Raw genomic sequence first — 55,587 nt, forward strand, 5'->3', positions numbered from 1 at the left:
CAGCGGCTGTCGCTGTACCTGGCGGCGGCGCCCGTCGCGGTGGGGATGGTGGCGGGCGCGCTGATGCTGTTCGGCGGTATCAGCGCGGTGTGGATCCTGTTCGCGCTGCCGCTGCTCGGCGCCGGCCTGCGGATCGCGCTCGGGTCGCTCGGGCCGACGCCGCTGATGGTCGACCGGCGGCTGCGCGCCGCGTACACGGGGGCGGCCGCGGCGGGGCTCACGGCCGCGTCGCTGCTGGTCCCGGGCGCCGTGCAGACGATCCTGGTGGTGCTCGCCGCGGTCGCGACCGCGGTCACCGTCGTGTTCCTGGTGCAGGAGGTCCGATGACCTACTCCGAGTACTACCCCGACACCGAGTACTACCCCGAAGGCGAGGAGGAAACGGACAGCGAGTTCGACGCGCTGTCCGAAACCGTCGACGGCATGCAGGAAACCGTCGTCGACCTCGAGTCGCGCACCGGGCGCGAGCTGACGGAGCTTCGCGAGTCGTTCGAGTCCTTCTCCGACGCCCAGGTCCGCCACGAGTCCCGCCTCGACCTCGCCACGCGCCAGCTCGAACGGCTGCGCCAGCGCCTGCAGTTGCTCGAACGCGCGGTGCGTGTGTCGGAGAAGGTGCCGGTGGTGGACCTCGACGACGTCGGCCCCGCGTTGCGCAAGCTCGCCGCCGATGCCGAACGTCGCCACGCGCTGGCCGCGCAGCTGATGACGGCCAACCAGCGCCGTCCGTACGAAGAGGACATCGCGCGGCTGCCGCAGGCGCGCGAAGCGTTGGCAGAGAGCGAAAACGCGCTCATCAACGTGCTCGCCATCCTCGCGGCCACCCAGCACGGCGACGAAAACCGCGGTAGCGCCGAGTCACGACTGTCCGAAGTGGTCGCCCGTCGCCGCGGTGTCCTCGATCGTCAGCTGCCCGCCGCGGTCAAGGACGCCGAGGCCGCGCAGCAGGTGCTCGACGCCGACGACGTCACGCGCACCCGCGTGCTGCCCCAGATCGAGAAGTCCGAACGCGACTGGGAAGAGCTGCACTCCAAGCTGCGCGAGCGCATCACCGACGCGATCGGCTCCAGCGCGTTGTTGCCCGTGTGGTTCACGCACGCGTTCGGCGTCGCCCCGCCGTCCGGTGCGGCGGGGGACCGGTGGATCCGCGCGGCGACGTCGGCGCTGGCGTACCGCGTGACCCACGGCGTGGCCGACCAGGCGCTGCCGCTGGGCGAGCCCCCGGCCGACGACACCGACTGGACCCAGCCTCAGTGGTCCTGGCGCGCCCGGCTCGAGCAGGACATCGAGGACCTCGACATCAGTGGAGACTGACCGGGCCTGACTAGGCCTGGGCGATCCGCACGAGGTTCCCCGCCGGGTCGCGCACGGCGGCGTCGCGCACGCCCCAGAACTGGTCGGCCGGCTCCTGCAGCACCTCGGCGCCGGGCGCGGCGGCGACCTTGGCGAACGTCTCGTCGAGGTTGTCCGTGCGCAGGTTGATCGCGCCGAGCTCCCCCTTGGCGAGCAGCGCGGCCACGGTGTCGCCGTCGGCCTTGGACCGGCCGGCGTGCGGCTGCGACAGCACGATCTCGATCTCAGGCTGGGTGTCGGTGGTGAGGGTGACCCAGCGGAAGCCGTCGTTGGCGACCTCGTTGCGCACCTTGAAGCCCAGCGTGTCTCTGTAGAACGCGACGGCCGCGTCGGGATCGTCGACGATCACGTGCACGGCGGCGATGGAAACAGTCATGCCGTGAGGTTATGCGGACGCGCCGACGGACGCTTCTCCAAAACTGCTCTGCCGCGGCGCGCCGCCGGTCTTGCGCGGCCGCGTCGCCACCATCGTCTGGCACGGCGGCACTGCGGCGACGTGCTCGTGGTCGCGCGCGCGGTAGGCCGAGGGCGTATCGCCGACGAGCTCCGTGAACCGAGCCGAAAACGACCCGAGGCTCGTACACCCGACGGCGAAGCACGCTTCGGTGACGGTGAGACCATTGCGCAGCAGCGTCTTGGCGCGTTCGATGCGGCGGGTCATCAGGTAGGAGTACGGCGTCTCCGAGTACGCCTCGCGGAAGCGGCGGCTGAAGTGCGCCGTCGACATCAGCGCCGTGCGGGCGAGCGCGGGCACGTCGAGGGGTTCGGCGTACTCGCGGTCCATCCGGTCACGGGCCCGGCGCAGTCTGCGCAGCTCGTCGAGGTCGGCGCTCATGGGCTCCATTCTGCACTGCTCAGCGTGGTTCCTCCGGCGATTGGTCCGAATCGGGCACGAGCGAGCGCTGCGCCCACGCCACGTCCCGCCACGCTCCGTGTTTCCACCCGATGCGCCGGTACGTGCCCACGGGCTCGAACCCCAGCGCCGTGTGCAGGCCGACGCTGGGCTCGTTCGGCAGCGTCATCCCCGCGACGGCCGTCCGGAACCCGCGCTCCGCGAGGCGTGCGAAGAGCGCTTCGTACAGCGCGCGGCCGCCACCCGTGCGTCGCCGCCCCAGCTCCAGGTACACGCTCACCTCGCACGACCAGCGGTACGCGGCGCGCTCCTTGAACGGTCCGCCGTACGCGTACCCGGCCACGCGCCCGTCGATCTCCAGCACCAGCCACGCGTGCGTCTTCGCGGCGCGCCTGATGCGCTCCGCCATTTCCGCGCCGGTCGGCGGCTCCGTCTCGAACGTGATCGTCGTGTCGCGCACGTATGGCGCGTAGATCTCCGCGCACGCTTCGGCGTCGCGATCGTCGGCGTCTCGGATCAGCATGGTTCACTATAGTAGCGGCTATTGGCTGTTATAGTGTCATCTTGTGACGGACCCCCTGTCAGCCTCCCTGGCCTCGACCCTGCGCGACGCCCGCCTCGCCCACGACCTCTCCGCCGGCACCCTGGCCGAACGCTCGGGCGTCTCGCGCGCCATGATCGGCAAAATCGAACGCGGCGAGGCCCAACCCACGGCGGTGCTGCTGAGCCGGCTCGCGTCCGCGTTGGGCCTGACCTTGTCGGAACTCGTCGCGCGCGCCGAGGCCGGCTCCGACCGTCGCCTCATGCGGCTTTCGGACCAACCGACGTGGACCGACCCGGTCACGGGGTATGTGCGCCGCGCTGTCTCACCGCCGGGTTCCACGGAACTCGTCGAGGTCTCCCTGCCGGCCGGTGCTTCGGTCGGCTTTCCGGCGGATTCTTATGCGTTCGCGGACCACCTGATCTGGGTCTTGTCGGGCCACCTCCGCTTCGTCGAGGGCTCCACGGTGCACGAACTCGACGCGGGGGATTGCCTGCAGTTGGGCCGCCCGGCGCCGTGCACCTATGTGAACCCGACTCCGGACGTTTGCCGCTATCTGGTGGTGCTGACGAAACGCTGATCGCCGCTTCACCGGTAAGGTCTGCGTTCTTGGGGGGACACATGACCGACTCTTTGACCCGACGGCCCGTCGGCGCGGGCGAAGCCCTCGCCGTCGCCGGTGGCCTGGTATCCGGCGCCTTCGCGGCCTTCGCGTATTACAACGCCGGCCTCCGCCTCCTCGCGCACGCCTTCGTCCTGTGGATCGCGCTGGTGGTCGCCGTCTCCGCCGGCCGCGGGCCGCGCCGTGCGTACGTCCGCACCGTCGCCGCCCTCCTGCCGGCCGTGGTGGCGTTCTACGTGGGCAAGAAAGTCATGTACGGCCTCAAATACCCGGGCATGCCCTACTCGATCGACACCCAGACCGTGGTGCTGTGGTGTTTCCTGGCCGTCCTCGCAGGCGCCCTCGGCCTGGCCTTCCGCTTCGTCGGCGCCCCCACCCGTGCCGGCACCCTCGCCACGGCCGCCGCCGTGGGCCTCCTCCTCGCGGACGCCGCCCGCGAATGGCCTCACCTCGGCTCCGTCGCCTTGGCGGTGGCGACTCTGCTCGCTCTCGGTGTGGTGCTGGGGCTAGGGGTGCGTTCGCTGCGGCAGCTGGGGTTTGTGGCTTTGTGGGTGGTGCCGTTTGCCTTGGTTGCCACGGTGTTGGTGGCGCTTCCCGACGTTCTGGAGTCTCTGCTCTGACTTCCTGCAGCGCTTCGCGTCTGGCTTACCGAACTGCCAACAAAAGCCGGCCGGCACCCCGAACAGGCACCGGCCGGCAAACGACAAATTTCAGACCAGCTCCGGAATCACCTTGGACGCATAAAGCTCGAGGCCCGACCGGTCATACGCCGCCTCCACGAAGTAGGAGATCGCGTACGTCATCCCGAGATCCTCCATCTCCTTCAGCCGCTCCACGATCTGCTCCGGCGTGCCCACCAGCGGGCCGTTCTCGAAGCTGGTGACGGTGGACTCCAGCACATCCGCCGGCAGATACCGCTCGTAGTGCGAACGGATCCACGCCAGCCGGTCCTGCACGTCCTTCTCGGTTTCGCCGATCACGACGTTGTAGTTGGCCGAGCGGACGATCGAACCGAAGTCCGTGCCGAGTTCCTTGCAGTGGCCCTCCAGCACCGACGACTTGTGCTTGAAGCCCTCGACGTCGCCGACGAAGTTGGTGTACTGGGCGTACTTCGCAGCCGTGCGCAGGGTCTTCTTCTCGCCGCCGCCGGCGATCCACAGGGGGATTCCGCCGTCCTGCAAGGGAAGGGGGCGGGAGATGGCGCCGTCGACCTGGTAGTGCTTGCCGTCGAGGGTGGCTTTGCCCTCGGTCCAGAGCTGGCGCATGATCTCGACGCCCTCGTCGAGCATGCCGAGGCGCTCGCCGGCGCTGGGGAAGCCGTAGCCGTACGCGCGCCACTCGTGCTCGTACCAGCCGCCGCCGATGCCCATCTCCACGCGGCCGCCGGAGATCACGTCGATGGTGGCCGCGACCTTCGCGAGGTACGCGGGGTTGCGGTACGCCATGCAGGTGCACATCTGCCCCAGCCGCACGCGCGAAGTCGCGGCGCCGTAGGCCGCCATGAGGCTCCACGCCTCGTGGGTGGCTTCGTCGCTCGGCACGGGCACGGTGTGGAAGTGGTCGTAGACCCAGATCGACTCGAACGGTCCCGCGTCGGCGAAGCGGGCGAGGTCGAGCATCGTGGTCCAGTGGTCGGCCGGGTCGATATCGACGAGGTCGTGACGCCAGCCCTGGGGAACGAACATTCCGAATCGCATGGGCACGACCCTAGGCCTGGAGCGCACTCCAGGTGCTGCTGAACCGGTGATAACTCACAGTTTCGGCAGCTGCTGCTCCACCCCCAGCAACGTCGCGAACGGATCGCCGACGGTCTCGACTCGTTCGAGGACTGTCCGAATCGTCCAGTGGTCGGGAGTGAGAATTGGATCGTCGAGCTCTTCCCATCGCAGCGGCACGGAAACTGGCGCACCCGGCCGCGGGCGGATGCTGTAGGGCGCGACGAGCGTTTTGTTCAGCACGTTCTGCGTGTAGTCCAGCCGTGCCTTGCCCCCGCGGCGGTCCTTGTGCCACGCCCAGCTCACCAAATCGGGCAGCGTGCGCCCGATCGTCTTCGACACGGTCTCGGCCCACTTGCGCGTTTCCGCATACGTGTAGCGCGGTTCCACCGGCACCCACACCTGGATCCCGCGCTGTCCCGTGACTTTCGGCAGCCCGACGAGCCCGAGGTGCTCCAAAGCGGTGCGGTGCAAGCGCGCGAGGGCGAGCACGTCGTCGAACGACGTCTCCGGGCCGGGGTCGATGTCGAACAACGTCCACGTGGGGTGCTCGACGTCCTCGATCCGCGACGTCCACGCGTGCAGCTCGAGCGCGCCGAAGTTCGCCAGCCACGCCAGGTCGGCGACGCCTTCGGGCACGAGGTACTGCTGCACGTCGTCGGGATCGGCTTCCTCGTAGTGCCAGCGGTGCAGCCACTTCGGCGCGTGGTCGGGCACTTCCTTGTGCCAGAAGCCGGGTTTCTCGATGCCGCCGGGGAACCGGTGTGTGTTGAGCGCGCGGTTGGCGAGGTAGGGCAGCATCGTCGGGCCGATGCGCGTGTAGTACCGGATGAGCTCGCGTTTGGTGATCGGGTCCTCACCGTCACGGCCGGGGACGAGCACCTTGTCGAGGTTGGTCAGCGCCAGCTTCTGTCCGGCGACCGCCCAGCTGCCGCGCGTGTCGAGCTCGTCGAGCGCTTTCAGCTCCGAGGAAGACGCGGGGGTGAACTCGGGCGCGAGCCGCACCTCCGCCTCGGCCGCGGGCAGGTCGCTGCGCCAGAGCGCGGGGGGAGCGGCCTTGATCTCGTCGTTGGTGAGGCCGCTCTTCACGGACTGCGGGTGGTCTTCGGCGTCCCAGCCGGCGGTGGCGTGGTCGTCTTGCTTGTGCAGCAGCAGCCACTGCTTCCCGTCGCCGTCGCGGCTGGGGTGGATGAGCACGAAGCGGCCGGCGAGCTTCTCGCCGAACAGGTCGAAGTGCAGGTTGCCGTCGGCGAGCGCCTGCTCGGGATCGTCGGTGTCGACGGGCTCCCAGGTGCCGCGGTCCCACACGATCACGTCGCCGCCGCCGTACTCGCCGTGCGGGATCACGCCCTCGAAATCGGCGTATTCGAGCGGGTGGTCCTCCACGTGCACGGCCATGCGCCGCACCTTCGGGTCGAGCGTCGGGCCCTTCGGCACGGCCCAGCTGATGAGCACGCCGCCCAGCTCCAGGCGCAGGTCGTAGTGCCGGCGGCGGGCGCGGTGGCGCTGCACGACGAAGCGGTTTCCCGGCGTGGTGGCCGCGTCGCCGCCCGCGGGCTCGGCGGTGCGCTGGAAGTCGCGCATCTCGCGGTACTTCTCGAGCCGCTCCGCCGCAGAGTCCATGATCCGCCCTCCTCAAGGCAGCGTAGGACACTTTCGATCAGCGGTCCTCCTCGTTCGCCGCCGCGGACTCGCTCGCGAGCGCCCGGTGGCGCCCGCCGCGGCGCACGTGGCCCTCCTCGCGCAGGCGCTCCACCATGTGCGGGTAGTGCAGCTCGAACGCCGGCCGTTCGGAACGGATGCGGGGCAGCTCGAGGAAGTTGTGCCGCGGCGGTGGGCACGTCGTCGCCCACTCCAGCGAGTTGCCGAAGCCCCACGGATCGTCGGTGTCGACGCGAGCGCCGAAGCGGTAGCTCTTCACCACGTTCCAGATGAAGGGCAGCACCGAGGCGCCCAGGATGAACGACCCGATCGTGGAGATGGTGTGCATGAGGGTGAACCCGTCGGTGGGCAGGTAGTCGGCGTAGCGGCGCGGCATGCCGGCGTCGCCGAGCCAGTGCTGGATCAGGAACGTGGTGTGGAAGCCGATGAACGTCGTCCAGAAGTGCCACTTGGCCAGCGGCTCTTCGAGCATGCGGCCGGTGATCTTGGGGAACCAGAAGTAGATGCCGGCGAACGTGGCGAACACGATCGTCCCGAACAGCACGTAGTGGAAGTGGGCGACGACGAAGTAGCTGTCGTGCACGTGGAAATCGAGCGCGGGCGCGGCGAGGATGACGCCGGTGAGCCCGCCGAGCAGGAACGTGACGAGGAAGCCGATCGACCACAGCATCGGCGACTCGAACGTCAGCTGCCCCTTCCACATCGTGCCGATCCAGTTGAAGAACTTGATCCCCGTGGGCACGGCGATGAGGAAGGTCATGAACGAGAAGAACGGCAGCAGCACGGCGCCGGTCGCGAACATGTGGTGTGCCCAGACGGTCGCGGACAGGCCGGTGATCGCGATCGTCGCGAACACCATCGTCCGGTAGCCGAAGAGCGGTTTCCGGCTGAAGACGGGAATGATCTCCGTGACGATGCCGAAGTACGGCAGCGCGACGATGTAGACCTCCGGGTGCCCGAAGAACCAGAACAGGTGCTGCCACAGGATGGCGCCGCCGTTGGCCGGATCGAAGACGTGTGCACCGATGTGTCTGTCGGCGAGCAGCCCGAACAGTGCGGCCGTGAGGATCGGGAACGCGAGCAGGATCAGCACGGCGGTGAGCAGGATGTTCCAGGTGAAGATGGGCATCCGCCACATCGTCATGCCGGGGCAGCGCAACGTGACGATCGTCGTCACCATGTTCACTGCGCCCAGGATCGTGCCGAGCCCCGAGATGATCAGCCCGGTGATCCACAGGTCGCCGCCGATGCCCGGCGAGTGGATGGCGTTGGACAGCGGCGTGTACGCGGTCCAGCCGAAGTCGGGCGGGCCGCCGGGCGTGAGGTAGCTGCTGATCACGATCAGCCCGCCGAACAGGTACAGCCAGTAGGAGAACGCGTTCAGCCGCGGGAACGCCACGTCGGGCGACCCGATCTGCAGCGGCACGATGAAGTTGGCGAAGCCGAAGAGGTTCGGGGTCGCGTACAGCAGCAGCATGATCGTGCCGTGCATGGTGAACAGCTGGTTGTACTGCTCAGGTGACAGGAACTGCATGCCGGGCTGGGCGAGCTCCGCGCGCATCAGCAGCGCGGTGAGGCCGCCGACGAGGAAGAACGCGAACGACGTCGAGAGGTAGAGGACACCGATCGTCTTGTGGTCCGTCGTGCGGGCGATCTTCAGGATCTGCCCGCCCTTCGGCCCGCGCCACGCCGGTCGCAGCGGAACCGGAACGGGCCTGGTCACGGTGTCGGCCATCGATCCTCCCCTCAGGGCGTACCCATTGTGGGCCGCGATCACGAGGAGGGGGTGGGGCCGGTTTTTCAACGCGCTTTCCGGTGCGCCGCGGGCTACCTCTGCAGCGGCTGATCGTCCTCCGCGACGCAGGCCTGCACGTGGGTGCGGACGGTGTCGTCGGCGGCGACGCAGGCTTCGACCTCCGTGGTGGCGGTGGCCTGCTGGAGGAGGCTGTAGAGCTGTTCGCGCTGCTCGACGCTCAGGGCGCAGAGCACCTCGTCCTCGACGGCGGCCATGGCGAACTCGGCCTTGGCCAGCTTCTTCGCCCCGACGTCGGTGAGCTCCACCACGTGCCGGCGGCGGTCCTCGGGGGAGCGGCGGCGCTCGATGAGGTTGTCGGCCTCGAGGTCGTTGAGCAGGCCGACGAGGTTGGTGCTGTCGATGCCGAGGGTGGCGGCCAGGGCCTGCTGGGTGCTGCTGCCGTGGTCGCGCAGCACGGTGAGCGTGAGCAGGTGGCGGGGGCGCAGGTTCATGGGCGTCAACACCGATTCCGCCCGCGTCCGCACGCGCCGCGAGAGATGGTCGAGCAGTGCGCCGCACCGGTGGGGCGGCTGGTTGACGACCGGGAGCGAGGCCATGAGTCCAGTATACGAGAACTCACGAGTCGTCCATGTGCTATAAATGATTTGTCCTACACAAACTATCCATGGACGGCGAACGAGATGCCTCATCTTCTCCACATCGACTCCAGCATCAACGGCGACCGCTCGGTCAGCCGAGCGCTCAGCGCCCGCGCTGCCGCCGCGTGGCGGGCCGCCCACCCCGACGGCACCGTCACCTACCGCGACCTGGGCGCCAACCCGGTCCCGCACTTCGACGCCGCGTCCGGTCTCGCCCGCCTCGTGCCTGCCGAGCAGCGCACGCCGGAGCAGAACGAGTCGTGGAAGCTCACCGAGGAGCTCGTCGGCGAGGTCCGCGAGGCGTCCACGGTGCTGCTCGGCCTGCCCCTGTACAACTACGGCGCCCCGAGCGTCGTGAAGGCCTGGGTCGACCACCTGATCGCCCCCGGTCTCGCCTTCGACCCGGCCACGGGCACCGGCCTGCTCGACGGCCGCGAGTTCCTCGTCCTCGCCTCCCGCGGCGGTGGCTACGGCGAGGGCACCCCGCGCTTCGGCTGGGACCACGCCGAATCCTGGCTCCCGCACGGCCTGGCGATCACCGGCATCGAGCCGCGGTTCATCGCCGCGGAGCTGACGCTGGCGGACACCAACCCGGCGATGGCCGACCTGCGCGATCTGGCGGCCGAGAGCATGGCGGCGGCGGAGCGGGAGATCGACGAGCTCTGGACTCCGGTCAACGCGTAGTCCATCGGGCTCTTGGGTCGGACGGCTCGCCACGGTCCCGAGGGGAGGCCGTGGCGAGTTTTCTTCGGTCCGGAGTCCATAGTGGACCTGGCGATCACCCGTGGTGCGACGGTCTTTGGCGGCGGGCGTACCTTGATGCCATGTCGCAGGGTACTGGGTTGTCCGACTTCGGGTCGTCACCGCTGGACGCCGCTTTCGCCCGGCTGCTCGTGGACAGCTACCGCCGCGTAGTCGGCAAACCGCTGATCGACGCCAGGTCGGACGCCGCCCGCCACCTCTACGAGGACGCCCCCTTCGGCCTCCTGGCCCACGACACCGCCGACGACCCCCGCTTCACCTACGCCAACCTCGTCGCCCAGCACGCGTTCGAACTCGGCTGGACCGAGTTCCGCGGCTTGCCCTCACGCCTCTCCGCCGAGCCGGACCGGCAGGAGGACCGTGACGCCCTCGTCGAGGCCGTCACCACCCACGGCTTCGTCAGCGGCTACCGCGGCCGGCGCATCGCCAAGTCGGGCCGTCGCTTCTGGATCGAAGACGTGACGATGTGGAACCTCGTCGACGACACCGGTGTGAAACAGGGACAGGCAGCCATTTTCGCGCGCTATACGGCTGCCTGACCCTGCTTCTCGGTCCGTCCTGTCCGCCCGCTCGTTGACGCTTTTTCCTTGCTGTTCGCCCGGAATTCACCGGCGCGAGCGTGGGAGGGCTTGCCCCGGCGGTTGCCGCGCGGGAACGCCGCCGCGCTGTTCGGCTGGCGCGCGGGAACGCTGCCGCGCTGTCGGACCGGCATGCGGGAGCACTGCCGCCCCTTCGGCGTGGCGCAGGCACATCAGCGCGTTGCCACTCTGTCTGGTGGGCGCGTCTGTTGGATGGGCGCGTCTGTCGGGTGGGCGCGCGCGAGCGCCGGCCCGCTAGATGATGTCGCTGTGGCGGATGCGGTACACCTGCAGCCGCAGGTCGTAGTACTTCGACGTTTCGCCGACCCACTGCATGCCGAGGCGCTTGGCCGTCGCGATGGCGCGCGTGTTGGAGGGCCGCGCCACGGCGAAGAGCTCCTCGGTGTCCTGCGTGAACGCCCACTCGATCAGCGCCCGCGCCGATTCCGTCGCGTAACCCTTGCCCCAGGCGTCCGGGTGTAGCTGCCAGCTCAGCTCCAGGTCCTCCTGGAACGGCGGCAGCAGCCGGATCCCGAGCCCGCCCACGACGGCACCGTCCGACGTGCGTGCCACGGCCCAGCGCCCGCGCGGCGGGGCCAGGTTCGGCTGGGCTTCCTGCCACGCTTGCAGCACCGAGCGCATCGCCGCGACGTCGGTGACGCGGTCCATCGCGGGCGTCAGCCAGTGAGTGACCTCGTCCGTGCCGTAGATGCGGAACGCGGCGTCGGCGTCGTCGATCGACCAGTCCCGGATCACGAGGCGGTCGGTGGCCAGAGGCATGTCCATGGATGAACGGTACGCCGAAACGACCCTCCACCGGCGGGTGATCCGTGGCACCCGTCGCGACCCGTGGGGCATTGGCCCTCGGGACTTCGTCCTAGTGGCCTCCTGACTCCATCGTCATAGCTTCCTCACAACCTCCTGCCACGCTCACAAACGTGCGTTCATCCATCTCCTTCTTCGTCGCCGGCGCCGCGTTCGTCCTGCTCAGCGCCTGCTCCGGCTCGCCTGCTGCCCCGCAGGTCGCCACGCTCGACACGGGCAGCGCGTCCGCAGGCGCCCCCGCCTCGTCGTCGGCCACCACGACCGACTCCGACGCCGGACGCCCGCAACTGCGCCTCGACAGCTCCCCCGAGGAGACACAGTCCTACTGGGACGCCTACGACTCCTGCCTCCGCACCAACGGCCACGCCGTCCTCGATGGACGGCACTCCGGCCCCGTCGGCGACCCGAACAGCCCGCCCGCCCTCGACATGAACGACGACAGCCCCCAGTCGAAGAAAGCCGAGGAGGCCTGCAAAGGAAAGCTGCCGCTGCAGCCGCCCGAGCTTTCCCCGCGGACCAACCCGAAGTTCAACGACCAGTTCCACGACATGGTCAAGTGCATGACCGACAAGGGCGCCCACGTGCACGTGGCCCCCGACACCAGCGTCGACGCCGACGGCCTCACCTGGCAGATCGACGACGGCTCGTCCGACACCTACGACAACCTCGACAAGCTCGCCGACCAGTGCCAGAAGCAGGCGTTCGCGAAGTAGGTCGCGTACGGTGACCCTCGTGGAAATCTGGGTCAACCCGCGTTGCTCGAAGTGCCGCTCCGCCGTGTCGCTGCTCGACGAGGCCGGCGCCACCTACACCGTGCGCCGGTACCTCGAGGACCCGCCGACTCCGGCCGAGCTCGAGGCCGTGCTGGACCGGCTCGGGCTCGACCCGTGGGACATCACGCGCACCGGCGAGAAGGTCGCGACCGAGCTCGGCCTGAAGTCGTGGCCGCGCACGCCCGCCGACCGCGCCCGCTGGATCGAGGCGCTGGCGGCGAACCCGGCGCTCATCCAGCGCCCGATCATCACGGCCGACGACGGCACCACAGTCGTCGCCCGTGACGAGGAGACGGTCCGGTCCGTCCTGGGCTGACGCCTCGCCCCGCGTGGGTGTCAGTGGTCTGCTTCGTCCATTCGCCTCCTGGTGTGTTCGAGGTGCGGTTTTCTCGGTGCTGTTCTCTCGAAGCTGCTGTCTCAGAGCTGTCGTGTCGGTGCCGTCGTGTGCCGTGCTGTCTCGTGCTCGTGGATGTGTGTTCGTTGATGTCTGCTGCGTCGCTGGTGTCTCAAAAGTATCATAAAGCGTCTCAATATTGCTAGACCTTCAGGTGGCGGTAGACCGTCGCCCGGGAAACTCCCAGCTCGTCGGCGATCTTCGTGGCCGGGAAGCCCTGGTCGTGCAGCTTGCGGCACATCACGAGCAGGTTGCCGGTCATCACGGTCGGCCGGCCCCGCCCGGCGTGGCGTTGTGAGTCGCCGAAGAGGCGGTGGACGCCGTCGAGCACGGCGGCGCGCAGCTCGTCGACGGGGTGGTCGGCGTAGAGGACCACCGGGTCGCTCAGCATGGCGATGGCCTGCGCGGCGCGGACGTTGGCGGCGAAGTCCGGGTCAGGGCCGGCCACGATCAGGTTCGCCCGCAGCATGCCGTCGCGGAAGCGGTCGAACACCGACTGGGACGCGGTCAGCCCCAGATCACGCAGGTTGAGCCGCAGCAGGTAGCGGTGGCGCAGCCAGACGTCGAGCAGACCTTCGACCATCGCGTCGCGGGCGACGTCGGCGTCCGACGCCAGGGCCTGAGCCGCGTCGACGGTGGCTTCCAGGTCGACCAGCATCGGCTCGGCCATCGCGGTGATGATCTCGGCCTTGCCCGGGAAGTGGTACAGAACCGCGGTTTTTGTGACACCGACGCGTTCGGCGATTTCCCGCACGGAGGTCGCGTGGTAGCCGTTCGAGGCGAACAAGTCCATGGCGACCTGCAGGATGCGCGCGCGGGTGTCGGGCGGCACGACTTCGTTCATGCTGTCGAATCTACCTCCTTGCCTGACCGGTGGACAGGCGTGTACCGTCGATCCTGACCGTTGGTCAGGGTGACCCGCGGCAGGAGGGATGGCAGATCATGACCACGAAGACAGTGCTGATCTCCGGTGCGGGAGTCGCCGGGCCCACGCTCGCCTACTGGCTGGCGCGTGCGGGGTACCGACCGACCGTGGTGGAGCGCGCGGCCGGACTGCGTTCGAGCGGCAGCCCGGTGGACGTCCGCGGGCCGGCCGCCGAGGTCGCGCGGAAGATGGGCCTCACCGAGCAGCTGCGGGAGGCGGCCACCTCGGTCCGGAGCATGAAGTTCGTGAACGACCGGGGGAAGAGCGTCGGGCGGGTGGCGATGGGCGACGGTGGTGGCACCGACGTCGAGCTGACGCGCACCGACCTCGCGCGCATCCTGTACGAGGCGAGCGCCGGCGATGCGGAATACGTGTTCCACGACTCGGTGGCCGGGCTCGCACAGGACGAGGGCGGGGTTGACGTCACCTTCGAACGCGGCTCGCCGCGGAGGTTCGACCTCGTGGTGGGCACCGACGGGCTGCATTCCGGCGTGCGCCGGCTGACGTTCGGCCCGGAGCCGGAGTTCGTGGAGCACATGGGTGTGTACGTCGCGACCATGCCGCTCGATGCGCCGGTGCCGGACCGGACCGAGATCGTCATGTACAACTCGCCGGGCCGCGCGGTGGCGGTGCACCCGTCGCGGGAGCGCGGGATCGTGGCGTTCATGTTCCGCCACGCCGCGGTGCCGGGCTTCGACTACCGAGACACGGAGCAGCACAAGCGGTTGCTGGAGACCGCGTACGCAGAGGCGGGATGGCGGGTGCCGGAGCTGCTCGACCAGGTGCGTGCTGCCGGCGACCTGTACCTCGATTCGGTTTCGCGTGTGCGGTTGCCGAGCTGGGCCGTGGGCCGGGTGGTGCTCGCGGGTGATGCGGCGTCGTGTGTCTCGCTGTTCGGCGACGGGTCCACGCTGGCGATGTCCGGCGCGCACACTTTGGCCACCGAGCTGGCCGCGAGCCCGGCGGATCCGGCGGCGGCGTTCCGGCGTTATGAGACGACGCAACGGAAACTGGTGAATCCGAGGCAGCGCAACGTTCCTGTGGCGGCCGCCATGCTGATACCCGCCACCCGGGCGGGAATGGCGGTGCGCAACTTCGGGACGCGGTTGGCGCCGTTGGTCAACGCGGCGCAGAAGCTGGCCTTGGCGAAGAGCGCGTGACTGGGTGGAAACTTGGCCGCCCGGGGCCGGCGGGTGGCCAGACGGCGCACCCGCCGACATGGCTTGCGGCGCCGCGCGGCTTGGCGGTGGGCTGGCAGGTGGGTTGAGTTGCCTGCCCAGTTGGCCACCAAGCTGCGCAGACGCTGAGCTGGTTTGCGCTGCGGCGTGGGCCTTGCCGGTGTTCTGGTAGGTCGGCGAGGTTGCGCGTCTTGGTGGTGGCAGGCGGCGTATCCGCCGTGGTGCGGGCCTTGGCCACGGGTGGTTAGGCGGGGTTGCCGTGCCAGGGCCAGGGCCAGGGCCGGTGCCGCGTCGGCGTTGGCGTCGGCGTGCGGCGGGGCCGAGAGCCGACGCTGGTTGGAGACCACGCGGCGTCGGCGTGCGGCGGGGGTGAGAGCCGATGCTGGTTGGTGATCGCGCGGCGACGGCGTGCCGGTGTGCGGTGCGTTGTCGTTGCGCGGGGAGGGGGTTGGCCGAGGGCCGCTGCGGTGGGAGAGGTCAGCCGACCTTTTCGCGTGGGAAGGGGTCGGGGGGCCAGTCCGGGGGCCACTCGGGTGGCCAGGCCGGTTCGGTCTCGGACGTGGGGGATGGGGCGGAGGGCGTCGGAGGTAGCGACGGGAGCGTTCGGCTGGGGCCGTTGCTGTGGGAGGGGATTGTGGGGCCCGAGCCGTTGTGCTGGGCGGGGAGGTTGCGAGGGAACGGGGACGGAAGAAGGCGAGTGCCGTCACCGGAACCGAGGCCGTTACCCGCAGCCGGGCCGGGGACTGCGGCCAAGCCGGTACCCCCAGGCACTTCGGTGCCCCCTGGCACTCGGGCACTCGCGGCAGCACCCAGGCCCGAACCCGAACCCGCACTCGCACCCACTTCGGTGCCCCCCGGCACTCCGGCACTCGCGGCAGCACCCAGGCCCGAACCCACGCCGGAGCCCACACCCACACCGGCGCGGGTGTGGATTGTGGCGAGGTCCGGGGTCGCGGAGATGTCGGTGCCGCGGCGGGTGGGGCTTTGCCAGCGGCCGGTGCCGTCGCGCCAGGCTTGGGGGAGGGTCCAGAGGGCGATGCAGGCGTCGAGGCACCGTACGGGGAGGTAGAGGGGCGCCATGAGCAGGTAGCGGGCGCGGCGTTCCGTCAGGACGACGGCGAGGGTGAGGAGGAGGTCCGGCACGAGGATGCCGAACGCGATGGTCGGGAGGTTGACGTAGTGGCCGATCGCCAAGGTCAGGTCGCCGGCGATGGGTACGGACAGGAAGCCGGGGATGAGGGCCAGCAACAGAAGCACGACCATCAGCGGCAGCAAGGCCATGAAGAGGCTGGCCAGGACCAGTTCCAGCACGTACAGCCCCAGCATGAAGCTGAACAGGTCGGCGTGCGGGCGGAAGCGGCGGACGCTTTGCCAGAAGCCGAGGGCCCAGCGGCGCGTCTGGCGGACGTAGTCGCGCAAGGCGTCCGGGTCTTGGGTGACGGCGATAGCCTTCAAGGAAAAACCGACTTTACCGAGGCGTTTGCGGTAGACCTCGAACGTCATGTTGAAGTCCTCGATCACCAAACCCGGGGGGTTGATGTCGATGAGCGGCAAGGTTTCCGCGCGGTACAGGCTGGCGAAGCCGGGGACGATGAGGGTCGCGTTGGTGCGGCGCCACGTCTGGCCGAACTTGAGGAGGCGTTGCAGCAGTGCGTAAATGCGTGCGCGGTGCGCGGTGAACAGGAAAGCCAGGAAGCCGCGGCGGGAGGTGGACCAGTCGGTGGCGGCGCAGCCGGCCACGGCGACCACGTCGGGGTCGTCGAACTGCGGGAGGGCGGCGTCGAAGTAGCCCGGGTCGAGGCGGGTGTCGGCGTCCAGCAGCAGCACGGCGTCGTAGCGGGTGGCGAGGGAGAAGTGGCGCACGCCTTCCTCCAGCGCGCCTGCCTTGCCGACGTTGCTGGGCGTCTCGGTGACGTTCACGCCGCACGCCAGGGCGAGCTCGACGGTGCGGTCGGTGGAGCCGTCGGACACGACGTGGACGTTCGACGCCGGCACGAGGCGGGTGATGGCGGCCAGCGAATCGCCGATCACCACCTCCTCGTTGTGCGCGGCCATGAGCACGGCGACGCGCGAGCGGTGCACGCGGGCGGGCCGCGCACGAGGCACCGGTGACGGCCGCGGTGGCTGCGCTGGCCGCATGCGGTTTTCGAGCGCGCGCGCCAGACCGGCGGTGCCCCACAGGGTGAAGTTCACCCCGAAGACGAAGATTGCCAGCAGCCACAGGGGGATCATCGCTCCTCCGCAGGAGTCCAGTAGGTGTCGAGTTTCGACCAGACGAGGTCGTCCTCCGTGCCGAAGAGCCAGAGGTAGACCCCGCCGATCCCGAATTGCCGGGCCTGGGAGAACTTGATCGACGCGCTGTAGGCGTTCTCGAACCACACGTCGTGCCGCAACCCGGCGGCGTCGGTGTAGGAGAAGTGGGGCGATTCGCTGAACCCGTCCCACTCGACGGGCACCCCGAACTCCCGCGACCGCCCGTAGGCCTGCACCCACGTGACCGGCACGGCGGTGTGACCCACCCAGTCGTAGCCGTACATCGGCACGCCCAGCACGATCTTCGACCGCGGGATCTGCGACGTCGCATACGTGAGCACGTCGCGAACCCAGCCCTCGGGCGCGATCGGGCCCGGCGCCGACGTCTGCCAGTGGTAGTCGTACGCCATCAACCGCACCTGGTCGACGGCGCGGCCCAGCGCGGCGTAGTCCTGCGCTCGATTGCGCTCGTCGTAGCCCGCGTCGGTGGTCTTCGCGAACACGTCCACCGACAGGCGTTTCTCGTTGGCGTGCAACGCATCCGCCAGCCGCGTGATGAACGCCGTGAACGCGGCGCGGTCGCTCGAGCGCAGCTCCTCGTAGTCGATGTCCACGCCCGAGAAGTCCCCTTGCACGACCAGTGCCACGATGTCCGAGATGTGCCGCGCGGTCGCCGCGGGATCGTGCAGGATCGTCTGCACGATCTGCGGGTGCCAGCGCCCCTCGGTGACGTTCGCGATCGTCGGCGTGATCTCCACTCCCGTGGCGCGCAGCCGCGCGAGATCGTCCGTGCGCTTCGACTGCGCGACGAGCCGGCCCTGGGCGTCGAGGCCGTAGAGCCACGGTGACGCCTCGGTGACCTGTGACTCGTGCGCCTGCACCGTCGAGGTTCCTCCGGCCAGGTTCCAGTAGGGGAGCGACGCGATCGTGTGCGGCTGCACGGCCGCGCGCGCTCCTCCGTCTCGCAACAACGTCAACACCAGCAGCTCACAGAGGAGAAGCAAGGCGACCCGGACGCGGTGACGCGACGGGGACGTCCGGAGCGTCATCAACCGGCGACGGCGGTCCGCAACTGCGTCCGCCGGTCCTCGATGACCGCGTCGATGGTCTCCCGCAGGCTGTGCACAGCGCGGAACCCGACCTGCTGCGCCGCCCGTGCGCAGTTCGGCACCCGACGCTGCATGTCCTCGTAACCTGCGCCGTACGCCTCCTGGTACGGAACTCGAACGATCGTGCTGTCGGACGCGGTCGCCGCGATCACCAGCTCCGCCAGCTCTTCGATGCTCACCTGCTCGGGGCTGCCGAGGTTGTAGACGTTGCCGTGCGCCGACTCGTCGTCCAGCAGCGCCACGAGCGCGGGCACCACGTCGAGCACGTGACAGAAGCACCGCGTCTGCCGGCCTGTGCCGAACACCGTCAGCGGCTGCCCGGTCAGCGCCTGGTCCACGAACCGCGGCACCACCATGCCGTAGCGGCCGCGCTGGCGCGGGCCGACGGTGTTGAACAGCCGCACCAGCACCGTCCGCACGCCGAGCTCACTGCCGTAGAGGTAGGTGAACGTCTCGTCGAGGGCCTTCGCCTCGGCGTAGGACCAGCGGTTCTTCAACGGCGACCCGACCACGCGGTCGTCGTCCTCCTTCAGCCCGATCGAGGTGTTCTTGCCGTACACCTCGCTGGTCGACGTGACGAGGATGCGCGCGTCGTGGCGCAGCGCCGCGTCGAGCACGACCTCGGTGCCCAACAGGTTGGTGCGCAGGCTGTCGAGGGTCTTCTGCATGATCGTGAACACGCCGACGGCCGCGGCCAGGTGGTAGATCTGCTCGACCCCCTCCATGCACGACTCGACGGCGGCCTGATCGCACACGGAACCGCGCACGATCCGCAACCGCGGGTCGCCGGCGACGGCCGCGAGGTTCTGCTCGGTGCCGGTGCTGAAGTCGTCCAGCACCACCACCTCGCGGTTCTCGCCGAGCAGCCGCTCGGTCAGGTGGGAACCGATGAAGCCGGCCCCGCCGGTCACCAAGCACCGCATGGGGTACGCCCTTTCTCGCGGGGGTTGTTCAGACCAGTTCGCGGTGGGTGGCCGCGTCGAACGTGTAGGTGGCGTCGAGCACCAAGGGGCAGTGCTCGATCCAGTCGTAGGACTGTCCGGGGTGGACGGTGTGGATCAGCACGAGGTCGAAGTCCGTGCCGTGCGGGTCGGGGTTGCTCTGGTAGGAGCGCTCGCCCAGCTTCAGCTCCGGCACGAGCGGGTCGTGGTACTCGACCTTCGCCCCGCCGGCCGCCAGCCGCTCGAGGATCTCCAGCGCCGACGACTCACGCAGGTCGCGCACGCCCGGCTTGTACGTCACGCCCACCACCACGATCCGCGCGCCCGCGACCCCGCGGCCGGCGGCCGAGAGCGTGGCCGTGACGCGGTCGGCGACCTGGCCGGGCCGGTGCGCGATCGACGTCATGGCCTGGCTGATCAACGGCGCGTCGCCGTGGGCCTCGCGCAGCTGCCACAGCAGGTAGTGCGGGTCGCACGGGATGCAGTGCCCGCCGACGCCGGGGCCGGGGTAGAAACTCATGAACCCGTACGGTTTCGTGGCGGCCGCGCGCGTCACCTCGATCGGGTCGAGCTCCAGCGTCGAGCAGATGCCGGCGAACTCGTTGGCCAGTGCGATGTTCACCGCGCGGAACGAGTTCTCGTACAGCTTCGTCAGCTCCGCCGCTTCGGCCGAGGAGACTTCGTGCAGGAGCGGCGTCAGCTTCTGCAGCACGCGCCGGGCGTGGCCGGTGCACGCCGGCGTGCAGCCGCCGACGACGCGGGGCGTGCTCTGCTGCGTGTGCTCGGCGACACCGGGGTCGATGCGCTCGGGGCTGAACGCCACGAACACGTCATCGCCGACCACAAGACCCCGGTCCCGCAACGGTTCCACGAGCATCTCGCGCGTGGTTCCCACGTAGCTGGTGGAGGTGAGGATGAGCGTCTGGCCCGGGCGGGCGTGCTCGACCACCGACCGGCACGCCGCCCGCAGCGGGCCCAGATCCGGTGTCAGGTAACGGTCCAGCGGCGTCGGGACGCAGATGATCACGGCGTCGGCCTCGGCCAGCCGAGCGGGGTCGCCGGTGAGGTCGAACCGGCCGTCCCTGCGGGCCACGACGAGGCGCGCGAGGTCGGCCTCGACGAGGTCGGGCTCGCCGGCCAGGATCGACTCGCGCCGGTCGGCGCTCGTGTCGAGACCCAGCACCCGCGCACCGTCGGCGTGCAGGCCCAACGCGGTCGGCAGACCCACGTAGCCCATGCCGACGATGGCGACGGAGATGAGGCCCTCGGTCTCGCTGAGGGGGGATTCGGCCATGAGTGTCAAGGGGTTTCCCCTTTCCATAACGGCGCCTCGCCGTGAGGCTCGATGCCGGCAGCTCGGGCGATCTTGACGACTTCCAGTCCGCTGTGGACTTTCAGTTTGCGGAACAGGTTGCGGGTGTGTGTGCGCACGGTGTTGCGGGAAAGCTGGAGCCGAGCCGCGATCTGGTCGCTGCGGTCGCCGTCGACCATCGCCACCAGCACTTCGCGTTCACGCTCGCTCAGCACGTCGAGAGGGCTCGAAGCCGGCCGGTGCCGGGTGGCGCCATCGCGGCGCAACCGGTCGAACAGCACGGCCAGCAGCTCCGGCGGGTACCACGCGTGCCCGGCGCGAGCGCCGCGCACGCGGTCCAGCAGGTCTTCGAGCGAAGTTTCCTTGGGGATCCAGGTGTCGATCCCCGCGTGGGCAGCGCACACCGCGAGATCTCGGTCCCGGCTCGCGGTGAGGGCGACGAAGCGGGCCGTCGGCGCCGCATCGCGCCAGGTTCGGATCCGGTCACGCACGTCGGTGAGCGACTCCAGCTCCACGGTCACCACGTCCGGCTGCTGTGCGATGAGCGCGGAGCGCAGCGTCGGGTCGGAGGTGGCGCGCGTGCCGACCACCCTGATCCAGGGCACTGTGGCGAGGCTCGACGTCAGTACGTCGGCCACCATGCGGTGGTCCTCGATCAGGAACAGGCGGGTGATGTCCACGCCGCACAGCAAACAGGCCCCGATACGGGTTGTCCTCAGCCAGCTGTGCGAAAGACGGCTCATGCAGATGACGGAGATCCGGCATTTGCGGTAGGCGGGCTCGTCCCTTAGGGGGATCCGGGTGCGGGGTGTTAACCCTACGGTCAGCTGAGGTATCCCCGATCATTTTGGTGGCCACCCATGGAAAGAAGTACGCGGAAACACCGCAAAGCCCGCAAGGGATTGGACTTCCGGCGGGCACGCACGCGGCTCGCGATCTGCGCGGCCGCGCTGCTGTGCGTGCTGCCCGCGTTGGCGGTGGGGAGTTCCACGGCGAGTGCGTCGCTGACGCGGCCGCTGGGCGTGGTGCTCACCTTCGACGACGGCAACTCGGATCAGATGACCGCGCTGCCGATCCTGCAGAAGTACAACATGAAGGGCACGTTCTACATCATCAGCGGTTCGGTCGGCGCGCCCAATTACCTGACGCAGGCCAACCTGAACACGATCAAAAACGCCGGGCACGAGATCGGTGGTCACACAGTGACGCACCCTGACCTCACCACGGTGCCGGCTGACGAGGCGAAGCGGCAGATCTGCAACGGCCGCGCCTCATTGGCCGCGATGGGCTTCTCCGTGACCAGCTTCGCGTACCCGTACGCAGCGTTGAACACCTCGGTGAAGAACAACGTGAAGGCGTGCGGCTACAACAGTGCCCGTGGTCTCGGCGACCTGGCTTCGGCACACGGTTGTGCCGGCTGTCCGGCGGCCGACACGACCAGGCCCGCCGACGCGTATGAGATCAAGGCGCTCGACGAGGACGACAACACCTGGACCCTGGCCCAGATGCAGAGCGCGGTCACCGCGGCCGAGACCAACGGCGGCCTGCTCACCTTCACCTTCCACCACGTCTGCGACGGCACCGGGTGCGACGAGCTGTCGATCTCCACTTCACGGCTCGACCAGTTCCTCTCGTGGCTGAACGCGCGCAAGAGCGTGGGCACGACAGTGAAGACGATGCAGCAGGCCATCGGTGGCGCGGCAAAGGCGGTCGTGACGGCACCGGCGTCGACGAACACCGGCCTGGTGAACACGTCGCTCGAAACCTCGACCAGCGGCACCGGGTTCCCCGACTGCTACATGCCGGGCGGCTACGGCGGCAACACGCCGACGTGGACGAGAACCACGGACAAGCACACGGGTACGTACGCGCAAAAGCTCGACGTCTCCAACTACACAGACGGCGACGCGAAGCTCTTGCCCACGTTCGACCTCGGGTCCTGTACCCCGACGATCGCCGCGGGCAAGACCTACACGATCGGGGTCTGGTACAAGTCGACGGCGATCACGCAGTTCTCGCTGTACTACCGCAACACCCAGGGCTTCTGGGCGTACTGGACGTCCGGCCCGTGGCTCGCGGCGGCGTCGAACTGGACGCAGGCCACGTTCACCACTCCGGCAGCGCCCGCGGGCGCGACCGGGCTGAGCTTCGGCCTCGGGCTCATCGCCAACGGTTCGGTGACGACGGACGACTACTCGTTCGCCGTGGGTACCGGTGCTGCCGCGGCGGCCGCTATCCAGGCGTCCACCACGGGTCCGCAGCGGTTCAGCGTGACGAGCCGCAACTCCTCGAAGGCCGGTTCGTTCGGCCGCAACGCGAAGCCGCTCATCCCGGCAACGCGACCTGGGCAGGTCATCGCTCCTGTGGAGCCCGGTGACTGACGCCCGTTCCCCGTCGCTGCCCAGCGCTAGCCGCCGGGCAGCGACCCGGATCAGGTTCGCGGTGTGGGGTCTGGCGGCCGTACTGACCACCGCGTCCTGCACCGGCGCGCCCGTCCACTCCCCTGGGGCGGGCGCGCCGGCGAACCCGCCCTCGGCCGCACCGGTCGTCCCGCCTTCGGCGCCCTCGGCCTACCCCTGGCACACGAACATCGTGGCGACGACGTTCTGGGTCGGCGAGATCTTCGACCCGAACGCCGAAGACGGCAGCCAAGTGGAGTCCGCCTACGACGACCGGTGGCTCGACCACTTCGGCGGCTGCGACGGAGTGGTCACGCGCGGGAACTGCGAGACCGAACCGCGCACGGTGGCCAACGGATTCTTTCCCACACGCATGACACCGCGGGAGAATCCGTTCTACCTCGACGTCCCTTTCGACGATGTGGGAGACGAGGTGGCAAATCGCCAACGCGCCGCCGTGGTTCCGTGGGCATCTGACGAACGCTATTCCGCACGGGTTTCCGACCCTGGCTTCAGTCTTCTGAAAAATCGCTGGGTACGCATCCGGCATGCGGGCAAGGTCTGTTACGGACAGATCCAGGACGCGGGCCCAGGTCAGTACGACGATGCGAAGTACGTGTTCGGCACCGACGATGCCCGGCCGGCGAATGATCGTTTCAACGGAGCCGGAATGGACGTCTCACCTGCGTTGAACGGATGCCTCGGATTCGCCGAGCTCGATGGGGAGAACGATCGGATCGACTGGCAGTTCGTCGACGACTCCGCGGTGCCACCGGGGCCCTGGAAGATCATCGTCACCACGAGCGGTGTCACGCACGAGAGCTGATTCCCGCCTATTCGCCGACGCTTGGGTTATGCGCCAGTAACGTCCCCAAGATCGCGGACGACTCCCTTCGGTCGGGGAAAAGGTAAAGGCGAGGGAAAAAGCCATGGAAACCGTGCCGGAACGCCGGGCGGCCACCGGGCGCCGCAGCGAGGATCGGACCGTTCAAGCTCTGTGGGGAGTGTTGCACGATCTCGGCCACGAGATCACGACGTTGGCCTACCTGGTCGAGTCGGAGCTCAAGGACGTGGCCGGCGTGGAGCTGATCGGTGAGCAGGTTTCGCGGTTGCGCACTCTGGTCTCCCACGCGCTGGCAGCCGAGACGCACGAGGAGATCGTGCCGCTGCGGCCGTTGCTGGCGCAGCTGGTGAAGCTGGCCGATCGGGTCAGTGAGCCTTCGGTGGTGCTCGCGGACGGAGCGGCCGCTGCCGTCCGCGTGGACGGCACGGTGCTGTGGCGGATCCTCGCCAACGTGCTGGGCAACGCGGTACGCGCCGCGGGGCCCGACGGTCATGTACGCGTGGAGCTCACGGCGAACTCGCCGGTCACCGTGTCGATCACGGACGACGGGCCCGGGTTCGGGCGCATCCCGCCGGGTACGGCGTCGCTCGGCCTGGTCACGGTCGCGCACCTCGCCGAGGCGTCGGGTGCGCAGGCCCTGGTCGGTCCGGGTGAACCGGAGGGCACGTGCGTGCGGATCGTCTTCCCCAGCCACCTGAGTGAAGGGGAGCACGAATGACGAGCATCGTCCTGGGTGACGACCATAAGGTCTTTCTCGAAGCATTGGCCGGGCTGCTGGAACGGCACGGGATGCGGGTGGTGGGCACCGCCCTCACGCTCGCGGACGTGGTGGAGACCGTGCGCGAAACACGCCCGGACGTCTGCCTGCTCGACCGCAACTTCGGGACCGGTCCCGTGGAAGACGGCGTCGCGGCGACGCTCGCGGCGAGCCCGGGCACCAAGGTCATCATGCTCACCGCCAGCCCCGGCAACGGCGCGGTCGCCGACGCCCTCCGCTCCGGCGCGGCCGGCTACGTGCACAAGACGTGCGGCGTGGAACACCTCATCAACGCCATCGACCGCGTGATCGCCGGTGAAACCCTCGTCGACGTCCCCGTGCGCACCTCCGCGCCCACCGCGGACCGCTCGCGCGAGGTCGACCTGCGCGAACGCTTCCTCACCGGCCGCGAACGCCAGTGCCTCGCGATGCTCATCGACGGCAACACGACGGAGACGATGGCGCGCCGCCTTGGCGTGTCCACGGCGACGGTGCGCAGCCACGTGCAGGGGGTACTGGTGAAACTCGGGGTCCACTCGCGGCTGGAGGCCGCGGCGCTGGCGGTGCGGCACGCGCTGGTGCCGGCCGCGTCGGTGACTTCCGGGTTCGAGGCGCGGCTCGGGTAAGTCCTTTGTGGACTCAGCCGAGCAGCTGGCTCCGGAGCCGGTCGAGCCACCGGTCGACGGTGAGCTCGTACCGCCCGGGGTCGTTCGACGGCGCGGCCTCGGCGACGGCGGCGTTCACGTGGTCGCGCACCGTGTCGGCCCACTCGGGCAGCACCCACACGGTCTGGAAGTAGTCGGCGCGCATCCGCACGGCGGCGACTTCCTGGTACCCGGCGATGACCTCCCGGTTGCGCACCCCGTAACGGGATTCGGGGATCTGCGGCGCGCCCGACGTGATGATCAAGACGGTCGGGCGCGCCTTCAGGATGACCTCGGTCGGATCCGCGCCGCGGGAGATCTGCGCGTCGTTGAGGCCGATGTAGTCGATGGCCTGCCAGCCGCTGTAGTACGGGATGGCGCCGGCGTCGCCGACGGCCAGAGTGCGCTGGTGCTCCGGCACGTCGGCCGCGCCGAGGCCCTTGCCGATCGCCACGTGCGCGCGCTGCAGGTCGGGTCCGTAGTTCGCGATCGTGCCCATGTCGGGTGCCGTCGCGCCGGCCACGGCCGACCAGCCCACGGCGACGACCCCGGTCAGCGCCGTCAGCCACCGCCCGCCCAGCGCGGCCGCACCGAGACCCGCGCCCAGGCACAGCACGGGCACGCCGTGGTCCGCGAAGCGGTCGAGGTAGTCCATGGTCGGCCCGGACACGGCGTAGGTCACGTACGTCAGCACGACGGTGGCCACCAGTAGTCCGCCCGTCGCGCGGGTGGCGCGGCGCAGCAGGAGCGACAGCGTCAGCACGAGCAGGGGGAGTAGGAGCCAGAACGTGTGCTCCGTCCACATCCGCCCGGACGCGAGGTCGCCGAACTTGACGTAAAAGGTGTTCGGCAGGAGTTGCCCGTAGTACTGCCAGCGCCACCCGAAATACCCGGCGCCGACCACGGCCGCGCCCGCCGTCCACCACCACGTCGCCCGGCTGCGTCGCGTCGTCCACAGCCAGACGGCTACGGTCGGCAGCGCGGCCAGCACGCCGTCCGGCCGCAGCGTGCCGAGCACGAGCAGCAGCAACGGCGGTTCCCACGGGTGCACGCGCTCACCGTCGAGCGCGCGCAGGCCCAGCACCACCGCGCGCAGGAGCACGGCCGCGAACACGGCCGTTTCGAGGCCGCTCGTGATGTGGAAGTACGTCGGCAGGAAGACCACATACGCGCCGCCCGCCACGAGCGCGCCGGCGAGGCCGCCCCGGCGGTGGCCGGTCGTCACCAGCATCAGCAGCGTGAGCACGCCGAAGACCAGCGACGTCACCTTCGTGAACAGCGGCAACGCGAGCCCCAGCCACGAACCGAGCCCCGACCACAGCACCCAGGAGAAGTCGGTGAAGCCCTCCACGCGCGGGCCGGTCACGTTCCACACCGGGCCGTGGCCGGCGGCGAGGTTGGCGGCGTAGCGGAAGCTGATGAACGCGTCATCGATGGTGAAGAACCACGCCGACCAGGCGCCGGCGAGGAACAGCACGAGCAGCCCGAGGCCGGTGAACACCAGGGCGCGGCGGCGCGGTCTGGCGGCTTCGACGCTGCCGGTTGCTTCGGATGTGGACGTGATGGTCATGACGAACCCCGTGGCTGGACGAACCTGAGACCCCGACGGAGCGGCAACTTTAGCCGAGTTGCCCGAATGATCCCACGATCGGCCCCCGTGTCGGGCTCGTCTCACCCGTCCGGATCCGTGCGCAGCCCCCGTCGTCAGCCGGCGGCTTCGATATTCCGATTCTTACGATGATCTTTCACGCACTGCGCACAACTTGATTGCACACAATTAAGTTGTAGTGTTCAGGACAAGCGAAGCCCGAACTTCCCGAGGAGCAAGAGATGCGCACACGTACTCGCCTGGCCCGGATCGCCGCCGCGACCGCCGCGTTGGCCGCGGCCGCCGTGTTCGTGGCGGTGCCGTCGTCGGCGGCGCCGCAGCAGGCCGACCACCACGCGCCGGCGAAGGCGAAGCCGACGATCGTGCTGGTGCACGGGGCGTTCGCCGACACGTCGAGCTGGAACGGCGAGGTCACGCGGCTCGAGCAGCGCGGCTACAAGGTGGTCGCCGCCGCCAACCCGCTGCGCGGGGTCGCGTCCGACGGCGCCTACATCAAGGCCCTGGTCGACAGCGTCGACGGACCGGTCGTGCTGGTCGGGCACTCCTACGGCGGCTCGGTGATCACCAGCGCCGCGCTGAACGACCCCAAGGTGCAGGCGCTCGTCTACATCGCGGGCTTCATCCCGGACCAGGGCGAGTCCGCGCTCGACCTGACCAACAAGTTCCCGGGCAGCACGCTCGGCGACACGCTGCAGCAGGTCACCCTCCCCGGCGGGGAGACCGACCTCTACGTGAAGCAGGACCTCTTCCCGAACCAGTTCGCCGCCGACGTCCCACTGTCGCAGGCCCGCCAGATGGCCGCCGGCCAGCGCCCGGTCGCCGCGTCCGCGCTGAGCGAGCCGTCGGGTGCGCCCGCGTGGAAGAACATCCCGGTGTGGGACCTGATCCCGACCGGTGACAAGAACATCCCGCCGGCCGCGCAGAAGTGGATGGCCGAGCGCGCCCACGCCCACACCGTCGTCGTGCCGGGTGCCTCGCACGCCGTGCTGGTCTCGCGCCCCGACAAGGTCACCGACATCATCGTGAGTGCCGCGAACGCGACCACCAAGTGACTCATAGCTGAAAACCTGAAAACACAGCCCCGGCCACCTCGGCCGGGGCTGTTTTCATCGTCCGATCAGCCGCTCGACCAGCGCGGTGTACTGCGCCACGATCGTGTCACGCGTCAGCCGGCCGGACGGGGCGAACCACTCGCGCACGCCGTTGAGCATGTCGAGCAGCGCCATCGTGGTCACGGTGACGTCCTCGATCCGGAACTCGCCGGCGGCGACGCCTTCGGCAAGGACATCGTGGAAAGCGTCGTGGTACGCGGTCTGCAGCTTGATCCCCTCGGCCTGCTGGGCGGGGTCGAGCGCGTACCGGATGGGGTTGCCTACCAGTAGCTCCGGGCGCCGGTCGTCGCTCAGTTCGAGGTGCAGACGCACGACCCGCCGCACGCGTTCGCCGGGCGAAAGGGACTCGTCGCGCAGCACGGGCACGGTCGCGTCCACGAAGTCGGTCATGAACCGCGAAACGATCGCGTGCAGCACTTCCTGTTTGTTCGTGAAGTGGTGGTACATCGTCGAGGACGAGATGCCCACCGCGTCGGCCAGGTCGCGGATCGACGTGGCGCTGTAGCCGCGCTCGTGAAACAGCTCACTCGCGCGTTCGAGGATCAGGACCCGGAGATCGGGCCCCTCGTCGAGCGACTTCTTCCTGGCCACGGCCCTCCTTCCGGTTTAGAGGTGGGGGTGCGAACGTGGCGATCGTACGATCGGCACGTTGACGAGGCGAACTCCACCTGGTTAGCCTTGGTGTCGATCAATCGATCGACACGGGACAAGGATCTCATGACCGAACACGACTGGTCGCCCCTGCCGCGGCCGGGCAGCCGCGTGGTGGTCACCGGCGCCGCAGGCGGTCTCGGCCGGGCGCTCGTCGCCGCGTTGACGCAGGTCGACGCCCGCGTGGTCGGCATAGACCGCGTTGCCGCCGAACCCGAGCACCTCGTCGCCGACCTCACCGACGAAACCGCCGCCGCGCAGGCCGTCGCCGAAGCCGTCGAACGGCTCGGCGGCCTCGACGCCGTGATCGGCGCCGCCGGGATCGTCGACACCGTCCACCGCGCGAGCAGGTTCCCGCTCGACGCCTTCCGGTCCGATGTGGACGCCAACCTCGTCGCGCAGTTCGTCCTCGCCCGCGCGGCCTATCCGGCGTTGAAGGAATCCGCCGGCGCGATCGTGTTCCTCTCCTCCGTCGCGGCGGAAGACGGCCTGCCGGGCCAGGCGGCATACGCGGCGGCCAAGGCCGGCGTGCTCGGCCTGACGCGCTCGCTCGCCGCGGAGTGGGGCGGCGACGGCGTGCGCGTGAACGCTGTCGAACCCGGTCTCTTCGCGACGCCCAAGGTGCTCGCGATGCCCGAATCGGCTCGTGAGCGGCTGCTCGCCGGCGTGCCGATGGGCCGCGTCGCGACGCTGGGCGAAGTCGTCGGCTCGGTCCTCTACCTGCTGTCCCCGGCCGCGGGCTACACCACGGGCCAGGCGCTTCGCCTCGACGGCGGCTCCGGGCTCACCCGCGGCGGCTTCTACCGCTGAGCACCCCGTCACCGCTGAGCATCCAGTACCGCTGAGCACCCAGGAGATCCCCGTGCCCGCCAGAACCCTGCCCGCCATGCTGCTCGACGTCGCCGGAAGACACGGCCCGGCCGAAGCCCTCGTCGACGGCGAGACCCGCATCTCCCACGCCGACATGGTGCGCCGCTCCGCCGTGGTCGCCACGCGGCTGCGCGAGCTCGGCGTGGAGCCCGGCGACTGCGTCGCGATCCTGCTGCCCAACGGCTGGCAGTACGCCGTGAGCTACTTCGGCGTGCAGCTCGCCGGCGCCATCGGCGTGCTCGTGAATACGCGCTTCGCCCAGCCCGAGATCGAGCACGTGCTCACCGATTCCGGCGCGAAACTCGTGATCACCGACCGCGACCTGCCCGGCGCCGTCGACTCGGCCGTGCTCACGGCCGACACCGGCGAAACCGTCGACCCCGCCGTGCAACCGGGTCAGCGGAGTGAACCGGGCGATGTCGCGCACCTGCTCTACACGTCCGGCACCACCGGCCGCCCCAAAGGCGCGATGCAGACGCACGCCAACCTGATGTTCAACGCCGGCACCGTGCGCGAGCGCCTCGGCGCCGGCCCCGGCGAACGCACGCTCGTGGCCGCGCCGATGTTCCACGCCACCGCGATCGTGTCGCAGTTCATCGGCTTCCTCGCCAACGGCGCGTGCTGCGTGTTCACGCCCGCGTTCAAGGCGGAGACCACGGTGGCGCTCATGGCGTCCGAGCGCATCACGTTCTTCGCGGGCGTCGCCGCCATGCTGCGGCTGATCCTGCTGAAGGCGGAAGACGCGGGCGCGGACCTGTCGTCGCTGCGGCTGTTCGTGATGGGCGGCTCGCCGGTGCCGGAATCGTTCCCCGCGTTGGTGAAGGAGCAGCTGCCGGATCTGGTGCTGGGCAACGTCTGGGGCCTCACGGAAGGCACGTCGATCGTCACGTTCACCGCCGGCGCGGAGTACCTGAGCCACGCGTGGAGCGTCGGCCCGGTTGTCGAGGGCGTCGAGGTCGCGATCGCCCTGCCGGGCGAGCCGCCGCGCGACCTGCGCGACACCGTCGGCGAGCTGTGCGTGCGCGGACCCGTGGTGGCCGCCGGGTACTGGGGCAACCCGGAGGCCACCGCGTCGACCTTTGTGGACGGTTGGCTGCACACGGGTGACGTCGGCTCGATCGACGGCGACGGGTTCGTCCGCGTGCTCGACCGGCTCAAGGACATGATCATCCGCGGCGGCGAGAACATCTACAGCCTCGAGGTGGAGAGTGCGCTCGCGCAGCACCCCGACGTGGCCGAGGTCGCCGTGGTCGGTGTGCCCGACCCGATCTTCGACGAGCGCGTGCGGGCAGTGGTCGTGCCGCGGCCCGGGCGGACGCCGAGCGAGGAAAGCCTGCGCGAGCACGCGGTGAAGCTGCTGGCCGACTTCAAGGTGCCCGTGGAGTGGCGGTTCGTCACCGAGCTGCCGCGCAACCCGTCCGGCAAGGTCCTCAAGCGGGAGCTCTCGGATGCCGGCTGAATCCGTCGACGTCGTCGTGATCGGCGCGGGCTTCAGCGGCCTCGGCATCGCGGCGCGGCTGGACAAGGCCGGGTTCCGCTCGTTCCGCGTCCTCGAAGCGGCCGACGACCTCGGCGGCACCTGGCGCGACAACACCTATCCCGGCTGTGGCTGCGACATCCCGTCGCCGCTGTACTCGTACTCGTTCGCGCAGAAACCCGACTGGAGCCGGTTGTTCGCCGGTCAGCCGGAGATCCTGGAGTACCTGCACGACGTCGCGCGCCGGCGCGGGCTGCTCGACCGGCTGCGCTTCGGGCAACGCGTCACGCGCGCCGCGTGGGACGAGGCCGCCGGGCGGTGGGACGTGACCACGGCGACGGGGGAGACCTACCGCGCGCGGTTCGTCGTGTCGGCCGTCGGTCCGCTGCACCACCCGGCGTACCCGGAACTGCCGGGCGTGGAGTCTTTCCGCGGCGCGGTGTTCCACTCCGCGCAGTGGCGCCACGACGTGGACCTGACGGGCAAGCGCGTGGCGGTGATCGGCACGGGAGCGAGCGCGATCCAGTTCGTGCCGGCGATCGTCGACCAGGTTGCCGCGCTCACGGTTTTCCAGCGGACGCCGCCGTGGATCGTGCCGAAGGCCGACCGCGCCTTCGACGCCCGGCACAAGTTCTGGGCGCGCTGGTTCCCGCCGTTCCGCTGGTACGTGCGCGACCGGCTGTACTGGATCCACGAACGCCGCGCGGTCGGGTTCGTCGCCGACCCGGCCGCGATGGAGCAGACGGCCGGCCTCGCGAAGCGCTTGCTGCGCAAGCAGGTGCCCGACGAGGACCTGCGCGCGCGGCTCACACCCGACTACACCATCGGCTGCAAACGGCTGCTCATCTCCAGCACGTGGTACCCGGCGCTGACGAAGCCGCACGTCGACGTCCGCTCCGGCGGGGTCGCGTCCGTGCGGCCGGACGCGGTGGTCGGCGCCGACGGGGTGGCGGTGCCCGCCGACGTGATCATCTACGGCACGGGGTTCGACACGCAGCAGACTATCCGGTTCGAGGTCGAAGGCCGCGACGGCCGCACGCTCGCCGACGCGTGGAGCAAGGGCAACGAGGCCTACCTCGGCACGACCGTCGCCGGGTTCCCCAACCTGTTCCTCATGGTCGGCCCGAACACGGGGCTGGGCCACAACTCCCAGGTGTTCATGATCGAGGCGCAAGCGTCCTATGTGGTCGCCGCGCTGCGCCGGCTGCGCCGCGCCAAGGCGTTCGAGGTGCGAGCCGAGGTGCAGGACGCGTTCAACGACTGGCTCGACTCGCGGATGGCCGCCACCGTCTGGCAGACGGGCGGGTGCCGCAGCTGGTACCAGGACCCGAAGTCCGGCCGCAACACCGTGCTGTGGCCGGCGGGGACCGTGGAGTTCTGGCGGCGGACCCGGCGCTTCCGCGCGTCGGACTACGCGGTGACCTGATCGTTGGGCCGAACGGAGCAATTCGGAACGGCGGTGGAACCTCCGCCGGATCCTTCACGTAGGTAGCGGGTGATCCGTTCCCTACTGGAGGTGTGTGTGCGTAAACCTTTGACCGTGCTGGGGGTCGTGGCGCTCGTCGCGACAGGGGCAGGGGTCGCGGCCGCAGCGCCGCAAGTGGCACAACAGCAAGCAGATCAGCCGCACGACAGAACGGCGTTGCTCATCACGGGCGATGTCGTCACAGTGCACGACGTCGGCGGCGGGCGCGAGACGTACGACGTGGCCCCGGCCGCAGCCAAGGGCCCGGCTAGATCGTTGGTGCACCTCGGCCTCGGCGGGCGCAACTACGAGATCCCCGCCACCGCGGTGCCTTACCTGGGCAACGGCTTGGACCTCGGTCTGTTCGACGTCGACAAAGCCGCGAGCGACCACGTGACCACGCCGACGCGCACGTTCGACCGCGCGGCCGCGCAGAACTTCGGCGCGCAGCTGGCGAAGCAGTACACAGCGGACCGCGCCCGCGGCACTTTCGGCGGTCGTGGCCTGTTCGCCGGCGGCGCGACCTACGGCACTTCGGCGCCGGCGAAGAAACAGCCGCGCACAGTGCTGAACACCCTGACGTTCGCGGCGAACGAGGCGGATGGCACGCCGTCCGACACCGGGGTCGCGTTCCTCACGAACACCGACGACTCGACCTTGCTCGACAGCAACGAATCGGTCAACTACTTCTACGACGGCACCGCCAAATACAGCGTGCCGGCCGGGAACTACAGCGCCATCAGTGTTTTCTTCACCACCGCGGCCGACGGCACGGTCTCCGGGGTGCGTGAGGTGGTGGACCCCGAGTTCGCCGTGAAGGGCGACAAGACCGTGCGCATGGACGCCGCGAAGGCGTCGAGCAAGGTCACCTGGGTCACGCCGCGCCCGGCGCTGCTCGACGACAACGGCTTCCTCGTCCGCCGCGCCGCGAAGACCGGCCCCGCCTTCAGTCTCGACTACGACGCCGGGCCTGGCGTGCCCCTGTGGATCTCGCCGGTGGCGAAGCCCGTGCAGACCGGTGCGCTGCAGACCTACCCCTACGCGCGGCTCGTGTCGCCGCCCAGCGCCGGCACGCCGTACGAGTACTGGCTGCAGAAGGCGAGCATCGGCTCCATCCCGAAGCAGCGCTACACCGTGACCAGCGCCGACCTCGCCACGGTCGACACCTCCTACTACGCCGAACAGGAGTCGATCGGCCGCGTGCAGCGCAGCGGCCTGTTCGCTTTCGAGGACGGCGGTGGCCGGCCCGGCGTGCCGATCGACCTGCCGCGGCACCAGATCGAGTACGTTTCCGCCGCTCCCGACCTGCTGTGGTTCGGCACGACGGCCAAGTTCGTGAGCCAGTCCGGCAGCTGGGTCGGCGGTCAGTTCATGACCGGCGAGGTCTACCGCGGCGGCCAGACCGCGACGGAGGGCTACGGCAAGTTCCCGCTGCACACCGCCGAGGCCGTCGCGGTCGGGACGCCGATCAAGGGCTCCACCCACGTGGCTCCGGGTGCGGCGCGCGCCGGCGACGACGTTTCGATCAGCCTCATCCCGTTGTCCGACAACCAGCCCGGTCACACCGGCGGATTGCGCAGTGGGCCGAACGACACCGTGTCCGGTCACTACACGCTGACGCAGGACGGCACGATCGTGGCGCAGGGCGTGCCGGGTGACGACGTCCAGTTCACGCAGGCGGTGAGCCCCGAGCCGGCGACGCTCGGGCTCACCGTGGACGCCGCGCGCAGCGGGCCGATGTTCTCCTTGTCGACCGCGGCCCACACCGAGTGGACGTGGCGCTCGCAGCACGTCGAGGGCGCTGCCCTGCCGGCGCCGCTGCAATGCTCAGTGGTGCGCGGGGCCGACCCCGGCGCGTTGTGCCAGGCAGAACCCCTGCTCATGCCGGGCTACGACATCGGCGGCCTCGGCCTCGACGGTTCCACGGCCTCCGGTCCGCAGTCGCTCGACGTCACCTTCGCCCACGTGCAGACGTCCGCTGTGAGTGCGGTCTCCGCGGCGACGGTGCAGTTCTCCACCGACGGCGGGGCGACGTGGCAGGACGCCACCGTCACCCCGGGCGCGGACGGCACGTTCCACGCGGCCTACTCCGTGGTCCCCGACGATTTCCGGGGAATGGCCGTGGCCCTGCGTGTCACCGCCGCCGACGCCGGTGGCAGCACCGTCGCCGAGACGATCACCGCCGCCTACCGCGTGAACTTCTGAGGGGAGTGTCCACTGTGTTCAGTAAAGTCTTCACTGCCGCGGTGATCGTCGGGGCGGCGTTCACCGCCGTCACCGGCACGGCGGGTGCCGCGACCGCTCCCCGAGCGGCTTGCGGAGCCGTCGGGCCGACCATGGCGCGCTGCCTCACCAGCTACGCCACGGCCGTTGCCCCGGACGGCTGGGGTGCGACCGACCTCGCCGCCGCCTACCGCCTGCCCGCCGAACCGGGGCCAGGTGACCTCGTGGCGATCTCCATCGCCTACGACTCGCCGACCCTCGAGCAGGACCTCAACACCTACCGCGCCCAATACGGGCTGCCACTGTGCACTTCGGACACCGGCTGCTTCCACAAGGTGAACCAGCGCGGCGACGCGGCGCCCTTGCCCGGCCAGAGCTTTGGTTGGAATCTGGAGTCCACACTGGACGTATCGATGGTTTCGGCGGCGTGCCCGTCGTGCCGGATCCTCGTGGTGGAGGGCGACAGTCCGCTGTTCCCGGATCTGGCCGCCACGGAGGATACCGCCGTGCGACTGGGTGCGAAGATCGTGACCAACAGCTACGGCGGGCGGGAGAACGGGTACTCGCTTTCCTACGCGAGCAGCTACCAGCACCCCGGCGTGACCACCGTCGTGTCCTCAGGTGACGACGGGTTCACCGCCGCCAGCTATCCGGCGGTGCTGCCGGACGCGGTGGCCGTCGGCGGCACGACGCTGAGCCGCGACTCGTCCGACCGCGCCTTCGCGGAGTCGGCGTGGCTCTCCGGAGGCAGCGGCTGCTCGGCGTACGTCGCGAAACCGGCATGGCAGCGGGATCCGCACTGTCGCAACCGGACGGTCGCCGATGTCTCGGCGGTCGCCGAGCAGTTGTCGATCTACTTCACCGATGCGGGTGGCTGGGCGACGGCGAACGGCACGAGCGCCTCGGCACCGTTCGTCGCCGGTCTGATCGCGCGGGCCGGGCACGCGGGCACCACGACGGCCGCCACCGTGTACGCCGGTGCGGGGCACTTCTTCGATGTCACCGACGGCTCCAACGACCAGGTCTCGGGCGGGGCCAAGTGCGGCGGTGACTACCTCTGCGTCGCCACCGCGGGCTACGACTCCCCGACGGGCGTCGGCACGCCGGACGGGCTGGCGGGGCTCTAAGCGCGGAAAAAAAGGGTTGGCCAGAGGGCGCCGGGGTCGGTAGTTTGTGGTCGACCGCGATTCGGCTCGAGGAGGTGAGACCCATGTTCAGTGGATCGATGTGGGTGCTCCCCCTCAGTTTCGTGGTCGGGCGGTAGGTGTCGCCGGGAGCGCCATGAGCACTTCCGAAAGGCGGCATGCCATGTACTTCACTTCTGAAACCTCGGCCGACGGTCTCGTCGAACGCGAATTCACCGTCGGCGACGTCCCCGGCGTCCTCTGGTCACCCGCGGCGGGCTCCGGCCCGCTCGTGCTCCTCGGGCACGGTGGTGGCAACCACAAAAAGCACCCGGCCATGACCGGCCGGGGCGGGCTTCTCGTGGCCGCCGGGTTCTCCGTGGCCGTGCTCGACGCGCCCGGTCACGGCGATCGACCTCGTACGGAAGCCGACGAACGCGAGGTCGCCGTGATGCAGCAGGCGATGGCGACGGGCGAGCCCGTCGGCCCGATCGTCGAGCGCTACAACGGCGACATCGCCGCTCGCGCGGTGCCCGAATGGCAGGCGGCACTCGACGCCCTGCAGACACTGCCGGAGATCCACGGCCCGGTCGGCTACTGGGGGATCAACATGGGCACCGCGATCGGCGTGCCGCTGATCGCGGTCGAACCCCGCATCACGGCCGCGGCCCTGGGTCAGTTCTGGCCTTCGACGCTGGTCGACCTGGCGAAGCAGATCACCATCCCGATCGAGTTCGCCATGCAGTGGGACGACGAGCACATTCCCCGGGAAGGCGCGCTCGCGCTGTTCGATGCCTTCGCCTCGCCGGAGAAGACGTTGCACGCCAACGCGGGCAAGCACAAGCAGCTCCCGCGGTTCGAGGCCGCCAGCGCGGTCCGCTTCTTCACCCGGCACCTCGGCACGCCGTGACGAGCCACGCGCGGGAGTCCAACCACACACCGTCGGCACGCTGGTGGGTGGCCATGACCTCGCGCAGCCGGCCGAGTGCCCGCTCGATCTCGTCGTCGCCGAGCTGAGCGAGCACGTCACCGACCAGGCGTAAGGGCAGTACCGCGGAAACGGCGGTGGCGGGATCCGGCCCGTACCACAGGGGTTCGGACACGTCGGTGAGGCGGAGGTCGGTGAACCCCGCCGTGGTCAGCACCTCGCTGACCACAGCGGGGTCGCCGAGCGAAAACGGGCTGTCGTCCGGCACCGGGGGGTTTCCGACGGCGCGGCCGATTTCGGACACCCACTCCTGGCGGTCCCCGGTCTGCCACACGAGCTGCACCAGCCGCGCGCCCGGCCGCATCGCGCGTCCGACGTTGGTGAACGCCGCGACCGGGTCGGTGAAGAACATCGTGCCGAAGCGGCTGAAGGCGAGGCTGAACTGCTCGGGCGGGAACGGGTACGTCTGCGCATCGGCCTGCTCAAACTCCACATTGGTGACGTTCCCGGCAGTGGCCAGGCGGCGCGCCGGCTCCAGCCGAGCCGGGGAAACGTCCACGCCGAGCGCACTTCCGCGGACCGCGAGGCGCGCGGCTTCACACGTCGTCGTCCCGGCACCGCACCCGATGTCGAGCACGGTGTCGCCGGGACCCACGGCGACGGCCTCGCGCAGCCACGGCTGATAGCGGCGCAGCTCGGCGTCGTAGTCGAAGGATGGCCTGGCCATGGCGCCATCATGCCTCGTCACCGAGATGCGGCAGCGGAAAGTCGCAGGTAGATTGCGGTTCGTGATCTTGCGGGAAGTCGCTCATGCGTGAGGACGAGGTCCTCGCCCAGCTCACCACGCCCCTGGCCGCGCCGGCTTTTCCGCGCGGGCCCTACCGGTTCACCGACCGCGAATACCTGAACATCACCTACCGGACGGATCCGGCGGCGCTGCGGGCGCTCGTCCCGGAACCACTGGTCGTGGACGAGCCGCTGGTGCGGTTCGAGGTGATGCGAATGCCCGACGTGACCGGCCTCGGCGACTACACGGAGTCCGGCCAGGTCGCGATGGTGCGCCACGGCGACGAGGTCGGTGAGTTCACCCTGGGCATGTACGTGGACAGCCTGCCCGCCATCGCGAGCGGCCGCGAGGTCGCCGCGTACCCGAAGAAGCTCGGCAAACCCAGGCTGTACACGGATTCCGACACGCTCGTGGGCACGCTCGACTACGGCTCGATCCAGGTCGCGCTGGCCACGATGGGCTACAAGCACCGCGCGCTCGACGAAGCCCAGGCTCGGGCAGAGCTGACCGCGCCGACGTTCATGCTCAAGATCGTGCCCGGCTACGACGGCCGTCCGCGCATCTGCGAGCTCGCGCGCAGCCGGATCAGCGACGTCACGATCAAGGGCGCGTGGACCGGCCCGGCGCGGCTGCACCTCGTGGCCCACGCGCTGGCGCCGCTGGCCGACCTGCCGGTGCTGGAGATCGTGTCGGCTCGCCACCTTCTGACCGACCTCACACTCGGCCGGCTCGCGGTCGTGCACGACTACCTGGCTTGAGGGGAAACCATGAAGGCGACCATCGTCGGCGGCGGGGTCATCGGCGTGTCGTGGGCCGGGCTGATGGCCTCGCGCGGCCTCGACGTGACGGTCAGCGACCCGGCGCCGGGCATCGAGGACACCGTGCGCGCCGGGCTGGCGGAGCTGGAGCCGGCGTTGCGGGAGCTCGGCTTGCCCGGTCGTGACTTGGCGGTGAGCTTCGAGCCGGACCTGGCGACGGCCGTTGCCGAGGCGGACGTGGTGCAGGAGAACGGCCCCGAACGGCTCGACCTGAAGCATCGGATCTTCAGCACCATCGAGGCCCACGCTCCGGCGCACGCGTTGCTGCTCACATCCACGTCGGGCATTCCCGCGACCGACATCGCCACGGCTATGAACCAGCCGGAACGGCTTGTGGTGGGGCACCCGTTCAACCCGCCGCACCTGATTCCGCTGGTGGAGGTCGTGGCGGGGGAGAAGACGTCGGCGGAGAACGTGGCGCGGGCCGTCGCGTTCTACGAAAGCCTGGGCAAGAAGCCGATTGTGCTGGCGAAGGAGGTGCCCGGGTTCGTCGCGAACCGGCTGCAGGCCGCGATCTTCCGCGAGTGCGTGCACCTCGTCGCCGAGGGTGTGGTGACCGAGCAGCAGCTTGACGAAGTGGTCACGTCCTCGCTCGGGCAGCGGTGGGCGGTGAGCGGGCCGTTCCTGAGCTTCCACCTCGGGGGCGGGGCCGGCGGGCTGCCGCACTTCCTCGAACACCTGGGCCCGGGCCTGCGGAAACGCTGGGGCCAGCTGGGTACGCCGGACCTCGACGAACCGACCGTCGCGCTGCTGAGTGCCCAGTCGGAGGACTTCGGCGGCACGATCGACGAGCTGGCCAAGGCTCGCGACGAGAAGCAGATCGCCGTGATGAGGGCGCTGGGGACCACACCGGGACAGGAGCAGCGATGACCGTCACCGACCGGATCCGCGAAGCGCTCGCCAACCCCATTCGTTTCGAAGCGGACGACCGGTTCGACATCCACGCCGCGCTGGCCGAAGTGCTCGCCGACGCCGGATTGTCCGAAAAGGACTGTGGTGGCTCTGTCGAGTTCCTCGGTGCAGACCCGATCGTGCCGAGCGCGGTGCGGCTGGGCGCGGCGCCGGCGATCGGGCTCGTCGCCAAGTCCGTGGCGCTGGCCGCGTTGTGGCGCCACCGCGGTGGGCCGGGGCAGGACATCAGCATGGACGTGCGCACGGCGCCGCACCGGCTGTGCCCGTTCTACGACAAGAAGTGGGAGCTGATCAACGGCCTGCCGCCCACCAACACGGCCGACCCGGGCAGCCCGTTCACGCTCAAGTTCTACCGCGCCGGCGACGGCCGCTGGGTGATGCCGCTCAACATCTACCCCAAGCTGAAGTCCGCCGCGCTCAAGCTTCTTCGCACCTACGACGACGAGACCGCCGTGGCCAACGCCGTCGCCCGCTGGAGCGCGCTCGACCTGGAGGAGGCCGGCGCCGACGCGGGTCTCGTGATGCCGATGGTGCGCAGCACGGAGGAGTTCCTCGAGACCAGCCAATACCGCGACGTGCTGGCCGGCCTGCCGCTCATCGAGATCGAGAAGATCGGCGATTCCGATCCGGAGCCGCTGCCCGAGGGTGCTCGCCAGCCGCTCGACGGCGTTCGCGCGCTCGGGATGGGACACGTGATCGCCGGCGCCGCCATCGGCCGTGCGCTGGCGCAGCACGGAGCCGACGCGCTGAACCTCTGGCGCCCGACCGAGTGGGAAAACCCGGTGACGTACTCGACGGCGAACGTCGGCGTCCGATCGGCCACAGTGGACTACCTGCGGGACAAGACGGCGCTGGCGAAGGTCCACGAGCTGGTGCGGGGCGCGGATGTGTTCTACGCCAACCGCCGGCCGGGTCTCGTCGCCGGGCTCGGGTTGTCCGCCCAGCGTGCCGCGCAGCTGCGACCCGGGATCATCCACACCACCGTGTCGCTGCACGGCGAACGTGGGCCGTGGGCGCAGCGCGTGGGCTTCGACCAGACGGCGGGGTGGGTCGCCGGGATGATGACGCTGGAGGGCTCGCCGGACCAGCCCGCGCTGCCGCACATCGGCGTGGTCAACGACTACCTCGTGCCCTGGCTTGCCACCACTGGGATCTGCGCGGCGTTGATGCGCCGGGCGACCGAAGGCGGCAGCTACCGCGTGCACATCTCGCTGACGCGCATCGCGTTGTGGATCATCAGCCTGGGCGTGTTCGACAAGGAGTACGCGCGCACGGTCGCGGGCACCGGTGAACAGCACGCGTACGTCGACCCGGAGACGTTCACGGCCGAGACGCCGCTGGGGCTCTACCAGGGCGTGACCGACCAGGTGCGGATGTCGGAGACGCCGGGTGAGTTCTCGACGATCCTCGTGCCGCGCGGGTCCGGGCGCGCCGAGTGGCTGCCGCGGCCGGCCGGGCTACTGTCGTGATCATGATCCCGGACCTCGTTTCCCGCCTGCGCAAGTCGTTCGCCGCCGGCCGCACCAAGCCGCTGTCCTGGCGGCGCGAGCAGCTCGGCGCGTTGAAGCGCATGCTGCTGGAGCAGGAGGACGACTTCCTCGCCGCCTTGCACACCGACCTCGCGAAGAACGCCACCGAGGCGCGCCGCACCGAGCTGATGTTCATCGTCAACGAGGTCGACGACACCCTCGAGCACCTCGACGAGTGGCTCGCGCCGCAGCCCGCGGGCTTGCCGGAACGCTTGCTGCCCGCCGAGGGCCGCGTGGTGCGCGAGCCGCTGGGTGTCGCGCTGATCATCGGGCCGTGGAACTACCCGCTGCACCTCGCCCTGGCGCCGCTGGTGGGGGTGCTGGCCGCGGGCAACGCCGCCGTCGTGAAGCCGAGCGAGCTTTCGCCGACGGTGTCGGCCGCCATCGCGCGCCACGTGCCGGCGTACCTCGACCCCGAGGCCGTGGCCGTGGTGGAGGGCGCCATCCCGGAGACGACGGAGCTGCTGGAGCAGCACTTCGACCACATCTTCTACACGGGCAACGGCGTCGTCGGGCGGATCGTGATGACGGCCGCGGCGAAGCACCTCACGCCCGTGGCGCTGGAGCTGGGCGGCAAGAGCCCGGTGATCGTGGACACGGACGTCGATCTTCAGGTGGTGGCGCAGCGGATCGTGGACACGAAGTTCATGAACGCCGGCCAGACGTGCGTCGCGCCCGACTACGTGCTCGCCATCGGCGACACCGCGGCCCGCCTCGAACCGCTGCTGACTGAGGCGCTGCAGGCGAAGTTCGGCGACGACGCGGCTTCGAGCCCCGACTACGGGCGTATCGTGAACACCCGGCACTTCGATCGCCTGTCTCACCTCCTGACCAGTGGCCGCGTGGTCACCGGCGGCCAGACCGACCGCGACGCCAAGTTCATCGCACCGACCGTGCTCGCCGAGGTCGCGCCGGACGCACCCGTGATGGGCGAGGAGATCTTCGGGCCGATCCTGCCGGTGCTGCCCGTGTCGTCTTTGGACGACGCCATCGCATTCATCACGGGCCGCGACAAACCGTTGGCGCTGTACGCGTTCACCGGGTCCGAAGAGGTCAAACAGCGCATCCTCACCGAAACCTCCTCGGGCGCGGTGACGTTCGGCATGCCGGTGCTGCACCTCGTCGCGCCCGAACTCCCGTTCGGCGGCGTCGGCGAGAGCGGCATGGGGCGCTACCACGGGAAGTACTCCATCGACACGTTCAGCAACCTCAAGGCGGTGCTCGACAAGCCACTGTCCTGAGGACTCGGTGGAATCCCCCGGGGGCGGCTACGATCCTGGATCATGAGCCACCCAGGGGGTCAGCAACCGCAGGGTTATCCGCAAGGTCAGCAGGGGTATCCGGCGGGGTATCCCGCGCCGGGTCAGCCGGGCTTTACCGAGCAGGGTCAGTCGCAGCCGGGATTCCCCGAGGCCGGCCAGGCGCAGCAGGGTTTCGGCCAGGCGGGCCAGCCGCAGCCGGGTTATCCGCAGCAGCAGGCCCAACCGGGTTACCCGCAGCCGGCGGGACAACCGGGTTACGCGCAGCCGCAAGGTCAGCCTGGTCAGCCGGGATATCCGCAGCAGCAAGGGCAACCGGCTCCGTCGGGCTATCCGCGGCAGGCCGGTGAGGCCGGCTACCCGCAGCCCGGTTACCAGCAACCCCTCCCGCAGCACGGCCAGCCGCAGCAGTGGGGCGCCCCACAGCAGCAGTTCTCCCAGCCGCCACAGGGCTTCCCGCCGCAGCCGGGCTCAGCAGCCGGCCCGCTGACCCTGCCCGGCCTCGGCGCGATCCCGGCGGTGCTCGGTGTGGTGCTGGAACTCGTCGCCCTCTTCGGTGTTTCGTGGATCACCTTCACCAACGGCACCCAGTCGGTGACGATGTCCTTCCTCGACCTCGTCAAGGCCGCCAGCGACAACGCGGCCGCCTCCGGCTTCGCGGCGACGTACGTGCAGTTCCTCGCCTTCATCATCACCGCCGCGACAGCCGGGTCGGTGCTGCCCTGGACACTCGGCGCACTCCGGGCCAAACGCTCGGCGTTCCTGCTGAGCGGCATCCGCAGCCGCGAACTCACCCGCGCCGGCTTCTGGTGGTACCGCACGGTCTTCAGCGGCCGCGCGGCCGTCATGCTGATCTTCCACGCCGCCGGCATCGCCACCCTCTACTGGGGCAACTTCTCCTCCCTGGGCCTCGGCCCGATCCTTCTCCTGGTCGGCGGCCTCCTGGTCCTCGCCGGCGCGGCCATGGGCCCACGCCAGGCCCCGGCTATGCCCTGACCCTCCACAGGGGAGCTTCACCTCCAGGACCAGCGCAACGGCGAGTGCGCCCGCGCGATCACAGCCCCGGGCGCACTTGCCGACATGAGCCGTGGGCAAGGCCGTGCTCGCGTTCACCCCGCACGCCGACCCGGGAGCTCGGCGCGAGCCGCTGGCCGGTGCCGGTCGACCCGGCGAACTGAGCCGTCAGGCCGGCGCGAGCACCAAAGTGGTGTGTTGCCCGTTCAAGCCCTCGTTCATCACGAGCGCGCACGCCACCACGGTGCCCAGCCAGACGGCCGACACGGCGAGGTCCGATCGGGGGACCACCGGGTAGAGCACGGGGGTGAACGTGTTCCCGCCGTTGCCGCCCGTGGACGCGTGGACGTGGTTCATGTACCGGATCCCGGTGGTGCGGTCGAACAGCACCGGGTGCCGGAAGGCCTCGCTCATGTCGAACCCGCGGCGCTTCTTCTCCGGGCGGGTGTCGGCGAACTCGGTCACCTCGACGACGTGGCCCACCGGGATCGGCGCGGGGTAGTTCACCGCGATCGTGCGATTCACACCGGCACCCTAGCAACCGCCGGCCGTTCCGCTGACGGGAAAAATGACACTCCACAGTGGACGCATCCTACGTCTGGTTCCGCCGCTTCGTCCGGAAATCGAGTTGCGCACGTCACTACGCCACGGCGAGTTCGGCGGAAGTTCAGCCACTGCTCATCAACTCCTGGGCGAACGGCTCACCGCGGCAGACGAGTGTTCCCCGTGGCTCCCACCCCGAAAGGACCTCGATGACCGAGAACACCGACCAGGGCAACGGTTTCACGCGCAGACGCCTCCTGGGTTCAGCGGCCGCCGCGGGCGGTCTCGCCGCCGCCGCGATGGCGTTGCCGGCGAACGTCCGCAAGGCGATCGCTTCGCCCGCGCCGAAGAACGGCCGGATCTCCGACCTCAAGCACGTCGTCATGCTGATGCAGGAGAACCGCAGCTTCGATCACTACTACGGCACGCTGTCCGGCGTCCGCGGCTTCGGCGACCCCCACGCCGCGCGCCAGTCGGACGGCAGCTCGGTCTTCTACCAGAAGGACGCGAAGAACCCCAAGGGTTACCTGCTGCCGTACCACCTGGACACGAAGTCGACCGCCGCGCAGGCGATCCCGTCGACGAGCCACGAGTGGGCCGTGCAGCACGCGGCTTGGAACGGCGGCAAGAACGACCAGTGGCTGCCCGCCCACCGCGCCGCCGACGGCGAGACCAACGGCCAGTACACCATGGGTTACTTCACCCGTGAGGACATCCCGTTCCAGTACGCGCTGGCCGACGCGTTCACGATCCTCGACTCCTACCACTGCTCGGTGCTCGGCCCCACGGGCCCGAACCGCCACATGTGGATGGCTGGCACGATCGACGCCGCGGGCGACTTCGGTGGCCCCTCGCTCACCACGAGCGCGCCCAACGGCGCGTACTCGTTCAAGACCTACCCCGAGCGCCTCACCGAGGCCGGCGTGAGCTGGAAGATCTACCACTCGCCGGGCGGGACGACCGGGCTCGCCTCGCTCGCGCACATCGCCCAGTACTTCAACGCGAAGCCAGGCGACGACCTGTTCGAGAAGGGCATGAACCCGCAGCCGCTCGGCCAGTTCGAGTACGACGCGGCCCACGACCAGCTGCCCACCGTGAGCTGGATCCTGCCGCCCTCGGGCTTCGACGAGCACCCGGCCGGCCTGCCCGCCGCCGGCGCGACCTTCGTCGCCGGCAAGATCGACGCCATCGCGGCCAACCCCGACGTGTGGGCCAAGACGGCGTTCATCCTGTCCTACGACGAGAACGACGGCCTGTTCGACCACGTCGTGCCGCCGACCCCGAAGCCCGGCACCCCGGGTGAGTTCGTGTTCAAGAAGTCGGTGACCGGCGTCGACGGCGCCGGCCTGCCCACCGGTCTCGGCTTCCGCGTGCCGTGCATCATCGTGTCGCCGTGGACCGTCGGCGGCTGGGTGTGCTCGGAGACCTCCGACCACACGTCGCAGCTGCGGCTGCTGGAGCAGGTGACCGGCGTGCGCGAGCCGAACATCACCGACTGGCGGCGCCGCAGTGTGGGCGACCTCACCTCGGCGTTCCGCTTCCACGACGCCACCAAGCACGCGCCGACGCTGCCCGACACCACGGGCCAGTACAACCTCGCGCAGTACGAGGTCAGCCAGTTCAAGCTGCCGCCCATCCCGACCACGCAGCAGAGCTTCCCCCACCAGGAGCCCGGCCACCGGCCGAAGACCTCCTGACCTCGGCGTTCGTCACCCGTCCGTCCATTCGCGACGGACGGGTGGCGGCACCGGCGACCGAATTTGAGCGGCGCGTGGACAGGCGTGGCTGATAAGGTCGTGGTGATCGTGAACGCGAAGGATCAGGGAGTTGACCACCGAAATGGTGGCTGAGGACGACATCTCCGGGTGAATCCGGCGACGACAGCGGTGCGCTCGGTGCTTTTTGCAACCACAGCGACACCGCATCTTGTCGTTTCCTGAAACCCTGCCCTGTCGTTCTCCGGGCGGCTCACGCACGCCCGCTCCACCCTGAGAGTCCTGCCATGTCCAAGTCCTCCGTCGTCTGTTCCGGCCTGTCCTTTTCCTGGACCGACGGCACCCCCGTCTTCGAAGACCTGTCCTTCACGCTCGGGCCGGGTCGCACCGGTCTCGTCGCGCCCAACGGCGCCGGCAAGAGCACCCTGCTCAAGCTCATCGCCGGCGAGCTCCACCCGCTCGCCGGTTCGGTGACCACCGACGGTGTGCTCGGCTACCTGCCGCAGACGTTGCCGCTCGCCGGCGAACCGACCGTGGCCGAGGTGCTGGAGATCGAGCCGATCGTGCGCGCTCGCGGCCATCGAAGGTGGTGACGCGGGCGAGGAGCACTTCGCGAAAGTCGGCAGCGACTGGGACATCGAAGAACGCGCCCGCGCGGAGCTGGACCGGCTCGGGCTCGGCGACGTCGCGCTCGACCGCCGGCTCGACACGCTCAGCGGCGGCCAGATCGTGTCGCTCGGCCTGGCCGCGCAGCTGCTGAAACAGCCCGACGTGCTGCTGCTCGACGAGCCCACCAACAACCTCGACCGCGACTCCCGGCGCCGCCTGCACACCGTGCTCGGCGACTGGAAGGGCACGCTGCTGCTGGTCAGCCACGACCGCGACCTGCTCGACCGCATGGACCGGATCGCGGAGCTGGACCACGGTTCGCTGCGGCTGTTCGGCGGCAGCTTCACCGAGTACGAGGCCGCGAAGAAAGCCGCGCGCGAGGTCGCGGAGAAGAACGTGCGCACCGCCGAACAGGAGGTCAAGCGCGAGAAACGCGAGCTTCAGCAGGCCCGCGAACGCGCGGCGCGGCGGGCGTCCACCGGCGCCCGCACCGGCTCCGACATCCCGCGCATCGCGCTCGGCAACATCAAGCGCCGCGCGGAATCGTCGGCCGGCAAGGCCAACGACATGCACTCGCAACGGCTCGGCGCCGCCAAAGCCCGGCTCGACGAGGCCGACCGCGCCGCGCGCGAAGACGACACGATCGTGCTGGAGCTGCCCGACACCGCCGTGCCCGCCGGGCGCACGGTGTTCCACGGCGAGCGCCTGCACGTGCGGGAGCTGTTCGCCGGCGAAGGTGCGACGCTGGCGATCCGCGGGCCGGAACGGATCGCGTTGATCGGCGCCAACGGAGTCGGCAAGTCGACATTGATGCGGCTCGCCGCGGGCCTGCTCGAACCCGACAGCGGGCTGCTGACCAGGGCCGACGGCCGCGTCGCGTACCTCTCGCAGCGTCTGGACCTGCTCGACGACGACCGCACCGTGGCGGAGAACCTGCGGGCGGCCGCGCCTCAGCTGCCCGAGGCCGACCTGATGAACCTGCTCGCGCGCTTCCTGTTCCGCGGGCCGCGGGCGCACCTGCCGGTCCGGGTGCTCTCGGGTGGCGAACGGCTACGGGCGACGCTGGTGTGCGTGCTGTGCGCGGAGCCGGCGCCGCAGCTGCTCCTGCTCGACGAGCCCACGAACAACCTCGACCTCGCGAGCGTGGAGCAGCTCACCGGCGCGCTCAACGCATACCAGGGCGCGTTCGTGGTCGTGAGCCACGACGACCGCTTCCTCGCCGAGCTGGGCATCAGCCGCTGGCTCACGCTCGCCGAGGGCAAGCTGACGGAAACGGGGCCGCCGTCGGATTTCTGACAAATGTCATGGGCGGTTCATGCGCCGGCTCACTGCTGTGGGCCGGCGCACTCGCCCAGCATGGGTGGAGAACAAGGGGAGAACTCCACACCGTCCGGAAAGGACAGTCATGAACGCCAGCTCCGCCGCCGTGTCCCACGAAAGCCTCAACCACCCGCGCAGCCTCTCGGCCTTCCGCACCACGAGAGCGCTCGTCATCGCCTACCTCACGCTCAGCGTGCTCACCGTCGGAGCGGTGGTCCTGCTGCGGAACAACGCCACGATGGTCACTGACGCCGTGTGGGTGCGCACGGTCATCGTGGTGGCCAGCGCCCTGCTCACGTTGTCCTTCACCCTCCGGACGAGCAAGGGCTCGCGCCGCGCCTACCTGCGGCTGCGGTTGGTCACCGCGATCATGCTGGTGGCGCTGGTCGTCATCGCGGCGCTGCCCGGCGCGTTCCCGGTGTGGCTGCGAGCCGAGCAAGGCGTGTGCGCGCTGCTGCTGCTGGGTGTCGTGCTGATCGCCAACGGGCGGCACGTCCGCTCGTTGTTCGCGCGGGCCTGACCAGGATCCCGGTAGCGTGCCCGACGTGGACGACAACGTCGATCGCTGGGTGCTCGGGCGGCGCCGGTTCGTGCTCGACGCCGGCATGCTCGTGTACCCGGCGGTGACCGTGGCCGGCCTGGTGCCGCGCGGCGGCACCACCGCTGTGGTGGGCTGCGTGCTCGTGGGGTTGTTCAGCTGCTGCTACGTGGTGGCCGCGATCGCCGCGGACCGCGTGGCCCCGCGGGTGTTCTGGTGGTCACTGGGCGCCCAGGCGGTGCTGTTCCTCGCCGTGTTGCCCTTTGCGCAGGCCGACGCTTTTTTCCTGGCCGCGGTCGTCGTGGCGTTTCTGATGCGGCTGCTGCGCGGCAGGGTGGCGGTGGTGGTGCTCCTGGGGGCCGGGCTGGCGGCGATCGTGGTGCCGCCGGCCGTGCGGCCGTGGCACTCCGGGCCGGCGTGGGCGCAGGCCATCGCACTCGTGTTCACCGCGCTGATGGTCTACGCCTTCTCCGAGGCGGTCCGTACCAACCGGGCGCTGGTCGAGGCTCGCGCGGAGGTCGAGCGGCTCGCGGCCGAAGCCGAGCGCACCCGCATCGCCCGCGACCTTCACGACCTGCTCGGCCACTCGCTCACCGCGATCACGGTGAAGAGCAATCTCGCCCGCCGCCTCGGGGAGACGGACACGGAACGCGCGTTCGAGGAGATCGGCGAGGTCGAACGCCTCTCCCGGCAGGCACTCGCCGACGTGCGCGCGGCCGTTTCGGGCAGCCGCGACGTGACGCTGGCCGGGGAGCTGGCGCGCGGCCGGGAGCTGCTGCGCGCGTCCGGGGTCACGGCCGACCTGCCCACCGCGACGGACGTGGTCGACGGCGCCCACCAGGAGCTGTTCGGCTGGGTCGTGCGGGAGGGGCTGACCAACGTCGCGCGCCACGCTCGTGCGACGAGCTGCACCGTCCGGCTTTCGGCTTCGGAGGTGGAAGTGCGTGACGACGGGGTGGGCGCGGTGGCTTCTTCGGGCAACGGTCTGGACGGGTTGCGCTCACGCGTCGCCGAGGCGGGTGGGCGGATGGAGGCCGGGCCGGCGCAGCCGCGGGGGTGGCGGCTGTGCGTGTCGATGCAGGCTCCGCGTTCGAAGAACGGAGCGGCGGCATGACCATCCGCCTGCTGCTCGCCGACGACCAGGCCCTGGTGCGCCAGGCGTTGTGCGCCCTGCTGGAGCTGGAGGACGACTTCGCGGTCGTCGCGTCGGTCGGCCGCGGTGACCAGGTGGTGGACGCGGCGCTGGCGGAGCAGCCGGACGTCGCGTTGCTGGACATCGAGATGCCGGGCCTCGACGGCCTGGCCGCGGCGGCCGTGCTCGCCAAGAAAGCGCCGGGCTGCCGCGTGGTCATGCTGACCACGTTCGGGCGCGCGGGCTACCTGCGGCGCGCGATGGAGGCGGGTGCCGTCGGGTTCGTGGTGAAGGACGCTCCGGCCGAGACGCTGGCCGACGCGATCCGCCGCGTGGTCGCCGGTGAGCGCGTGGTGGATCCGGCGCTGGCCGTCGCGACGCTGGCGGCGGGGGAGTCGCCGCTCACTGCGCGCGAGCGCGACGTGCTGATCGCCGCCCGGTCAGGGGTCTCGGTCGCCGAGATGGCGGCCACGCTGTACCTGTCGGAGGGCACGGTGCGCAACTACCTGTCGGCGGCGATCGCCAAGACGGGCACGCGCAACCGGATGGAAGCGCTGCGGGTCGCCGACGAGCGCGGCTGGCTGTGACAGCCTGTGCCGTCCCCCGCCGTGGGTACCCACGGTGTGGCGAGGTGCCGTCCGGAAAAGAGGGACAACCTGGAACTCGTTCGGGAAACATCCGACGAGAGAGGCAGGAACCCGATGACCGACAAGAAGATCATTGCCGTGGTGGGGGGCGACCGGTTCGCAGGGCGGTGGTCTGGCCCGTGCGATCCTCGACGACCCGCAGGGACCGTTCAGCCTTCGTGCGCTGACCCGTGACGTCGAGTCCCCGGCGGCGAAGGAGCTGGCGGCGCGCGGGGCGGAGGTCGTGGCGGCCGATCTCGACGACGAGACGAGTGTGCTGCGCGCGTTCGAAGGCGCGTATGGCGCGTACGTGGTCACGAACTTCTGGGTCCAGCGCACCCCCGAGGAGGAAGCGGCGCGCACGCGGGCGCAGATGGAGCTCGACCAGGCGGAGATCGCCGCGCGCGCCGCGAAGAAGACCGGTCTGAAGCACGTGGTCTGGTCCACGCTGGAGGACACCCGCCCGCACTTCGAACACCAGGGCCTCGAGCTGCCGACGCTGCTCGAGAAGTACACGGTGCCCCACTTCGACGCCAAGGGCGAGGGCAACCGGTTCTTCACCGAGCACGGCGTGCCGACCACGTTCCTGGAGACGACGTTCTACTACGAGTCGCTCCTGCAGGGCCAGGGCGTGCACCGCGGCGCCGACGGCAAGCTCGCGCTGACCAACCCGATGGGCGACTCCGTGATGGCGCTCGTCGCGTCGGAGGACATCGGCCGCACGGCCTACGGCATCTTCCTGGCGGGCCCGACGTACATCGGCCGCACGGTCGGCCTCGCCGGCGCGCACTACACGGGCGTCCAGCTGGCGGAGCTGTTCACGAACGTGCTGGGCGAGGAGGTCGTCTACCGGCCCCAGACCCACGACGAGGCCCGCGCCGCCGGCTACCCGGGTGCGGTCGAAGTCGGCAACATGTACCAGTTCTACGCAGACGCCGCCGACTCGTTCGTCGAGTCCCGCGACCTCGAGCGCGTGCGCCGCATCAACCCGCGGCTGACGTCGCTGGAGGAGTGGCTGCGGGAGCACAAGTCGGAGCTGGTGACCGACTGAAGCCCGCTCCGGGCCACCGTGCGACGTCGTCGGGGGACGGTGCGCGGTGGTCCGGGTTTCGTGCGGTGGCGGTGAGGCGCCGCCGCACGAAACCCGGAACGCTCGCCGGCGGGGCTGGTCGCGCTGTGCCGCCGGCGAGCACTTCCGGGTTCGCCGGGCGAAAACGTCAGTCCCAGGTGGCGGTCTCCGGGTCGACGCCGTGGGCCGCGGCGTTCGCGTTGATCACCTCGCGCAGCCACGGCGCCAGGTCCGGCGAGAACCCGCTGTAGTAGCCCGCGAACCCCTCGTCCTCCGCCAGGAGCCGGCCGAGGCAGACGTGGCGGGCGTGGGGGCAGTCGAAGTACGTCGTCATGGACGCGCGGTGGCGTTCGGCCAGATCGTTGGCCTCGGCCGAGCCCGGGGTGACGCCGGTCTGGTGGGCGGTCGCCAGGTCGGCGTTCAGCTTTTCGACGCGCGCCACCACTTCCTGCCAGTCGGCGGGGCTCAGCTTGGCGGCGCGTTCGGTGTACTGGGTCCACTGAGGACTGTCGCCCCAGCGGGTTTCGGCTTCACCGACCCATTCCGGGCGCCAGTCGGAGCCGAAGATCTCCACCTGTTGTTCCGGGGTGAGCCGGATGCCGGTCTTCGCGGCGGCCAGCATGCGATCGACGGCCGACACCATCGTCTCCAGACGGGAAATCCGGTCGACGAGCTCGGTGCGCTGGCGCCGAAGATGCGCACGGGCGTCGACGGCCGGGTCGTCGAGCAGGCGGCCGATCTCGGCGAGCGGGAAACCCAGCTCGCGGTAGACGAGGACCCGGTGCACCCGGGCGATGTCGTCGCCCGAGTACACCCGGTACCCCGCAGACGTGCGCTCGCTCGGGCGCACGAGACCGATCGCGTCCCAGTGGTGCAGCGTCTTCACGCTGACCCCGACGAGCGCCGCTGCCCGGCCGACAGTGAGGCCTTCGCTCATCAGGCCAGTGTGGCTCACCCGCGCGGAATGTCGAATCCGACGGCCCGCAGTTCGTCGGCCTGGGCGCCGTCCGGGTCGATCGGCCGGGCGGCGGTGAGCACGATCCGCACCCGTTCGGGTGTCTCCACCGTGAGCTCGACGGAGTTCCACGGCTTCTCCTCCGGGCCACTCGTGCAGCCCGGCCGCAGCTGTTCGCACCGCGCGGCGACCTCGTCGATCTGGGAGAGGACGCACGAGAAGCTGATGGCCAACGCGGAGCCGGGCGTGACTTCACCCGGCACGAGCAGCACGTCCTGGAACGCCCACCGCCGCAGGTGGGTGAGCCGGCCGGGAATGGAGAAAAGGTCGATGAACCCGAGGCCGCGCAACCAGAAGTCCTTGGACTCCTCGAGGTCGGCCGTCGGGATCATCGGGAACATGGGCATGCCGTAGATGCCGCGGTAGGGCTCCGGCGCGATCGCGTCGAGGGCCGGCATCGGGACGGGGCTGGTGTATTCGTTCACGCCTTCGATGCTCGACCCTCCTGTGACGTCAGGGTCAAGGCCGAAGCAGGATCCGGATCGGGTCGCCTTCGTGTTCGCGCAGGCGCCGCACCCCTTCGGCGGCCTCCTCCAGCGGCAGGATCGCGCTCACGGAGCCCGACACGTCCAGCCGCCCGCGGGCGACCAGCTCCACCAGGTCGGACAGGTGCTTCATGCGATAACCGAGGTGCCCGACGACGGTGTGGCGCCGCCGCACGAAGTTCAGCTCGGCCCCCAGGTCCAGGTGGTCGGGCGACATCCCGACGAGCACCAGCCGGCCGCGGTGGCCGAGCGCGCGGTCGGCCTGCTTGACGCTGGCACCCCGGCCGACGCAGTCGAACGCGACGTCGAGCCCGTGACCACCGGTGATCTCGGCGAGCTTGTCGGGAGTCGCTTCGTCGAGCGGGTCGAGCGCGAAGTCGGCGCCGAGGCCGAGCGCGCGTTCGCGGGCCGCCGGCAGTGGGTCGAGCGCCACGATCGGCGACGCGCCGCAGAGGCGCGCGAGCTGCACCAGGTGCGTGCCCAGCCCGCCGAGACCCCAGATCCCCACGGCCTCCGCGGGGCGCAGCCCGGCCGTGTCGACGGCGCCGTACGGGGTCGAGACCGCGTCGGCCAGCACCGCGGCCTGCTCCAGCGGCACGTGCTCCGGCACGCCGACCAGCGTCGTCGCGGGCGTGACCACGTACTCGGCCCAGGCGCCGTCGTAGTCGAAGGCCATGATCTCGAGCTTTTCGCACACGTCGATCCCGCCGCCCTGGCGGCATTCGCGGCACGTGCCGCACGGGCGGCCCGCGGCCACGACCACGCGGTCGCCCGGCGACCAGAAGCCGACCTCCTCGCCGACGGCGGCGACAGTTCCGGCCGTCTCGTGTCCAGGCGTGATCACCGGCAGTTTCGGGGTGAAGTGCCCGTCGAGCTGGGTCAGGTCCGAGTGGCAGATCCCGCACGCCGCGACCTTGACCACGACCTCACCGCGCCCCGGGGCCGGCACGGGCACCGTCTCCACGCTCAGCTTCTTCGACGCCGCGTCGAACCGCGCCGCTCGCATCGTGGCCGGCAGGCCGCTCATGGGAACTCCTCTTCTGGTCGGCTTATGCGCCGACACTAATGATCAGCGGCCGCCAAGATCAACGACCGCTGACCGTCCGTACCGGCATCCGTGCACCGGACTGTCCTGAGTGGACTATTCGAGCGCCGCGGTGAGCTCCAGGTGGATGCCGTCGGGATCGTTGACCGACAGGATCGCGATGCCGAACGCGGGCAGCTCGCGGATCGTGCCATGCACGACGTCCGTGGCGTCGAGGCGCTCCTGCGCTTCCCGCAGCCGGGCCATCGAGCCGAGCTGGAAGCTCAGGTGGTCGAGGCCGACACGTTCGGACTCGAACCGGTCGGCCTTCTCGGCCACCGGACGCAGGCCGAGGATCAGGTTCTCGTTGGCGAGCACGACTCCGCCGTAGAGCGCGTCGCGGTCGGCCCGGATGGCCGGGTCGTCCGGGCTGCCCGGCGATTCGGCCGCGACGCCGAAGCCGAGCACCTCGGTGTAGAAGGCGCGCGAGCGGTCGAGGTCGGTCACGGTGAGCCGCAGGTGGTGGACGCCGCCCAGGGCGCTGAGGATCGGCATGGTGGCCGCCTTCCGGTTCGGCCCGCCACCCCCTCGGGGACGGTGCCTGGTTCGAACGCTAGGTCCACAGTGGTCACGTCGGAAGTGTCGGTTCCGACGCGTTCGGAACCGTTCCCGACATGGACGTCGCGGTGTTCGTCGTCGATGGCGTGGCTGATTTCGGCCTCACCGCGGTGCTGGAAGTGCTCCGGACGGCCAACGGACTCGCCTCTGACCTGCCGGATCCGCCGCGTCCGTTCGGCATCCGCACGGTGTCCGCCGGTGGCGCCGTCCGCTCGGCCCACGGGTACACGATCCCCGCGGAACCCGTGAAAACCGTGTTGGCCGAAGGTCCCGACCTGCTGCTGGTGCCCGCCGTCGAAATCCCGCAGCCCGAAGCGCTCGTGCGCGAGGTCAGCGGGGCCTCGGGCCGCACCGTGGTGCACGCCCTCAACGCCGCGCGCGAAGCCGGCGTCCGCGTGGCCGCGGCCTGCACGGCCACGTTCTACCTAGCCGAGGCCGGCGTGCTCGACGGTGTGCGCGCCACCACCAGCTGGTGGCTCGGCCCGATGCTGCGCCGTCGCTACCCGCGCGTCGAGGTCGACGAGACGCGCACGCTCTGCGTCGGTGAGGACGTGATCACCGCGGGCGGGGCGCTCGCGCACCTGGATCTGGCGTTGTCGCTGGTCGCGGCCTCCAGCCCGGCGCTGGCCGACCTCGTGAGCCGCTACCTGCTCATCGGCAACCGCACCACGCAACAGGACTTCGCGGCCCCGGAGATCCTCGCGCGCGGCAACCCGCTGGCCGCCGCGTTCGAACGCCGCGTGCGGTCGCGGCTGGGGGAGTCGTTGCAGGTGGCGGCGTTGGCGGGCGAGCTCGGCGTGACCGAACGCAGCCTGCAACGCACCCGGCAGGCCGAGCTGGGGATGTCGCCGCGCGAGTTGATCACAGAGATCCGGCTGCAGCGCGCGATTCACCTGCTGCGCACCACCGGCTTGACCGTCGACGCCGTGGCCGCCCGCGTCGGTTACCTCAACGGCGGCACGCTGCGGACGCTGATCCGCCGCCGGCGTGGTCTGAGCGTCGGCGAGGTGCGTGGCTCAGGCTCGCCGTGGCTCAGTGCTCCGCTGCCGGTGCCTTCGCCGGACTGACCGGCATCATCACGGCCGGGCCGAGGGCGCTCCATCCCGGCACCGGCGCGACCTGCGGTTCGAGGTGCTGCCCGAGCCCTTCGCCCGAGTGGTTCCGCAGGTACCGCAGGCCCCGGCGGAAGCGGCGGTAGGTGCGCGCGGCGATCAGCCCGACGAGCCCGAACACGATCCCGCCCGCGACGTTGGTGTGCGACGCGGGGCCGGTCAACACGAGGTCGGGCAGCGCGGGGAAGAAGGACATCACCGCGATCGTCAGGCACGCGATGGCGACCACGAGCACGAACACCGGTGCCTTGAACCCGGGGCTGCCGCCGGCCATCGCGGTGGCGCCGGCGCGGACGTCGGCGACGGCCTCGCCGTGGCGCTGCACCGCCACCGCGCGGTCGGCGTTGTTCTGGCCGGCGAGCTTCGGGTCCTTCCGCGCCTGCTCGGCCCGGGCGACGACGAGGTCGAGCACCTGCTGCGGGTTCGCGTGCTCCAGGTGCAGCAGCCACTGCCGCCCTTCACCGGCCACGCGCAGCACCGTCTGGTCGCCGACCTGGCCGAGTTGGGCGTAGGCGAGCTCGCTGTAGAGCAGGCCGGGACCGTTGGCGCGCGCGTTGCCGAGCTTGCCGGTGCTGCCGTGCACGAGCCGGTCCCACTGGACGAGCAGTCGGCCGTCGGTCAGGCGCACCACCACCTCCGTGCGGGCGCCGGCCAGGTCGCGCCCGAGCGGCCGGTTGAGCACGAGCTGCGCGAGGCGACCGCACCCGTACGCCACGACCACGGCGACCGGCGCCGCGACGAGCCCTCGCCAGCCCTCGCCGAAGCCGACGGCCATCTGGATCGCCCCGGCGGAGAGCAGCTCGAACCCGAGCAGCAGCCCGCACCACCCGAGCGCCACCGGCCACACCGTCGGGCGCCGGTGGTATACGAGCACGAAGCCCAGCACCAGCAGCACGTACGGGCTCAAGCCCCGCAGCACCGCCAGCGCGTCCAGCCCGGGTGTCGTGCTCCACCCGAACGCCGCGAACGGCCCCAGGAGCCCCACGAGCACCAGCACTCCCGCGGCGATCCGACGCACCGCCATTCCCGGCCCCGAGGGCAGTGATTCCACCACCGCGCCACCTTGCCACGACAGAGGCTCCCCGCGTGGGTGATCTGTCGTATGCGAACTGTCTATTGTGGACATTTCTGGCGGGTGAATCCCGGATTACCTTGTCGTAGTGGTGCAACCAC

At 70.1% G+C, this 55,587-nt stretch carries 54 protein-coding genes and 1 pseudogene (1 of these 55 cut by a window edge); 32 read left to right on the forward strand and 23 right to left on the reverse strand.

Annotated features, from left to right (window positions below; genetic code table 11):
• Window positions 1–327, forward strand: the 3' portion of a protein-coding gene (locus K1T34_RS25405; protein WP_220246679.1) for a hypothetical protein. Its footprint begins 231 nt before the window's first position; the window shows 327 of its 558 coding nt (coding positions 232–558); its start codon lies off the left edge, out of view; the stop codon is at window positions 325–327.
• Window positions 324–1,310 (forward strand): hypothetical protein, encoded by a 987-nt coding sequence (locus tag K1T34_RS25410; protein WP_220246680.1) that lies wholly within the window; start codon window positions 324–326, stop codon window positions 1,308–1,310. The genes K1T34_RS25405 and K1T34_RS25410 overlap by 4 nt, the downstream gene beginning before the upstream one ends.
• 10 nt (window positions 1,311–1,320) lie before the next feature.
• On the opposite strand, the gene K1T34_RS25415 is transcribed toward K1T34_RS25410, so the two are convergent.
• From K1T34_RS25415 to K1T34_RS25425, 3 genes are read right to left on the reverse strand one after another with little or no spacing between them, the layout of a single operon-like run.
• On the reverse strand, window positions 1,321–1,725 hold the full coding sequence (locus K1T34_RS25415) for a VOC family protein (protein WP_220246681.1): 405 nt from the start codon (window positions 1,723–1,725) through the stop codon (window positions 1,321–1,323).
• A 9-nt stretch (window positions 1,726–1,734) separates the two neighbouring features.
• On the reverse strand, window positions 1,735–2,184 hold the full coding sequence (locus K1T34_RS25420; RefSeq protein ID WP_255638701.1) for a helix-turn-helix transcriptional regulator: 450 nt from the start codon (window positions 2,182–2,184) through the stop codon (window positions 1,735–1,737).
• 19 nt (window positions 2,185–2,203) lie between these two features.
• The gene (locus K1T34_RS25425; RefSeq protein WP_220246683.1) at window positions 2,204–2,725 is read right to left on the reverse strand and encodes a GNAT family N-acetyltransferase; all 522 of its coding nucleotides are present in this window, start codon (window positions 2,723–2,725) and stop codon (window positions 2,204–2,206) included.
• A gap of 43 nt (window positions 2,726–2,768) precedes the next feature.
• On the opposite strand from K1T34_RS25425, the gene K1T34_RS25430 reads away from it, so the two are divergent.
• Window positions 2,769–3,323 (forward strand): XRE family transcriptional regulator, encoded by a 555-nt coding sequence (locus tag K1T34_RS25430; RefSeq protein ID WP_220246684.1) that lies wholly within the window; start codon window positions 2,769–2,771, stop codon window positions 3,321–3,323.
• 41 nt (window positions 3,324–3,364) lie between these two features.
• Entirely contained in the window at window positions 3,365–3,985 is a 621-nt protein-coding gene (locus K1T34_RS25435; protein ID WP_220246685.1) for a hypothetical protein, read from the forward strand.
• Window positions 3,986–4,075: 90 nt separating this feature from the next.
• Here K1T34_RS25435 and K1T34_RS25440 read toward each other — a convergent pair whose 3' ends face one another.
• The 4 genes from K1T34_RS25440 to K1T34_RS25455 form a co-directional block, all read right to left on the reverse strand.
• A complete protein-coding gene (locus K1T34_RS25440; protein WP_220246686.1) occupies window positions 4,076–5,062 on the reverse strand; it encodes an LLM class F420-dependent oxidoreductase in 987 nt (328 codons plus the stop codon).
• Between the two features lie 54 nt (window positions 5,063–5,116).
• Window positions 5,117–6,703, reverse strand: coding sequence for a non-homologous end-joining DNA ligase (ligD, locus tag K1T34_RS25445; protein WP_220246687.1), 1,587 nt, complete (start codon window positions 6,701–6,703; stop codon window positions 5,117–5,119).
• 37 nt (window positions 6,704–6,740) lie between these two features.
• The gene (gene ctaD, locus K1T34_RS25450) at window positions 6,741–8,477 is read right to left on the reverse strand and encodes a cytochrome c oxidase subunit I (protein WP_220246688.1); all 1,737 of its coding nucleotides are present in this window, start codon (window positions 8,475–8,477) and stop codon (window positions 6,741–6,743) included.
• A 92-nt stretch (window positions 8,478–8,569) separates the two neighbouring features.
• Entirely contained in the window at window positions 8,570–9,094 is a 525-nt protein-coding gene (locus K1T34_RS25455; protein ID WP_220246689.1) for a MarR family winged helix-turn-helix transcriptional regulator, read from the reverse strand.
• Between the two features lie 84 nt (window positions 9,095–9,178).
• Between K1T34_RS25455 and K1T34_RS25460 the strand changes: the two genes are divergently transcribed.
• The gene (locus K1T34_RS25460; RefSeq protein ID WP_220246690.1) at window positions 9,179–9,820 is read left to right on the forward strand and encodes an FMN-dependent NADH-azoreductase; all 642 of its coding nucleotides are present in this window, start codon (window positions 9,179–9,181) and stop codon (window positions 9,818–9,820) included.
• A gap of 140 nt (window positions 9,821–9,960) precedes the next feature.
• Window positions 9,961–10,437, forward strand: coding sequence for an MEKHLA domain-containing protein (locus K1T34_RS25465; protein WP_220246691.1), 477 nt, complete (start codon window positions 9,961–9,963; stop codon window positions 10,435–10,437).
• Between the two features lie 294 nt (window positions 10,438–10,731).
• Here the strand turns inward: K1T34_RS25465 and K1T34_RS25470 are convergent, their stop codons facing one another.
• A complete protein-coding gene (locus K1T34_RS25470) occupies window positions 10,732–11,262 on the reverse strand; it encodes a GNAT family N-acetyltransferase (RefSeq protein ID WP_220246692.1) in 531 nt (176 codons plus the stop codon).
• A gap of 152 nt (window positions 11,263–11,414) precedes the next feature.
• On the opposite strand from K1T34_RS25470, the gene K1T34_RS25475 reads away from it, so the two are divergent.
• Together K1T34_RS25475 and K1T34_RS25480 are read left to right on the forward strand one after the other, a co-directional pair.
• Complete coding sequence (locus tag K1T34_RS25475; protein WP_220246693.1) at window positions 11,415–12,014, forward strand: hypothetical protein; 600 nt, start codon at window positions 11,415–11,417, stop codon at window positions 12,012–12,014.
• A 19-nt stretch (window positions 12,015–12,033) separates the two neighbouring features.
• A complete protein-coding gene (locus tag K1T34_RS25480) occupies window positions 12,034–12,390 on the forward strand; it encodes an arsenate reductase family protein (RefSeq protein ID WP_220247407.1) in 357 nt (118 codons plus the stop codon).
• A gap of 220 nt (window positions 12,391–12,610) precedes the next feature.
• On the opposite strand, the gene K1T34_RS25485 is transcribed toward K1T34_RS25480, so the two are convergent.
• Entirely contained in the window at window positions 12,611–13,312 is a 702-nt protein-coding gene (locus K1T34_RS25485; RefSeq protein WP_255638702.1) for a TetR family transcriptional regulator, read from the reverse strand.
• Between the two features lie 98 nt (window positions 13,313–13,410).
• Here K1T34_RS25485 and K1T34_RS25490 point away from each other — a divergent pair, with 98 nt between their 5' ends.
• Window positions 13,411–14,553 (forward strand): FAD-dependent monooxygenase, encoded by a 1,143-nt coding sequence (locus K1T34_RS25490; RefSeq protein WP_220246694.1) that lies wholly within the window; start codon window positions 13,411–13,413, stop codon window positions 14,551–14,553.
• A gap of 495 nt (window positions 14,554–15,048) precedes the next feature.
• Here K1T34_RS25490 and K1T34_RS25495 read toward each other — a convergent pair whose 3' ends face one another.
• The 5 genes from K1T34_RS25495 to K1T34_RS25515 form a co-directional block, all read right to left on the reverse strand.
• Window positions 15,049–16,803 carry a glycosyltransferase family 2 protein gene (locus K1T34_RS25495; protein ID WP_220246695.1) on the reverse strand — a complete coding sequence of 585 codons (1,755 nt, stop codon included), beginning with the start codon at window positions 16,801–16,803 and terminating at the stop codon, window positions 15,049–15,051.
• Window positions 16,800–17,765, reverse strand: a complete 966-nt coding sequence (locus K1T34_RS25500; RefSeq protein WP_220246696.1) for a glycosyl hydrolase family 18 protein — start codon at window positions 17,763–17,765, stop codon at window positions 16,800–16,802. Before K1T34_RS25500 ends, K1T34_RS25495 begins: the two co-directional genes overlap by 4 nt.
• A 107-nt stretch (window positions 17,766–17,872) precedes the next feature.
• Window positions 17,873–18,856 (reverse strand): NAD-dependent epimerase/dehydratase family protein, encoded by a 984-nt coding sequence (locus K1T34_RS25505; RefSeq protein ID WP_220246697.1) that lies wholly within the window; start codon window positions 18,854–18,856, stop codon window positions 17,873–17,875.
• 28 nt (window positions 18,857–18,884) lie between these two features.
• A complete protein-coding gene (locus K1T34_RS25510) occupies window positions 18,885–20,168 on the reverse strand; it encodes a nucleotide sugar dehydrogenase (protein ID WP_220246698.1) in 1,284 nt (427 codons plus the stop codon).
• A 5-nt stretch (window positions 20,169–20,173) separates the two neighbouring features.
• On the reverse strand, window positions 20,174–20,866 hold the full coding sequence (locus K1T34_RS25515; protein ID WP_220246699.1) for a response regulator transcription factor: 693 nt from the start codon (window positions 20,864–20,866) through the stop codon (window positions 20,174–20,176).
• Window positions 20,867–21,046: 180 nt separating this feature from the next.
• On the opposite strand from K1T34_RS25515, the gene K1T34_RS25520 reads away from it, so the two are divergent.
• The 4 genes from K1T34_RS25520 (at window position 21,047) to K1T34_RS25535 (ending at window position 24,812) form a co-directional block, all read left to right on the forward strand.
• The gene (locus K1T34_RS25520; RefSeq protein WP_220246700.1) at window positions 21,047–22,567 is read left to right on the forward strand and encodes a polysaccharide deacetylase family protein; all 1,521 of its coding nucleotides are present in this window, start codon (window positions 21,047–21,049) and stop codon (window positions 22,565–22,567) included.
• Between the two features lie 211 nt (window positions 22,568–22,778).
• Window positions 22,779–23,411: a hypothetical protein gene (locus K1T34_RS25525; protein WP_220246701.1), complete on the forward strand. Its 633-nt coding sequence runs from the start codon at window positions 22,779–22,781 to the stop codon at window positions 23,409–23,411.
• Window positions 23,412–23,514: 103 nt separating this feature from the next.
• On the forward strand, window positions 23,515–24,147 hold the full coding sequence (locus K1T34_RS25530; protein ID WP_220246702.1) for a HAMP domain-containing sensor histidine kinase: 633 nt from the start codon (window positions 23,515–23,517) through the stop codon (window positions 24,145–24,147).
• A complete protein-coding gene (locus K1T34_RS25535; protein WP_220246703.1) occupies window positions 24,144–24,812 on the forward strand; it encodes a response regulator transcription factor in 669 nt (222 codons plus the stop codon). Before K1T34_RS25530 ends, K1T34_RS25535 begins: the two co-directional genes overlap by 4 nt.
• A gap of 13 nt (window positions 24,813–24,825) precedes the next feature.
• Here K1T34_RS25535 and K1T34_RS25540 read toward each other — a convergent pair whose 3' ends face one another.
• Window positions 24,826–26,400 (reverse strand): hypothetical protein, encoded by a 1,575-nt coding sequence (locus K1T34_RS25540; protein WP_255638703.1) that lies wholly within the window; start codon window positions 26,398–26,400, stop codon window positions 24,826–24,828.
• A 260-nt stretch (window positions 26,401–26,660) separates the two neighbouring features.
• Here K1T34_RS25540 and K1T34_RS25545 point away from each other — a divergent pair, with 260 nt between their 5' ends.
• Window positions 26,661–27,491 carry an alpha/beta fold hydrolase gene (locus K1T34_RS25545; RefSeq protein ID WP_220246704.1) on the forward strand — a complete coding sequence of 277 codons (831 nt, stop codon included), beginning with the start codon at window positions 26,661–26,663 and terminating at the stop codon, window positions 27,489–27,491.
• A 54-nt stretch (window positions 27,492–27,545) separates the two neighbouring features.
• On the opposite strand, the gene K1T34_RS25550 is transcribed toward K1T34_RS25545, so the two are convergent.
• Entirely contained in the window at window positions 27,546–28,142 is a 597-nt protein-coding gene (locus tag K1T34_RS25550) for a TetR/AcrR family transcriptional regulator (RefSeq protein ID WP_220246705.1), read from the reverse strand.
• 126 nt (window positions 28,143–28,268) lie between these two features.
• Between K1T34_RS25550 and K1T34_RS25555 the strand changes: the two genes are divergently transcribed.
• The 6 genes from K1T34_RS25555 to K1T34_RS25580 all read left to right on the forward strand — a co-directional run bounded on the left by K1T34_RS25555 (window position 28,269) and on the right by K1T34_RS25580 (window position 36,271).
• Entirely contained in the window at window positions 28,269–29,012 is a 744-nt protein-coding gene (locus tag K1T34_RS25555; RefSeq protein ID WP_220246706.1) for an SDR family NAD(P)-dependent oxidoreductase, read from the forward strand.
• A gap of 52 nt (window positions 29,013–29,064) precedes the next feature.
• On the forward strand, window positions 29,065–30,531 hold the full coding sequence (locus tag K1T34_RS25560) for a class I adenylate-forming enzyme family protein (protein ID WP_220246707.1): 1,467 nt from the start codon (window positions 29,065–29,067) through the stop codon (window positions 30,529–30,531).
• On the forward strand, window positions 30,521–31,975 hold the full coding sequence (locus K1T34_RS25565; protein ID WP_220246708.1) for an NAD(P)/FAD-dependent oxidoreductase: 1,455 nt from the start codon (window positions 30,521–30,523) through the stop codon (window positions 31,973–31,975). Before K1T34_RS25560 ends, K1T34_RS25565 begins: the two co-directional genes overlap by 11 nt.
• A gap of 318 nt (window positions 31,976–32,293) precedes the next feature.
• The gene (locus K1T34_RS25570) at window positions 32,294–34,219 is read left to right on the forward strand and encodes a hypothetical protein (protein ID WP_255638794.1); all 1,926 of its coding nucleotides are present in this window, start codon (window positions 32,294–32,296) and stop codon (window positions 34,217–34,219) included.
• A gap of 14 nt (window positions 34,220–34,233) precedes the next feature.
• Window positions 34,234–35,364: a S8 family serine peptidase gene (locus tag K1T34_RS25575; RefSeq protein ID WP_220246710.1), complete on the forward strand. Its 1,131-nt coding sequence runs from the start codon at window positions 34,234–34,236 to the stop codon at window positions 35,362–35,364.
• A 181-nt stretch (window positions 35,365–35,545) separates the two neighbouring features.
• The gene (locus K1T34_RS25580) at window positions 35,546–36,271 is read left to right on the forward strand and encodes an alpha/beta hydrolase (RefSeq protein ID WP_220246711.1); all 726 of its coding nucleotides are present in this window, start codon (window positions 35,546–35,548) and stop codon (window positions 36,269–36,271) included.
• On the opposite strand, the gene K1T34_RS25585 is transcribed toward K1T34_RS25580, so the two are convergent.
• Window positions 36,246–37,016 (reverse strand): class I SAM-dependent methyltransferase, encoded by a 771-nt coding sequence (locus tag K1T34_RS25585; protein WP_220246712.1) that lies wholly within the window; start codon window positions 37,014–37,016, stop codon window positions 36,246–36,248. The two genes, K1T34_RS25580 and K1T34_RS25585, sit on opposite strands and share 26 nt — an antisense overlap.
• A gap of 83 nt (window positions 37,017–37,099) precedes the next feature.
• On the opposite strand from K1T34_RS25585, the gene K1T34_RS25590 reads away from it, so the two are divergent.
• Genes K1T34_RS25590 through K1T34_RS25610 form a run of 5 tightly spaced genes read left to right on the forward strand, consistent with a single transcriptional unit; the run spans window position 37,100 to window position 42,590 of the window.
• Window positions 37,100–37,834 (forward strand): acetoacetate decarboxylase, encoded by a 735-nt coding sequence (locus K1T34_RS25590; RefSeq protein ID WP_220246713.1) that lies wholly within the window; start codon window positions 37,100–37,102, stop codon window positions 37,832–37,834.
• A 9-nt stretch (window positions 37,835–37,843) separates the two neighbouring features.
• Window positions 37,844–38,764 carry a 3-hydroxyacyl-CoA dehydrogenase NAD-binding domain-containing protein gene (locus K1T34_RS25595; RefSeq protein ID WP_220246714.1) on the forward strand — a complete coding sequence of 307 codons (921 nt, stop codon included), beginning with the start codon at window positions 37,844–37,846 and terminating at the stop codon, window positions 38,762–38,764.
• The gene (locus K1T34_RS25600) at window positions 38,761–40,275 is read left to right on the forward strand and encodes a CoA transferase (protein WP_220246715.1); all 1,515 of its coding nucleotides are present in this window, start codon (window positions 38,761–38,763) and stop codon (window positions 40,273–40,275) included. The genes K1T34_RS25595 and K1T34_RS25600 overlap by 4 nt, the downstream gene beginning before the upstream one ends.
• Window positions 40,276–40,277: 2 nt before the next feature.
• Entirely contained in the window at window positions 40,278–41,576 is a 1,299-nt protein-coding gene (locus tag K1T34_RS25605; protein WP_220246716.1) for an aldehyde dehydrogenase family protein, read from the forward strand.
• Between the two features lie 42 nt (window positions 41,577–41,618).
• The gene (locus K1T34_RS25610) at window positions 41,619–42,590 is read left to right on the forward strand and encodes a hypothetical protein (protein WP_220246717.1); all 972 of its coding nucleotides are present in this window, start codon (window positions 41,619–41,621) and stop codon (window positions 42,588–42,590) included.
• A gap of 186 nt (window positions 42,591–42,776) precedes the next feature.
• On the opposite strand, the gene K1T34_RS25615 is transcribed toward K1T34_RS25610, so the two are convergent.
• Window positions 42,777–43,133: a hypothetical protein gene (locus K1T34_RS25615; RefSeq protein WP_220246718.1), complete on the reverse strand. Its 357-nt coding sequence runs from the start codon at window positions 43,131–43,133 to the stop codon at window positions 42,777–42,779.
• Between the two features lie 227 nt (window positions 43,134–43,360).
• Here K1T34_RS25615 and K1T34_RS25620 point away from each other — a divergent pair, with 227 nt between their 5' ends.
• From K1T34_RS25620 to K1T34_RS25650, 6 genes and pseudogenes are all read left to right on the forward strand, one after another.
• The gene (locus K1T34_RS25620; protein WP_220246719.1) at window positions 43,361–44,848 is read left to right on the forward strand and encodes an alkaline phosphatase family protein; all 1,488 of its coding nucleotides are present in this window, start codon (window positions 43,361–43,363) and stop codon (window positions 44,846–44,848) included.
• Between the two features lie 305 nt (window positions 44,849–45,153).
• A pseudogene (locus K1T34_RS25630) lies at window positions 45,154–46,771 on the forward strand (ABC-F family ATP-binding cassette domain-containing protein).
• Between the two features lie 109 nt (window positions 46,772–46,880).
• Window positions 46,881–47,315 carry a hypothetical protein gene (locus K1T34_RS25635; protein WP_255638704.1) on the forward strand — a complete coding sequence of 145 codons (435 nt, stop codon included), beginning with the start codon at window positions 46,881–46,883 and terminating at the stop codon, window positions 47,313–47,315.
• Window positions 47,316–47,340: 25 nt separating this feature from the next.
• On the forward strand, window positions 47,341–48,447 hold the full coding sequence (locus K1T34_RS25640) for a sensor histidine kinase (RefSeq protein WP_255638705.1): 1,107 nt from the start codon (window positions 47,341–47,343) through the stop codon (window positions 48,445–48,447).
• Window positions 48,444–49,052, forward strand: a complete 609-nt coding sequence (locus K1T34_RS25645) for a response regulator (protein ID WP_220246722.1) — start codon at window positions 48,444–48,446, stop codon at window positions 49,050–49,052. The genes K1T34_RS25640 and K1T34_RS25645 overlap by 4 nt, the downstream gene beginning before the upstream one ends.
• A gap of 133 nt (window positions 49,053–49,185) precedes the next feature.
• Window positions 49,186–50,142, forward strand: coding sequence for an NmrA/HSCARG family protein (locus tag K1T34_RS25650; protein WP_255638706.1), 957 nt, complete (start codon window positions 49,186–49,188; stop codon window positions 50,140–50,142).
• A gap of 166 nt (window positions 50,143–50,308) precedes the next feature.
• Here the strand turns inward: K1T34_RS25650 and K1T34_RS25655 are convergent, their stop codons facing one another.
• The 4 genes from K1T34_RS25655 to K1T34_RS25670 form a co-directional block, all read right to left on the reverse strand.
• On the reverse strand, window positions 50,309–51,097 hold the full coding sequence (locus K1T34_RS25655) for a MerR family transcriptional regulator (protein ID WP_220246723.1): 789 nt from the start codon (window positions 51,095–51,097) through the stop codon (window positions 50,309–50,311).
• A gap of 14 nt (window positions 51,098–51,111) precedes the next feature.
• Window positions 51,112–51,600, reverse strand: a complete 489-nt coding sequence (locus K1T34_RS25660) for a VOC family protein (protein ID WP_255638707.1) — start codon at window positions 51,598–51,600, stop codon at window positions 51,112–51,114.
• A 34-nt stretch (window positions 51,601–51,634) separates the two neighbouring features.
• Entirely contained in the window at window positions 51,635–52,687 is a 1,053-nt protein-coding gene (locus tag K1T34_RS25665; protein WP_255638708.1) for a zinc-binding dehydrogenase, read from the reverse strand.
• 114 nt (window positions 52,688–52,801) lie between these two features.
• Window positions 52,802–53,239: a VOC family protein gene (locus K1T34_RS25670; protein WP_220246724.1), complete on the reverse strand. Its 438-nt coding sequence runs from the start codon at window positions 53,237–53,239 to the stop codon at window positions 52,802–52,804.
• Between the two features lie 119 nt (window positions 53,240–53,358).
• On the opposite strand from K1T34_RS25670, the gene K1T34_RS25675 reads away from it, so the two are divergent.
• The gene (locus K1T34_RS25675) at window positions 53,359–54,369 is read left to right on the forward strand and encodes a GlxA family transcriptional regulator (protein WP_220246725.1); all 1,011 of its coding nucleotides are present in this window, start codon (window positions 53,359–53,361) and stop codon (window positions 54,367–54,369) included.
• On the opposite strand, the gene K1T34_RS25680 is transcribed toward K1T34_RS25675, so the two are convergent.
• Window positions 54,335–55,468 carry a hypothetical protein gene (locus tag K1T34_RS25680; RefSeq protein ID WP_220246726.1) on the reverse strand — a complete coding sequence of 378 codons (1,134 nt, stop codon included), beginning with the start codon at window positions 55,466–55,468 and terminating at the stop codon, window positions 54,335–54,337. The two genes, K1T34_RS25675 and K1T34_RS25680, sit on opposite strands and share 35 nt — an antisense overlap.
• Window positions 55,469–55,587: the final 119 nt, after the last annotated feature.

Origin of the sequence: Amycolatopsis sp. DSM 110486, assembly GCF_019468465.1 — a bacterium.
GTDB lineage: Bacteria > Actinomycetota > Actinomycetes > Mycobacteriales > Pseudonocardiaceae > Amycolatopsis.

Excerpts from the sequence above, each read along its gene's own strand:
- K1T34_RS25410 (WP_220246680.1), top strand. The coding sequence starts at position 324 with ATGACCTACTCCGAGTACTACCCCGACACCGAGTACTACCCCGAAGGC.
- K1T34_RS25415 (WP_220246681.1), bottom strand. The coding sequence starts at position 1,725 with ATGACTGTTTCCATCGCCGCCGTGCACGTGATCGTCGACGATCCCGAC.
- K1T34_RS25420 (WP_255638701.1), bottom strand. The coding sequence starts at position 2,184 with ATGAGCGCCGACCTCGACGAGCTGCGCAGACTGCGCCGGGCCCGTGAC.
- K1T34_RS25425 (WP_220246683.1), bottom strand. The coding sequence starts at position 2,725 with ATGCTGATCCGAGACGCCGACGATCGCGACGCCGAAGCGTGCGCGGAG.
- K1T34_RS25435 (WP_220246685.1), top strand. The coding sequence starts at position 3,365 with ATGACCGACTCTTTGACCCGACGGCCCGTCGGCGCGGGCGAAGCCCTC.
- K1T34_RS25440 (WP_220246686.1), bottom strand. The coding sequence starts at position 5,062 with ATGCGATTCGGAATGTTCGTTCCCCAGGGCTGGCGTCACGACCTCGTC.
- ligD (WP_220246687.1), bottom strand. The coding sequence starts at position 6,703 with ATGGACTCTGCGGCGGAGCGGCTCGAGAAGTACCGCGAGATGCGCGAC.
- ctaD (WP_220246688.1), bottom strand. The coding sequence starts at position 8,477 with ATGGCCGACACCGTGACCAGGCCCGTTCCGGTTCCGCTGCGACCGGCG.
- K1T34_RS25455 (WP_220246689.1), bottom strand. The coding sequence starts at position 9,094 with ATGGCCTCGCTCCCGGTCGTCAACCAGCCGCCCCACCGGTGCGGCGCA.
- K1T34_RS25460 (WP_220246690.1), top strand. The coding sequence starts at position 9,179 with ATGCCTCATCTTCTCCACATCGACTCCAGCATCAACGGCGACCGCTCG.
- K1T34_RS25465 (WP_220246691.1), top strand. The coding sequence starts at position 9,961 with ATGTCGCAGGGTACTGGGTTGTCCGACTTCGGGTCGTCACCGCTGGAC.
- K1T34_RS25470 (WP_220246692.1), bottom strand. The coding sequence starts at position 11,262 with ATGGACATGCCTCTGGCCACCGACCGCCTCGTGATCCGGGACTGGTCG.
- K1T34_RS25485 (WP_255638702.1), bottom strand. The coding sequence starts at position 13,312 with ATGAACGAAGTCGTGCCGCCCGACACCCGCGCGCGCATCCTGCAGGTC.
- K1T34_RS25490 (WP_220246694.1), top strand. The coding sequence starts at position 13,411 with ATGACCACGAAGACAGTGCTGATCTCCGGTGCGGGAGTCGCCGGGCCC.
- K1T34_RS25495 (WP_220246695.1), bottom strand. The coding sequence starts at position 16,803 with ATGATCCCCCTGTGGCTGCTGGCAATCTTCGTCTTCGGGGTGAACTTC.
- K1T34_RS25505 (WP_220246697.1), bottom strand. The coding sequence starts at position 18,856 with ATGCGGTGCTTGGTGACCGGCGGGGCCGGCTTCATCGGTTCCCACCTG.
- K1T34_RS25510 (WP_220246698.1), bottom strand. The coding sequence starts at position 20,168 with ATGGCCGAATCCCCCCTCAGCGAGACCGAGGGCCTCATCTCCGTCGCC.
- K1T34_RS25520 (WP_220246700.1), top strand. The coding sequence starts at position 21,047 with ATGGAAAGAAGTACGCGGAAACACCGCAAAGCCCGCAAGGGATTGGAC.
- K1T34_RS25530 (WP_220246702.1), top strand. The coding sequence starts at position 23,515 with ATGGAAACCGTGCCGGAACGCCGGGCGGCCACCGGGCGCCGCAGCGAG.
- K1T34_RS25535 (WP_220246703.1), top strand. The coding sequence starts at position 24,144 with ATGACGAGCATCGTCCTGGGTGACGACCATAAGGTCTTTCTCGAAGCA.
- K1T34_RS25540 (WP_255638703.1), bottom strand. The coding sequence starts at position 26,400 with ATGACCATCACGTCCACATCCGAAGCAACCGGCAGCGTCGAAGCCGCC.
- K1T34_RS25545 (WP_220246704.1), top strand. The coding sequence starts at position 26,661 with ATGCGCACACGTACTCGCCTGGCCCGGATCGCCGCCGCGACCGCCGCG.
- K1T34_RS25555 (WP_220246706.1), top strand. The coding sequence starts at position 28,269 with ATGACCGAACACGACTGGTCGCCCCTGCCGCGGCCGGGCAGCCGCGTG.
- K1T34_RS25565 (WP_220246708.1), top strand. The coding sequence starts at position 30,521 with ATGCCGGCTGAATCCGTCGACGTCGTCGTGATCGGCGCGGGCTTCAGC.
- K1T34_RS25580 (WP_220246711.1), top strand. The coding sequence starts at position 35,546 with ATGTACTTCACTTCTGAAACCTCGGCCGACGGTCTCGTCGAACGCGAA.
- K1T34_RS25585 (WP_220246712.1), bottom strand. The coding sequence starts at position 37,016 with ATGGCCAGGCCATCCTTCGACTACGACGCCGAGCTGCGCCGCTATCAG.
- K1T34_RS25590 (WP_220246713.1), top strand. The coding sequence starts at position 37,100 with ATGCGTGAGGACGAGGTCCTCGCCCAGCTCACCACGCCCCTGGCCGCG.
- K1T34_RS25595 (WP_220246714.1), top strand. The coding sequence starts at position 37,844 with ATGAAGGCGACCATCGTCGGCGGCGGGGTCATCGGCGTGTCGTGGGCC.
- K1T34_RS25600 (WP_220246715.1), top strand. The coding sequence starts at position 38,761 with ATGACCGTCACCGACCGGATCCGCGAAGCGCTCGCCAACCCCATTCGT.
- K1T34_RS25605 (WP_220246716.1), top strand. The coding sequence starts at position 40,278 with ATGATCCCGGACCTCGTTTCCCGCCTGCGCAAGTCGTTCGCCGCCGGC.
- K1T34_RS25610 (WP_220246717.1), top strand. The coding sequence starts at position 41,619 with ATGAGCCACCCAGGGGGTCAGCAACCGCAGGGTTATCCGCAAGGTCAG.
- K1T34_RS25620 (WP_220246719.1), top strand. The coding sequence starts at position 43,361 with ATGACCGAGAACACCGACCAGGGCAACGGTTTCACGCGCAGACGCCTC.
- K1T34_RS25635 (WP_255638704.1), top strand. The coding sequence starts at position 46,881 with ATGAACGCCAGCTCCGCCGCCGTGTCCCACGAAAGCCTCAACCACCCG.
- K1T34_RS25645 (WP_220246722.1), top strand. The coding sequence starts at position 48,444 with ATGACCATCCGCCTGCTGCTCGCCGACGACCAGGCCCTGGTGCGCCAG.
- K1T34_RS25655 (WP_220246723.1), bottom strand. The coding sequence starts at position 51,097 with ATGAGCGAAGGCCTCACTGTCGGCCGGGCAGCGGCGCTCGTCGGGGTC.
- K1T34_RS25665 (WP_255638708.1), bottom strand. The coding sequence starts at position 52,687 with ATGAGCGGCCTGCCGGCCACGATGCGAGCGGCGCGGTTCGACGCGGCG.
- K1T34_RS25670 (WP_220246724.1), bottom strand. The coding sequence starts at position 53,239 with ATGCCGATCCTCAGCGCCCTGGGCGGCGTCCACCACCTGCGGCTCACC.
- K1T34_RS25675 (WP_220246725.1), top strand. The coding sequence starts at position 53,359 with ATGGACGTCGCGGTGTTCGTCGTCGATGGCGTGGCTGATTTCGGCCTC.